Origin of the sequence: Glaciimonas sp. PCH181 (genome assembly GCF_003056055.1) — a bacterium.
Lineage (GTDB): Bacteria > Pseudomonadota > Gammaproteobacteria > Burkholderiales > Burkholderiaceae_D > Glaciimonas.
Genome location: NZ_PYFP01000001.1, coordinates 1,038,087 through 1,095,757, shown reverse-complemented (window position 1 = coordinate 1,095,757; position 57,671 = coordinate 1,038,087). Strand labels below are relative to the sequence as shown.

The 57,671-nt window shown below is 49.3% G+C and carries 53 protein-coding genes, 1 tRNA gene and 2 pseudogenes (2 of these 56 cut by a window edge); 23 read left to right on the top strand and 33 right to left on the bottom strand.

What is annotated here, in order from left to right; all coding sequences use genetic code 11:
• The 5 genes from C7W93_RS04900 to C7W93_RS04880 form a co-directional block, all read right to left on the bottom strand.
• Positions 1 to 1,516, bottom strand: partial view of a DHA2 family efflux MFS transporter permease subunit gene (locus C7W93_RS04900; protein WP_108439009.1) — the 5' portion only. Its footprint begins 44 nt before the window's first position; only the first 1,516 of its 1,560 coding nucleotides appear in the window; it begins with the start codon at positions 1,514 to 1,516; its stop codon lies off the left edge, out of view.
• Between the two features lie 105 nt (positions 1,517 to 1,621).
• Positions 1,622 to 2,866, bottom strand: coding sequence for an HlyD family efflux transporter periplasmic adaptor subunit (locus C7W93_RS04895; RefSeq protein WP_108439008.1), 1,245 nt, complete (start codon positions 2,864 to 2,866; stop codon positions 1,622 to 1,624).
• Positions 2,863 to 4,449, bottom strand: a complete 1,587-nt coding sequence (locus C7W93_RS04890) for an efflux transporter outer membrane subunit (RefSeq protein WP_225869749.1) — start codon at positions 4,447 to 4,449, stop codon at positions 2,863 to 2,865. The genes C7W93_RS04895 and C7W93_RS04890 overlap by 4 nt, the downstream gene beginning before the upstream one ends.
• 87 nt (positions 4,450 to 4,536) lie before the next feature.
• Complete coding sequence (locus C7W93_RS04885) at positions 4,537 to 5,004, bottom strand: MarR family winged helix-turn-helix transcriptional regulator (RefSeq protein WP_201747164.1); 468 nt, start codon at positions 5,002 to 5,004, stop codon at positions 4,537 to 4,539.
• Between the two features lie 443 nt (positions 5,005 to 5,447).
• Positions 5,448 to 7,175, bottom strand: coding sequence for a PhoH family protein (locus tag C7W93_RS04880; protein WP_108439006.1), 1,728 nt, complete (start codon positions 7,173 to 7,175; stop codon positions 5,448 to 5,450).
• A 42-nt stretch (positions 7,176 to 7,217) separates the two neighbouring features.
• Between C7W93_RS04880 and C7W93_RS04875 the strand changes: the two genes are divergently transcribed.
• Entirely contained in the window at positions 7,218 to 7,505 is a 288-nt protein-coding gene (locus tag C7W93_RS04875; RefSeq protein WP_108439005.1) for a hypothetical protein, read from the top strand.
• Between the two features lie 18 nt (positions 7,506 to 7,523).
• Here C7W93_RS04875 and C7W93_RS04870 read toward each other — a convergent pair whose 3' ends face one another.
• The 9 genes from C7W93_RS04870 to C7W93_RS04830 all read right to left on the bottom strand — a co-directional run bounded on the left by C7W93_RS04870 (position 7,524) and on the right by C7W93_RS04830 (position 16,141).
• Positions 7,524 to 7,973, bottom strand: a complete 450-nt coding sequence (locus C7W93_RS04870) for a peroxiredoxin (RefSeq protein ID WP_108440487.1) — start codon at positions 7,971 to 7,973, stop codon at positions 7,524 to 7,526.
• Positions 7,974 to 8,074: 101 nt separating this feature from the next.
• Complete coding sequence (locus C7W93_RS04865; RefSeq protein ID WP_108439004.1) at positions 8,075 to 9,019, bottom strand: polysaccharide deacetylase family protein; 945 nt, start codon at positions 9,017 to 9,019, stop codon at positions 8,075 to 8,077.
• Positions 9,020 to 9,196: 177 nt separating this feature from the next.
• Positions 9,197 to 10,252 (bottom strand): bifunctional UDP-4-keto-pentose/UDP-xylose synthase, encoded by a 1,056-nt coding sequence (locus C7W93_RS04860; protein WP_108439003.1) that lies wholly within the window; start codon positions 10,250 to 10,252, stop codon positions 9,197 to 9,199.
• A 130-nt stretch (positions 10,253 to 10,382) separates the two neighbouring features.
• The gene (locus tag C7W93_RS04855) at positions 10,383 to 11,303 is read right to left on the bottom strand and encodes a formyltransferase (protein WP_108439002.1); all 921 of its coding nucleotides are present in this window, start codon (positions 11,301 to 11,303) and stop codon (positions 10,383 to 10,385) included.
• Positions 11,300 to 12,256: a glycosyltransferase gene (locus C7W93_RS04850; protein WP_108439001.1), complete on the bottom strand. Its 957-nt coding sequence runs from the start codon at positions 12,254 to 12,256 to the stop codon at positions 11,300 to 11,302. Before C7W93_RS04850 ends, C7W93_RS04855 begins: the two co-directional genes overlap by 4 nt.
• Before the next feature lie 15 nt (positions 12,257 to 12,271).
• Complete coding sequence (locus C7W93_RS04845) at positions 12,272 to 13,417, bottom strand: DegT/DnrJ/EryC1/StrS aminotransferase family protein (RefSeq protein ID WP_108439000.1); 1,146 nt, start codon at positions 13,415 to 13,417, stop codon at positions 12,272 to 12,274.
• A gap of 149 nt (positions 13,418 to 13,566) precedes the next feature.
• Positions 13,567 to 13,938: an EamA family transporter gene (locus tag C7W93_RS04840; RefSeq protein ID WP_108438999.1), complete on the bottom strand. Its 372-nt coding sequence runs from the start codon at positions 13,936 to 13,938 to the stop codon at positions 13,567 to 13,569.
• Between the two features lie 12 nt (positions 13,939 to 13,950).
• Positions 13,951 to 15,732 carry a glycosyltransferase family 39 protein gene (locus C7W93_RS04835; protein WP_108438998.1) on the bottom strand — a complete coding sequence of 594 codons (1,782 nt, stop codon included), beginning with the start codon at positions 15,730 to 15,732 and terminating at the stop codon, positions 13,951 to 13,953.
• Positions 15,725 to 16,141 carry an Mth938-like domain-containing protein gene (locus C7W93_RS04830; RefSeq protein WP_108440486.1) on the bottom strand — a complete coding sequence of 139 codons (417 nt, stop codon included), beginning with the start codon at positions 16,139 to 16,141 and terminating at the stop codon, positions 15,725 to 15,727. Before C7W93_RS04830 ends, C7W93_RS04835 begins: the two co-directional genes overlap by 8 nt.
• A gap of 289 nt (positions 16,142 to 16,430) precedes the next feature.
• Between C7W93_RS04830 and C7W93_RS04825 the strand changes: the two genes are divergently transcribed.
• The 5 genes from C7W93_RS04825 (at position 16,431) to C7W93_RS04805 (ending at position 22,254) form a co-directional block, all read left to right on the top strand.
• Positions 16,431 to 17,657, top strand: a complete 1,227-nt coding sequence (locus tag C7W93_RS04825; protein ID WP_108440485.1) for a pyridoxal phosphate-dependent aminotransferase — start codon at positions 16,431 to 16,433, stop codon at positions 17,655 to 17,657.
• Between the two features lie 130 nt (positions 17,658 to 17,787).
• On the top strand, positions 17,788 to 19,098 hold the full coding sequence (locus tag C7W93_RS04820; RefSeq protein WP_108438997.1) for a homoserine dehydrogenase: 1,311 nt from the start codon (positions 17,788 to 17,790) through the stop codon (positions 19,096 to 19,098).
• Between the two features lie 175 nt (positions 19,099 to 19,273).
• A complete protein-coding gene (locus tag C7W93_RS04815) occupies positions 19,274 to 19,660 on the top strand; it encodes a lysozyme inhibitor LprI family protein (protein WP_161539883.1) in 387 nt (128 codons plus the stop codon).
• Positions 19,661 to 19,962: 302 nt separating this feature from the next.
• A complete protein-coding gene (locus tag C7W93_RS04810; RefSeq protein ID WP_108440484.1) occupies positions 19,963 to 20,928 on the top strand; it encodes a sulfonate ABC transporter substrate-binding protein in 966 nt (321 codons plus the stop codon).
• 18 nt (positions 20,929 to 20,946) lie between these two features.
• A complete protein-coding gene (locus tag C7W93_RS04805; RefSeq protein WP_108438995.1) occupies positions 20,947 to 22,254 on the top strand; it encodes an LLM class flavin-dependent oxidoreductase in 1,308 nt (435 codons plus the stop codon).
• Between the two features lie 368 nt (positions 22,255 to 22,622).
• On the opposite strand, the gene fhuE is transcribed toward C7W93_RS04805, so the two are convergent.
• The 4 genes from fhuE to C7W93_RS04780 all read right to left on the bottom strand — a co-directional run bounded on the left by fhuE (position 22,623) and on the right by C7W93_RS04780 (position 27,952).
• The gene (gene fhuE, locus C7W93_RS04795) at positions 22,623 to 25,139 is read right to left on the bottom strand and encodes a ferric-rhodotorulic acid/ferric-coprogen receptor FhuE (protein ID WP_225869748.1); all 2,517 of its coding nucleotides are present in this window, start codon (positions 25,137 to 25,139) and stop codon (positions 22,623 to 22,625) included.
• Positions 25,140 to 25,277: 138 nt separating this feature from the next.
• On the bottom strand, positions 25,278 to 26,306 hold the full coding sequence (locus C7W93_RS04790; RefSeq protein WP_108438994.1) for a FecR domain-containing protein: 1,029 nt from the start codon (positions 26,304 to 26,306) through the stop codon (positions 25,278 to 25,280).
• Positions 26,307 to 26,834, bottom strand: coding sequence for a sigma-70 family RNA polymerase sigma factor (locus tag C7W93_RS04785; protein WP_108438993.1), 528 nt, complete (start codon positions 26,832 to 26,834; stop codon positions 26,307 to 26,309).
• Between the two features lie 209 nt (positions 26,835 to 27,043).
• Complete coding sequence (locus C7W93_RS04780) at positions 27,044 to 27,952, bottom strand: YicC/YloC family endoribonuclease (RefSeq protein ID WP_108438992.1); 909 nt, start codon at positions 27,950 to 27,952, stop codon at positions 27,044 to 27,046.
• Positions 27,953 to 28,057: 105 nt separating this feature from the next.
• Here C7W93_RS04780 and C7W93_RS04775 point away from each other — a divergent pair, with 105 nt between their 5' ends.
• The 6 genes from C7W93_RS04775 to C7W93_RS04750 all read left to right on the top strand — a co-directional run bounded on the left by C7W93_RS04775 (position 28,058) and on the right by C7W93_RS04750 (position 33,158).
• Positions 28,058 to 29,071, top strand: coding sequence for a serine/threonine-protein kinase (locus tag C7W93_RS04775; RefSeq protein ID WP_108438991.1), 1,014 nt, complete (start codon positions 28,058 to 28,060; stop codon positions 29,069 to 29,071).
• 128 nt (positions 29,072 to 29,199) lie between these two features.
• Complete coding sequence (locus C7W93_RS04770; protein ID WP_108438990.1) at positions 29,200 to 30,156, top strand: PP2C family serine/threonine-protein phosphatase; 957 nt, start codon at positions 29,200 to 29,202, stop codon at positions 30,154 to 30,156.
• Between the two features lie 2 nt (positions 30,157 to 30,158).
• Positions 30,159 to 30,905: a ribonuclease PH gene (gene rph / locus C7W93_RS04765; protein ID WP_108438989.1), complete on the top strand. Its 747-nt coding sequence runs from the start codon at positions 30,159 to 30,161 to the stop codon at positions 30,903 to 30,905.
• Positions 30,906 to 31,110: 205 nt separating this feature from the next.
• Positions 31,111 to 31,695: an RdgB/HAM1 family non-canonical purine NTP pyrophosphatase gene (gene rdgB / locus C7W93_RS04760; protein ID WP_108438988.1), complete on the top strand. Its 585-nt coding sequence runs from the start codon at positions 31,111 to 31,113 to the stop codon at positions 31,693 to 31,695.
• Positions 31,692 to 32,969 (top strand): radical SAM family heme chaperone HemW, encoded by a 1,278-nt coding sequence (gene hemW, locus C7W93_RS04755; protein ID WP_108438987.1) that lies wholly within the window; start codon positions 31,692 to 31,694, stop codon positions 32,967 to 32,969. Before rdgB ends, hemW begins: the two co-directional genes overlap by 4 nt.
• Before the next feature lie 99 nt (positions 32,970 to 33,068).
• Positions 33,069 to 33,158, top strand: a tRNA-Ser gene (locus C7W93_RS04750).
• A gap of 376 nt (positions 33,159 to 33,534) precedes the next feature.
• Here the strand turns inward: C7W93_RS04750 and tnpB (C7W93_RS04745) are convergent.
• The 5 genes from tnpB (C7W93_RS04745) to C7W93_RS24405 all read right to left on the bottom strand — a co-directional run bounded on the left by tnpB (C7W93_RS04745) (position 33,535) and on the right by C7W93_RS24405 (position 36,476).
• Positions 33,535 to 33,693, bottom strand: coding sequence for an IS66 family insertion sequence element accessory protein TnpB (gene tnpB / locus C7W93_RS04745; RefSeq protein WP_108438986.1), 159 nt, complete (start codon positions 33,691 to 33,693; stop codon positions 33,535 to 33,537).
• Between the two features lie 770 nt (positions 33,694 to 34,463).
• Positions 34,464 to 34,772 carry an H-NS histone family protein gene (locus C7W93_RS04740; protein WP_161539882.1) on the bottom strand — a complete coding sequence of 103 codons (309 nt, stop codon included), beginning with the start codon at positions 34,770 to 34,772 and terminating at the stop codon, positions 34,464 to 34,466.
• Between the two features lie 135 nt (positions 34,773 to 34,907).
• Positions 34,908 to 35,192 carry a hypothetical protein gene (locus C7W93_RS04735; protein WP_108438984.1) on the bottom strand — a complete coding sequence of 95 codons (285 nt, stop codon included), beginning with the start codon at positions 35,190 to 35,192 and terminating at the stop codon, positions 34,908 to 34,910.
• An 89-nt stretch (positions 35,193 to 35,281) separates the two neighbouring features.
• Positions 35,282 to 35,977, bottom strand: a complete 696-nt coding sequence (locus C7W93_RS04730) for an Arm DNA-binding domain-containing protein (RefSeq protein ID WP_108438983.1) — start codon at positions 35,975 to 35,977, stop codon at positions 35,282 to 35,284.
• Between the two features lie 268 nt (positions 35,978 to 36,245).
• Positions 36,246 to 36,476, bottom strand: coding sequence for a hypothetical protein (locus C7W93_RS24405; protein WP_146177519.1), 231 nt, complete (start codon positions 36,474 to 36,476; stop codon positions 36,246 to 36,248).
• 140 nt (positions 36,477 to 36,616) lie between these two features.
• On the opposite strand from C7W93_RS24405, the gene C7W93_RS04725 reads away from it, so the two are divergent.
• The 4 genes from C7W93_RS04725 to C7W93_RS04710 all read left to right on the top strand — a co-directional run bounded on the left by C7W93_RS04725 (position 36,617) and on the right by C7W93_RS04710 (position 40,033).
• On the top strand, positions 36,617 to 36,853 hold the full coding sequence (locus C7W93_RS04725) for an AlpA family phage regulatory protein (RefSeq protein WP_108440482.1): 237 nt from the start codon (positions 36,617 to 36,619) through the stop codon (positions 36,851 to 36,853).
• Positions 36,854 to 37,035: 182 nt separating this feature from the next.
• Positions 37,036 to 38,103, top strand: a complete 1,068-nt coding sequence (locus tag C7W93_RS04720) for an inovirus-type Gp2 protein (protein ID WP_108438982.1) — start codon at positions 37,036 to 37,038, stop codon at positions 38,101 to 38,103.
• A gap of 99 nt (positions 38,104 to 38,202) precedes the next feature.
• Positions 38,203 to 38,418 (top strand): VOC family protein, encoded by a 216-nt coding sequence (locus tag C7W93_RS25420; protein ID WP_370446394.1) that lies wholly within the window; start codon positions 38,203 to 38,205, stop codon positions 38,416 to 38,418.
• A 958-nt stretch (positions 38,419 to 39,376) separates the two neighbouring features.
• Entirely contained in the window at positions 39,377 to 40,033 is a 657-nt protein-coding gene (locus C7W93_RS04710) for an inovirus Gp2 family protein (protein ID WP_108438981.1), read from the top strand.
• Positions 40,034 to 40,327: 294 nt separating this feature from the next.
• Here C7W93_RS04710 and C7W93_RS25235 read toward each other — a convergent pair whose 3' ends face one another.
• The 8 genes and pseudogenes from C7W93_RS25235 to C7W93_RS04675 all read right to left on the bottom strand — a co-directional run bounded on the left by C7W93_RS25235 (position 40,328) and on the right by C7W93_RS04675 (position 46,607).
• A complete protein-coding gene (locus C7W93_RS25235) occupies positions 40,328 to 40,753 on the bottom strand; it encodes a hypothetical protein (protein WP_255419110.1) in 426 nt (141 codons plus the stop codon).
• Positions 40,754 to 40,927: 174 nt separating this feature from the next.
• Positions 40,928 to 41,614 carry a hypothetical protein gene (locus tag C7W93_RS04700; RefSeq protein WP_108438979.1) on the bottom strand — a complete coding sequence of 229 codons (687 nt, stop codon included), beginning with the start codon at positions 41,612 to 41,614 and terminating at the stop codon, positions 40,928 to 40,930.
• 340 nt (positions 41,615 to 41,954) lie between these two features.
• A pseudogene (locus C7W93_RS24940) lies at positions 41,955 to 42,078 on the bottom strand (transposase domain-containing protein); the annotation flags it as partial.
• A 38-nt stretch (positions 42,079 to 42,116) separates the two neighbouring features.
• Positions 42,117 to 43,062, bottom strand: a pseudogene (locus tag C7W93_RS04695) (IS3 family transposase); the annotation flags it as partial.
• 33 nt (positions 43,063 to 43,095) lie between these two features.
• On the bottom strand, positions 43,096 to 44,691 hold the full coding sequence (locus C7W93_RS04690) for an IS66 family transposase (protein WP_108440481.1): 1,596 nt from the start codon (positions 44,689 to 44,691) through the stop codon (positions 43,096 to 43,098).
• 109 nt (positions 44,692 to 44,800) lie between these two features.
• Positions 44,801 to 45,151 carry an IS66 family insertion sequence element accessory protein TnpB gene (gene tnpB / locus C7W93_RS04685; protein ID WP_108438978.1) on the bottom strand — a complete coding sequence of 117 codons (351 nt, stop codon included), beginning with the start codon at positions 45,149 to 45,151 and terminating at the stop codon, positions 44,801 to 44,803.
• Entirely contained in the window at positions 45,127 to 45,549 is a 423-nt protein-coding gene (locus C7W93_RS04680; RefSeq protein ID WP_108438977.1) for a transposase, read from the bottom strand. The genes tnpB (C7W93_RS04685) and C7W93_RS04680 overlap by 25 nt, the downstream gene beginning before the upstream one ends.
• 344 nt (positions 45,550 to 45,893) lie before the next feature.
• Positions 45,894 to 46,607, bottom strand: a complete 714-nt coding sequence (locus C7W93_RS04675) for a glutathione S-transferase family protein (RefSeq protein WP_108438976.1) — start codon at positions 46,605 to 46,607, stop codon at positions 45,894 to 45,896.
• A gap of 112 nt (positions 46,608 to 46,719) precedes the next feature.
• Between C7W93_RS04675 and C7W93_RS04670 the strand changes: the two genes are divergently transcribed.
• Positions 46,720 to 47,685, top strand: coding sequence for a LysR family transcriptional regulator (locus C7W93_RS04670; RefSeq protein WP_161539880.1), 966 nt, complete (start codon positions 46,720 to 46,722; stop codon positions 47,683 to 47,685).
• A gap of 107 nt (positions 47,686 to 47,792) precedes the next feature.
• On the opposite strand, the gene C7W93_RS04665 is transcribed toward C7W93_RS04670, so the two are convergent.
• Both C7W93_RS04665 and gorA read right to left on the bottom strand, forming a co-directional pair.
• Complete coding sequence (locus C7W93_RS04665; RefSeq protein ID WP_161539879.1) at positions 47,793 to 48,239, bottom strand: MarR family winged helix-turn-helix transcriptional regulator; 447 nt, start codon at positions 48,237 to 48,239, stop codon at positions 47,793 to 47,795.
• Positions 48,240 to 48,404: 165 nt separating this feature from the next.
• Positions 48,405 to 49,763, bottom strand: a complete 1,359-nt coding sequence (gene gorA, locus C7W93_RS04660) for a glutathione-disulfide reductase (protein ID WP_108438973.1) — start codon at positions 49,761 to 49,763, stop codon at positions 48,405 to 48,407.
• Positions 49,764 to 50,147: 384 nt separating this feature from the next.
• Between gorA and C7W93_RS04655 the strand changes: the two genes are divergently transcribed.
• The 6 genes from C7W93_RS04655 to C7W93_RS04630 form a co-directional block, all read left to right on the top strand.
• Positions 50,148 to 51,155, top strand: coding sequence for a LysR family transcriptional regulator (locus C7W93_RS04655; RefSeq protein ID WP_108438972.1), 1,008 nt, complete (start codon positions 50,148 to 50,150; stop codon positions 51,153 to 51,155).
• A gap of 769 nt (positions 51,156 to 51,924) precedes the next feature.
• The gene (locus C7W93_RS04650; RefSeq protein ID WP_108438971.1) at positions 51,925 to 53,100 is read left to right on the top strand and encodes a S9 family peptidase; all 1,176 of its coding nucleotides are present in this window, start codon (positions 51,925 to 51,927) and stop codon (positions 53,098 to 53,100) included.
• Positions 53,097 to 53,873: a cyclase family protein gene (locus C7W93_RS04645; protein WP_108438970.1), complete on the top strand. Its 777-nt coding sequence runs from the start codon at positions 53,097 to 53,099 to the stop codon at positions 53,871 to 53,873. The genes C7W93_RS04650 and C7W93_RS04645 overlap by 4 nt, the downstream gene beginning before the upstream one ends.
• A 65-nt stretch (positions 53,874 to 53,938) precedes the next feature.
• Positions 53,939 to 54,931, top strand: coding sequence for a VOC family protein (locus C7W93_RS04640; protein ID WP_108438969.1), 993 nt, complete (start codon positions 53,939 to 53,941; stop codon positions 54,929 to 54,931).
• Between the two features lie 144 nt (positions 54,932 to 55,075).
• Positions 55,076 to 56,764 (top strand): DUF1302 domain-containing protein, encoded by a 1,689-nt coding sequence (locus tag C7W93_RS04635; RefSeq protein WP_225869747.1) that lies wholly within the window; start codon positions 55,076 to 55,078, stop codon positions 56,762 to 56,764.
• Positions 56,765 to 56,782: 18 nt separating this feature from the next.
• Positions 56,783 to 57,671, top strand: partial view of a DUF1329 domain-containing protein gene (locus C7W93_RS04630; RefSeq protein ID WP_108438968.1) — the 5' portion only. It continues 464 nt past the right edge of the window; the window shows 889 of its 1,353 coding nt (coding positions 1-889); its start codon is at positions 56,783 to 56,785; the stop codon falls past the right edge of the window.

Genomic DNA, 57,671 nt, shown 5'->3' with positions numbered 1-57,671 from the left:
GTTTGGTCAGCCATACCAGTCCTATCAAAAACAAAAAGAGTATCGCCGATATCCAAAATATATCGGTAGCGCCCTTCGTGCTTGCCTCAACCGTCATTAGCCTATCAATGACGGCGTAGGCCCCTTGCGGCGACATTCCTTGCGCGGTCAGGCCGTGGACTGCATCGGTAAAGGCGGTATTGCTAGGGCCGCTATGTTCGGATAATTGCGAATAATGCAAAGCAGTGCGTCGATCCCAAAACGTACTGGTTACTGAAGTGCCGATACCGCCAAACATAATCCGTACGAAGTTCGATAGACCCGCAGCTGCCGGAATCTTGTCAGGAGGTTGTCCTGACAAAATAATCGACGTCAGCGGAATAAAGAACATCGCCATCGCAGCACCTTGAATCACCGTTGGGATCATCAATGTCATGGTGTCAACGTTTTGAGTGAACTCAGAACGCATAAAAAATACAATTGCGAAGATAAAGAATGCAGCAGAAGCCACCAGACGTGCATCCACTTTGGGTAATAGCTTACCGATGACAGGCGACAGAATGATCGCGAAAATACCCACCGGCGCCATGACCTCACCCGCTAACGTCGCAGTGTAGCCAAGCTGCGTTTGCAGCCATAGAGGCAGAATCACCAAGCTACCAAAGAACAGTCCATAGCCGACTGAAATAGCGATCACACCGCCGCTGAAGTTACGGCTTTTGAAAAGCGATAAGTCGACAACCGGATGCTTGCTGCCCAATTCCCAAATCACGAAATAGATAAATGCAACCACTGCGATGGAAGTCAAAATAACGATCTGTCCAGAGTTGAACCAATCCAGTTCTTTACCCTTATCCAGCATGATTTGCAAACAGCCGACCCACACTACCAGCAGCCCCAGGCCAACTGCATCAATGGGCAGTTTTCTGGTTGCGGACTCACGTGTTTTATAGATGGACCAAGTCGCCCAGGCAGCAAATACACCAATTGGAATATTGATATAAAAAATCCACGGCCAAGTGTAGTTATCAGAAATCCATCCGCCCAATAACGGCCCCATGATCGGTGCCACCAGTGTCGTCATGCCCCAGAACGCCAGGGCCATCCCACTTTTTGAGGGCTTATAACTTCCTAGTAGCAATGATTGCGATAACGGAATCATCGGTCCGGCAACAGCGCCTTGCAGTACTCGCGCTGCAATCAATACTTCCATGCTTGGGGCTAAACCGCATAGCGTGGACGACAGGATAAACAGGATGATCGAGGTAATGAACAATCGGACCTGACCAAAGCGCTGGGTCAGCCATCCGGTCAGCGGAACTGAAATCGCATTCGCCACAGCGAACGATGTAATGACCCATGTACCTTGTTGTGGTGATACGCCCAAATCCCCGGAAATAGCGGGAATGGAAACGTTCGCAATCGACGAGTCGAGCACGTTCATGAACACGGCTAGCGATAAAGCTACCGTGCCCAGAACCAGTTTCCCACCCGTTAACGGTTGTAACGGCTGGTGTGGTTGATTAGGGGAACTCATGCAGGCATTCCGGTGTGGTTATTGTGCAAAATACGCCGTGAAATCGGGGAAATAGGCATAAAGCGCACATTTCCGTTTTTTTCACGGCTTCCGTTGCGACAGGTTTCAATGCGCGGCAGTAGCGTTGGAGGCATTATTAGCGGCAATAATGCGGCTGATAATGGCATCCGCCTCTTCACCCGATTTGTCGAATACATCCGTCTTGTAAGCTGGCGTTGTTCGTGCGGCAGAACCTGCTGTCAGCGATGTTCCTTCGGTTTTGGCAATGTCGACCTTTACATCCATCGAAACACCAATCCGCAAAGGATGCGTTTCCAGATCTTTAGGGTCTAACGTGATGCGTACCGGAATACGTTGAACGATCTTGATCCAGTTACCGCTAGCATTCTGCGCTGGCAACAAGGCGAAAGCGGAGCCAGTACCTGCTGCCAGGCCAGCTACTTCGCCGTGGTATTCGATCTTCGAACCGTAAAGGTCTGAGACTAACGTCACAGGTTGGCCGATACGCATGCTGGCGATCTGCACTTCTTTAAAGTTGGCATCAACCCACAGTGCATTTAATGGCACGATCGACAATAAAGCCGTTCCTGCGGCGACCCGTTGACCGACTTGTACCGAACGCTTGGCGATGTAGCCGGTAATTGGCGCTGGCAAGGTGGTGCGTGCATAGTTCAAATACATATTGCGTACCTGCGCTGCGGCGCGCAGTACGTTTGGATGCTGCTCAACAGTTGTTTTGTCAGTCAGTACGCGATTTGAGGCAAGTTGTTCGCTGGTTGCTTGCAACGCTGCATCGGCCGCTTGTAACGCGACTTTCGCATGCTCCAACTCTTCCTTGGACACGGCACCTGTAGAAATCAATTGCTGGCGGCGGGCCAGGTCGGCGCGGGCTTTTTCGACTTCCGATTTACGCGCCGTAACGTTCGCACTTAATGCACTGTTGTTCACGAACAATGTGCGTACTTCACGGACGGTTTGGGCAAGTTGGGCTTCAGCCTGATCCAATGCAACCTTGGTATCGGCTTTATCTAACTCAATGAGAGGCTTGCCGGCATGCACCAACTCGGTATCGTCGGCATTAATTGCCAAAACTGTACCGCCAACTTGTGGCGTCACTTGGACTACGTTGCCAGAGACATAAGCATCGTCGGTGCTTTGATAATGACGGGCAAACACTGCCCACCAGATGCCGTAAGCGATCAATAAAATGATCAGAATCACCGTGACAGCAATCAGCAGGCCGCGCCGTTTACCTTTGGTTTCAACGGGTGTTTCGATGTCCGGCACAGCAGCGCTCGCTGGCGTGTCAGCTATTGTCGGGTCTTGAGGAGTTTGATTAGGTGTGTTCATGACGCTGCATTCGCAAGAGGTGGACGGTTCGATGAAGGGGTAGTGCTATTTTGTGTGGCGGGGGTGTTGTTTGCGGTTGGCGTTAAGCCTTCGGCATTTGCATCAAAGCCGCCCCCCAATGCTTTGATAAGACCAATTCGCAGATCGGCACGCCGCGCACGTGTATCCAGTTCTAGCTTGCGCTGTGATAGATACGTAATTTGCGTAGCGACGACTTGCAACATATTAGCTGTGCCGACTTGTTGGCGTTGTTGCGCCAATGTCATACCGCGTTCGGCGGCGGTGATTGCGAGTTGCTGATTGTTTTTTTCAACTTCAGCGGCGCGTAACGATTGCACCTGATCCGAGACTTCATGCAAGGCGTCTGTAAGCGCTTTGTTATAGGTGGCGACAGCGCCATCGTAGGCAGCAACGCGGCCTTTGAGCTGGGCACGCAATGCGCCACCTTCAAAGATTGGCAAATGAATCGCCGGGCCAATCCCATTCACCATGCTGCTTTTGCGGAGGAAGTTGGTCCAGCCCAGACTGGAAAGACCAATCATCGCGGAAATATTCACGTTGGGATAAAACTCTGTTTTGGCGACCTTAATGTCGCTCTGCGCGGCTTCGACCTGCCAGCGCGCAGCTACGATATCGGCACGGCGTCCCAACAAGCCCAGCGGCAATTGATCGGGCAGGGTGACGGCTGCTTCTGCGGGTAGCGTTGGTTTGGCAATGCGCAAACCACGATCTGGACCTTGTCCGAGTAATGCCGCGATTTGATTGCGGGTCAAGGCGATGGCCTCATCCCACTGGGCATGCTCAGAGCGCAGATTGGCGACTAGCAAGCGACTTTGCTGATTATCGCTCTGGGTATCGAGGCCAGCCGCAAAGCGCTGTTGGGTCAAGCGCTCTAATTGATCGCGCAAAGCTAATTGTTGGGTGGTTAAATCCAATTGCGCATACTCACGCGCCAACTGTACCCATGCTCTGGCGACCGCAGTGGTCAGCATCAGACGCGAGGCTGAATGTTCGGCCTCCGCTGCTTTACTCTGAGATAGCGCGGAGCGTAGCTCGGCACCATGCTTACCCCAAAAATCGAGATCGTAAGAGAAGTTCAGCGCCAACTCGTTATCCGTTACATACGCGCCACCAAAAGGAGGCGGGTAAATGCTGTTTTCGGTAAAGCGTGTGCGAGTAGTTGAAAAGCTGGCACCAACTTGTGGCTTGGATGCTGCACCCGCTGCCTCGACCATCGCACGTGCTGCCGCAACACGGGCTGCTGCAACCTGCAGATCTGGATTGCCAGCCAATGCCTCATCCGTCAATTCTTGCAGCGGTGCGCCACCGATACTTGTCACCCAAGAGGCATCAGGCCACAAACCACCTTGATTTGGAAGAGAGCTTGCTGTGGCGTAGTCGGTGGGCGCATTCGTATGTGCGCTAGTTTGAATACCGCGCATATTGGCGCATGCCGATAGCAAGACTACAGCTGCACAGACCGCAAGGCGCTGCTTACTCACCAGTGAGAAGGCGCGGCCGGACTTGATTGAGAGAATGTTCATTGGAGTAATGTGTTTAACGGCAATTGTTGATGATGTCATGTTTATAGAAGATGTCCTGAAGGCAATTGCAACTGCCAATGAACTGAAATTACTATTGTCTAGTCAATGAGTTTTAACGGTAGTCGATTACGCACTATTTACAAGGATGCGGCGTAATAAAGACTTCAGAAAGCCGATTTCTTCTACTGTGAACCCTTCGAAATGCTGATTCAGCACTGCACAAAAATGCTTAGGTACTTGTTTTGCGAGTTCGGCACCGTCATCGGTCAGCACTAAATTCACTAAACGCCGATCCCGTGCACACGGCTCACGCAAAATTAATCCACGCGCAGCAAGCCGATCAATCATCCGCTTCATAGAGGCAGCGTCAGTATAGGTTTCGCGTGCCAGATCAGCAGCTGTCGAATATTTGCCGGTAGAAAGCATCAGCAGGATCGCACCTTGGGCGTGGGTGATCTTATATTCGCTGAGTTGTTCGTCTGAACTCTTTACCAGCATAGTGCGTGTACGCGCAAGCAAATAGCCAATGCTATCTTCAATCTGATAGTTGTCGAGAGGGAAAAGCGGAGGGGTATTACTCAAAGGATTGCTCACTTGATTTCTTTAATATTCATTGCCTAGGCAAGAATATACAGGAATTTGACGGAGTTCACAGACGGTGCTTACGACGGAAAATTGCAAGACTTGATGCGGGAGGCTATCGAGAGCCTTTACAGGAGCGATGCAAATGCAGTAAACGTTATTTTTTGCGAAAAAATGGGGTATTTGTAGAGTACGTTCTCAAGTAATTTCTGCCAGTGCGATGGTTTATTGTTGTTTTTTCGCAATACTTGCAGGCCTTTATACCTAAAGAAACCTCAATTAGGGAAAGCAATCAGGGGATTGACCGACGCTTTGGTCTGTCGCGATAAGGCCAACAGGCGAATTAATAATTGTTATTCAAAGCCACAAAAAGAAAAAAGGGAACAATTCAATAGAATCGTTCCCTTTTGCACTGTTTGCGTGGCAAAACTAGCTAGCCGACGCTTCAATGAGAATTACAACACTTCACTCGCATGATCTGCCAGACGCGATCTTTCGCCGCGAGCCAACGTTACATGTCCGCTGTGCGACCAGCCTTTGAATCGATCGACGACATACGTCAGGCCGCTTGAGCCCTCAGTCAGATATGGCGTATCGATCTGCGCAATGTTACCCAGACAAATAATTTTTGTACCTGGACCGGCGCGTGTCACCAAGGTTTTGATTTGCTTTGGCGTCAAATTTTGCGCCTCATCAATGATCAAGAACTTGTTAACGAAAGTGCGACCACGCATGAAGTTAAGGGATTTGATTTTGATGCGTGAGCGAATCAAGTCTTGTGTCGCTGCACGACCCCATTCACCCGCATCAGAATCCGACTTATTGAGAACTTCGAGATTGTCGTCGAAGGCTCCCATCCATGGACCCATTTTCTCTTCTTCCGTGCCCGGCAAGAAACCAATATCCTCGCCAACTGGCACGGTGACACGCGTCACGATGATTTCGTTATACGTTTTGGTTTCCAGCACTTGCGCCAGCCCTGCTGCCAAGGCTAGCAAGGTTTTACCCGTACCGGCCTGGCCCAGCAACGTGACGAAGTCGCACTCAGGATTCATCAATAAATTCAGTGCAAAATTTTGCTCACGATTTCGGGCTGTAACGCCCCACACACTATTTTTGGTATGCGCATAGTCGCGCAGCGTTTGCAATACCGCTGTCTTGCCGTTGATTTGTGTAACTTGTCCGTAGAATGCTGGTTCGCCGTTTTTCGGTTCAATGAAAACGAACTGATTGACCAGAAGTGATGGCACCAATGGGCCGCTCAGACGATAAAAAGTATAGCCGGTGCCAAGCTTGTTTTCTTGCCAGGATTCGATTCCTTTGCCATGCTTAATCCAGAAATCATCCGGTAATTGCTGTATGCCTGAATACAGCAAATCGGTATCTTCCAGCACATGGTCATTGAAATAATCTTCTGCCGGCAGACCCATTGCACGGGCCTTGATGCGCATATTAATGTCTTTAGACACGAGCACAACCGGACGGCCAGGTGTTTCGGTTTCCAGCGCACGTACTACGCCCAGAATCTGATTATCTGCTTTGCCGACCGGCAAGCCCTCAGGCAACGTGCCATTTTGCAGTTTGGTCTGGAAGAACAAGCGACCTTTGGCGTCTTTGTTCCCTAGTTTTGCCAGCGGAATGCCGTGGTCGATCTGTGCATCGACCACATCACCCACCAAGGCATCCAATGAACGCGATACCTGACGGGCATTACGTGCAACCTCGGACATCCCTTTTTTATGGTTATCGAGTTCTTCCAGCGTCACCATCGGCAAGTAAATGTCGTGTTCTTCAAAGCGGAACAGCGAGCTTGGATCATGCATCAAAACATTTGTATCGAGTACGAACAGTTTAGTGACGCCGGATTTGTCGGCGGCACGGCTGGTGCTGGATTTAGGGCGATCTGTCGATTTAACAGTTTTGTCTTTGACTGAACGCGGGTTATCGGATGGCGCTTTATCGGTTTTACGGCTCTCAACGACGCGTGCTTCTACTGGTTTGCTGCGTGCTTGAGGGGCTGTTGTCAGCTTCGGTGCACTCACGGTGCTTGCAGGTCGCGCGGTGCGCGCAACTGGTTCAACGATGGCAATGCGGGGTTTGACGGTTTTGCCAGCTTCCGCTTTTGGATAATCCTGGACGGAAAGTAGGGCAGCGGGTTTGGTCGGTAGTTTTGGTAGGGGCATAAAAAACCTCGCTCTAGTGATGAAAAAATAGTTCGCTTTGATATGGCTTGCCGCCAAACCGCTCAGCCGCGTTATGCCTTCTCATACAGTCGTACTGTCTTCGTCGGCAAGGTTGATAACATCGTTGCTGAAACAATTTTGCGCAAGTCCTGTGTGAAACAAGTAAAACACGAACTAGACCAACCGGTGAAAAATAAATATAAAAACAACAAAAATGACGGGCAGCTATCTTTGGAACTGAAAGAAACGCTAAATTGCAAAGTAAAAAAGCCGTTTGAGAAGGCCAAAGACCTTATTCTCAAACGGCTTTCCAGGAATTATTTTTCTTGATTTCAATGATGTAGAAACTCAATTAATAGTCTTCACAAAATCCAGTACGTCTGCCACGTGGCCAGGCACCTTTACTCCACGCCATTCTTTCACCAATGTGCCGCTGCCGTCAATCACAAACGTGCTGCGATCAACGCCACGCACTTGCTTGCCGTACATGTTTTTAATTTTCATGACATTAAACATAGCGCATAAGGTCTCGTCCGGATCTGAAATCAGGTCGAACGGCATCGCCAGCTTGGCTTTGAAACCTTCGTGTGAACGAATGCTGTCACGGCTTATCCCAAATAAAAACGTATTATTTTGCTGGAATTCGGGGTAGAGGTCGCGGAATTGAATGCCTTCGGTCGTACAGCCCGGCGTGTTGTCTTTTGGGTAAAAATAGAGCACCAGATTTTTGCCCTTAAAGTCAGATAAGGTAAAAGTCTGATCGCCGGTCATGGCAGCGGAAAAGTCGGGCACAGTCATGTTGATAATCGATGCGTGATCTGCCAATTTATTGTCCTGTTCCCTGAGTCAAATGTATAAAATAATTACCAGTTCAGAGATACCCAGACATCCGCAAACGATTATTCGCTGGGCTGCATGATCATATCCCCGGAGCGTCCCGGTAATTCTGCCCAGCGCAACGGCAAAGTCGGTAAATCCTGATCTTTAACCTGCCGGTAATAGTCGTCCATCGCCACCAGATCGTAACCTTGCTTGCGCCATCCCTGCAACAGTTGCTCAAATATTGGGGCGAGTTTTTGTCCTTCAAGTTCTGCATGCAATGTAAATACGTGATCTCGCGGCGACGCCGTCAATTTCAGTATATGTGCGCCAATATTTGTAATATTTAATTCGACGCCATCTATAGTACGTCCCAGTAGCTCATCCAGCGTCGGCAACGTGGTTGGCAGCTGAATGCAGGGCAATGTTGCGCCTTCTACGCTTAATCGATGCGGACCAGCATGTTGGTCGGCCAAAGCGCCTGACTCCGTCAGCATCGCACGACCATCCGACGAGTAAGCAATATTAAACGCTTCAAGTTGCTGGAATGCATGCGGATTCATTTGCCATCCCGCTGCGCCGTGGGTTTTTGGTGCGGTCCCGAAGATAAGCTTGAATCGATCAAATGCCCGTTGCATGGTGGCTTGCGTCCACACAGCATCGCGTTGTCTTACGTGGTCTTGCCAGACGCGATGATCCCAGGTGTGGATGCCGCATTCGAAGCCTGCTGCGCGCACTGCCTGCATATAGCTTGCGCAGGTTTTGCCGATATCCGGCGCGGGCAATAAAACGCCATACATCAGCGTTTTCAATCCGTAATGTTCAACTACCGATGTACGCGATACTTTTTTGAAAAACCCAGGCCGAAATACCTGCTTCAAGGCCCAGCCCGTATGGTCCGGGCCAAGTGAAAACAGAAACGTCGCACGTGCTTGATATTTGGTCAGCAAACGCACCAGATTCGGGACGCCTTCGCGTGTACCACGATAGGTGTCAGCATCGATTTTTAAGGTAAGTAGAGGCAAGGGATGGTCTGATCTTTGAGAATAATAAGTCGCAATATACGGGGAAATATCTTGTTTGCGGGTAATGCAATCGCAATATTGACGCTGTTTTATATGGCGAAAAAAAGGCGGAAGACAAAACTTCCGCCCAGTACATTCTGCGCTAAGCCTGATGCAGCAATGCGCTTAATCCAGACTTTAATCCATCAAAGCGCGGGCTTCGGCGACTTGACCGCGATAGGCATCAAAAATATTGCGTAACGTGTCAGCCATGTTGATTGTTGGCTGCCAGTTCAGTTCGTCGCAAGTATTGGTGATTTTTGGTACGCGATTTTGAACGTCCTGATAGCCGTTGCCATAGTACGCTGCCGAAGTCGTTTCGATGATTTTCACATTCTTGGCCGACTCCGCGTATTCAGGATATTCAGCAGCCAATTTCAACATCATTTCAGCTAGATCCCGAATAGAGTAGTTGTTAACCGGGTTGCCGATGTTGTATATTTTGCCGCTGGCGACGCCATCTTTGTTGGCGATAATCTTGATCAGTGCATCAATACCGTCGTCGATATACGTAAATGCACGTTTTTGCTGACCACCGTCTACCAGCGAGATGTTTTCACCACGAACGATGTGACCGAAGAATTGTGTAACTACGCGTGAGCTACCTTCTTTTGGCGTATGGATCGAATCCAGGCCAGCACCAATCCAGTTAAACGGGCGGAATAGGGTGAAGTTTAGGCCATCTTCCATGCCATAGCCCCAAATCACACGATCCATCAACTGCTTCGCGCAAGAATAAATCCAGCGTGGTTTATTGATTGGGCCGCAGATTAATTCGGATTCTTCCGGATCGAATTCTTCATCGTGGCACATGCCATAGACTTCGGAAGTTGATGGAAATACCAAATGTTTGCCGTATTTTGCAGCAGAACGAACGATCGGTAGATTGGCTTCAAAATCCAGTTCGAACACGCGCAAAGGCTTTTTGACGTAGGTCGATGGCGTTGCAATGGCGACCAGTGGCAGAATTACATCGCATTTCTTGACGTGATACTCAACCCATTCTTTGTTAATCGTGATGTCGCCTTCAAAGAAGTGCATGCGCGATTTGTACTCTTCGTTGTCGAGCAGGTCACGGATGCGGTCGGTCATCATATCCATACCGTAGACGTGCCAGTCGGTAGTATCCAGAATGCGCTTGGAAAGATGGTGGCCGATGAAGCCGTTAACGCCGAGAATAAGGACTTTTTTCATATTGGTATCTTGTAATTAGGTTGTCATTCTGGATGATTATGGTGTCCGCGCCGAACATTAAACACTGCAACTTCTATCTATAGCATGGTGGCGTTAGACCGCCTTACAGTTGCTTAAGGACGGGACAATATTACTGAGGCGTTTGCCCGGCATTTCTCTGAAGCGTCGCTTGCAGCATTTCTGCCGTTACTGTTTTTCCATCGGCGGTCAGACTTTTGATTAACAGCGCACGACCATCGCCGCATACGCCAAAAATGCAATTATCCTCTACCGCCAAGCCTAGTGGCAAATTTGGCGTAACGATAGTCGATAAACGTGCATTTTCTATAACAAAAGTGGTGTCGCCGACGACCGTCCATGCACCCGGATAGGGCGGTGCAACTGCGCGATACAGGTTGTACACGGCTTGCGCCGTTTGTTGCCAGTCGATTTTGCCATCTTCTGGCTTACGCCCACCGAAATAACTGCCTTGCGACAAATCATTCGGCAGCTTAGTTGGTTTGCCTGACAACATTGCTGGCAGCGCATTCCATAACGTTTGCTCTGCCGCAACGACAACTTTGCCGAAGACTTCATGCGCAGTATCGTCCGGTAAAATGGGCACCGCCGTTTGCGCGACGATAAAGCCAGCGTCGGGCTTGGCCGTCATTTCATGCAATGTCGCGCCAGTCTCAGTCTCGCCGTATAAGACTGCCCAATTAATCGGGACGCGGCCGCGATATTTCGGCAGCAACGAGCCATGCATGTTGTAAGCGCCATGTTTCGCTAAACTCAACAACGTCACCGGCAACATATGGCGGTAATAGAAACTGAAAATAAAGTCTGGCTGCAATGCTGTGATTTGCGCAAGTAACTCTGGATTATCCGGGTTTGACGGCGTTACCACCGGAATACCATGTTCACGACATATTGCTGCAACTGAATCGAACCAGATAGTTTCTTGCGGGTTATCTTCATGGCTGACGACCAATGCGATATCGACGCCGCGTGCCAGCAAAACCTTCAGGCAGCGGACGCCAACGTTGTGATACGCAAAAACCACCGCTTTCATGAAGCGTCCTTATCTTCTGGTGAAGATTGCTCTAAGACTGCTTGCACAACATAGCGCGGACGGGCACGTACTTGCTGGTAAATGCGGCCGACGTACTCACCGACTAGCCCTATTCCAAACAAAATGACGCCCATCAAGAAGAAATTTATCGCAAACAGGGTAAATAGTCCCTGCACTTCAGCGCCAAACAGGAAACGTCGCACCAGTAGCAAAATGAACAATGCAGCGGATCCAAAAGCCAGAACGATGCCGGCCAGAGAAAACAGCTGCAATGGTACTAATGAAAAACCGGTGACCAGATCGAAATTCAATCGAATCAAGCTGTAAAGCGAGTATTTCGACTCACCCGCCGAGCGCTCTTCGTGCTCAACCATAATTTCGGTCTGCTTGCGCGCGAATGTATAAGCCAGGGCGGGAACAAACGTATTCACTTCCTTGCACTGGTTAATCAGGTCAACCACATTGCGGCCGTAGGCGCGCAGCATATTGCCTTGATCGGTCATTTTGATGTGGGTGATTTTTTCGCGGAGCCGATTCATTACCTTTGAGGCAACGGTACGCCAGGCAGAATCCTGACGCTGACGGCGTATGGAGCCGACGTAATCATAGCCCTCACGCATTTTGTTGACCAAATTGCCGATTTCTTCCGGCGGATTTTGCAAGTCGGCATCAAGTGTGATGATAATTTGACCACGACTATTTTCAAAACCGGCCAAAATCGCCATGTGCTGGCCAAAATTGCCGTTAAACAGGACAACGCGGGTGACGTCCGGACGCAGCCGAAATTGATCGGCTAGCACTGCTGCGGAAGTGTCGCGACTACCGTCGTTGACGAATATGATTTCGTAAGACGTGCCCAGCGCATCAAGCGCCGGATAAAGACGCTCGAATAGTTGGGCGAGTCCGGATTCTTCGTTATAAACCGGGATGACGACGCTGATTTCTGGTTTCATGAATCTTTTGCAAATTTATTTAAGCACGGATTTTACCGCGTCCACCGCTCGTTCGACATCATTGCTTGTCATTGCATTGAACATTGGTAGCGTCACGATGAGTCGGCCAACACGTTCCGACACTGGAAACATGCCTTCTTTAAAGCCGCGTGCGCGATACATGCTGAACAGGTGGATTGGTGCATAGTGGTAACCGACACCGACGCCAAGCGCTTGCATTTGCTCCATGAACGTCGCGCGTGCGGGTTTTCCGTCGGTGCGCTCAGGCAGCACTAATTGAAACAAGTGCCAATTACTGTTCTCAAAATCTGCAATGGGCAATTCCGCGCCGTATTTTTCGGTGAAGTCGCTACCAAAACAGTTGAAATAGTGTTTTGCCAACGTGCGGCGATGGGCGGTGATGGCATCAATATGTGCAAACTGACCGAGGCCGATCGCGGCTGCGATGTCCGTCATATTAAATTTGCCGCCCAGAACGTCGACATCGATGCCGTCGTAGCCACTGCGGGTAACGCCTTGCAGGCGATATTTTTCCGCTAGCCGGGCTTCTTCAGCATTATTCAAGACTAAACAACCGCCTTCGGAAGAGGTAATATTTTTGTTGGCCTGAAAACTGAACGAGACGAAATCGCCAAATGCGCCGATGTGCTGACCTTTCCAGGAGGAGCCAAGCGCTTGTGCTGCATCTTCTACCACGCGCAGATTGTGCTTCTTCGCAATCGCATATAAACGATCCATATCGACCGGCAAGCCAGCGAGATAGACCGGAATAATGGCTTTTGTACGAGGCGTGATTGCCGCTTCCAGCTTATCCAGATCGATATTGTGGGTATGCGGATCAATATCGGCAAACACCGGCGTTGCGCCAGTTTCTATAATTACATTCGCAGTAGCGACCCATGAAATCGGCGTGGTAATGACTTCATCGCCGGGACCGATTCCAGCAATACGCAAAGCGATTTCCATGGTGCATGTGCCGGAATTAAAGGTCCGCACAGGGCGACCGCCCAAATACTCGGATAATTGGCTTTCAAAAGCCTGTACCTTCGGGCCGCTGGTGATCCAGCCAGAGCGAAGGACATCGCCGACGGCGGCGATCGTGTCCTCATCGATAGTCGGCTTGGAAAATGGCAGGAACGGTTGTTGCGATTGTTGGCTCATAGCGAATTTCACCAAAGTATTTAAGTTGTCGGGAGCGCCGATGGGAGTATTGATCGGTTGCGAGAAATGTTCAAATGCTTACACCCGTTTGAAATTTATCTGGCCGATTCTATTCAAAGGATAGCGTCAGCCAGATAAATGGTCTGTCGTCAGCTACGTGTTAGCAACACCACGCCAACGATGATCACACCGATCGCCATGATGCGTTGGGCCGAGATAGTTTCACCTAAAAAGTACCACGCACCAATCGCGCTAACGATATAACCCAGCGACAGTAAAGGGTAAGCAATCGTCACATCCACGCGTGACAGGCCGATAATCCAGACGCCTACTGAAATAACATAGCAAGTCAGGCCGCCAAGGATAGGCAATTGCGTAGCTAATTTGATGCCGGTGGCAAACCAATTCTGGCTTGTTAAATGAATCGCGCCGACCGCATTGGTGCCCGCTTTCAGCAGCAATTGCGCCAAGGCATTCAGGAAAACGCCGGTCAGAATAAAGCCGAAGGTGGTGATTGTCATAGGCTTTAATCCTTATTGGGTTGACGTGGAAGCCGAAGCCGCACTAGCGGCGCTGGCGTCGGATGTTGCTGCGGCTGGTTCTGGAGCTGGCGTTGCTTCGGTCTCTTTGGCAGGAGATTTTTCACCAGGTTTTTGCATGGCGTTAGTCACTACGACACGGCGTGGATCTTGCGCAATGACACGCATCGGCAGGCCTTTCTTTTGCAACTCCGTATAATTTTCAGGACGCATGATCGCTACATCCTTTTTCCCGGCGTCGTGATCTGCGGCCCACTTAACGGCAAATGCATCAACTGTCGGAATCCAAAGTTGCGGCTCTTGATTCAGGCCAAATTCCAGCTCATCCATATGCTGCACCATAATCATGGTGCGGCGCAGGTAGAACGGCAATGACTGTTCATATTTGCCGACAACATAAAGCGGTGTCTCTGGCGTTAGCTCAGCCTCGATGGCGGGCACCATATCGATTCCCGCAGAGTAACGACCTTGAGGATCATGACCGTACATCAATATCTGACCGCCTAAAAATCCGCTCGTCGCTAATGCCACAATTGCCCATTCTTTTTGACGGCGCGATAACAGCAGGGCGGCGATGGCGCCTATACATGCGATGACTGAGGCTGCAAATACCCAAGGTACGTGTGCTGTCATCAATGGCAACGAATAAGCATCTTTTGCCAGTGAAGGAATCTTCCACGCCAACACCACGCCGATTGCGCCTGGTATTAGCAAGAGCAGGGCTGAGGCATTGATAGCTTTATTTGATGCTTTTTCCAGATGGCAGGCAATCAGCAGCGCCAGCGATGGAAAAATCGGCAATATATAAGACGGCAGCTTCGAATCAGAAATGCTGAAAAAGAAGAAAATAAATAATGTCCAGATCAGCAACATCTTTTTCGGCTGGAAACCGGCAGCGGCATTGCGCTCATGCGCGCCGTTCCACAAACTCTGGAAAAGAACGCCTAACCACGGAATGATGCCCAGCAATAGAATTGGTATGAAGTAGTAAGGCGGTCCATAACGATGATGGATTTTGCTGGTAAAGCGCTCAAAATGCTCATGAATGAAGAAAAAACGCGGAAATTCCGGGTTTTTCAACGAGATCAGTACAAACCAAGGCGTGGTAATAACAAAGAAAAGTATCAGACCTTTAATGAGATGCAAGCGCTTCCAGATCGACCAGTCGCGGGAAAATAATGTGTACAGCACCAACACCGCGCCCGGCAAAACGATCCCGATCAATCCTTTGGATAGTACCGCCAGCGCCATGCCTGCCCAGCAGACCAGCATCCAGTTGCGTTGTTCTGTGGCATCCGCTTCGCTACGTTGTGCTATTAACAAGCCAACCAGAGAAAGCGTCATCATGCCAGCCAGCCCCATATCCAGCGTATTGATATGGCCCAAACCAGCCCATAAGAAGCTGGAACCTAGTACTAAGGCTGCGAAAAAACCGGTGCGCTCTGAAAATACTTTGCGACCGGTGAAGGCGACCAATACCACGCCCAACAAACCGCATAAGCCAGTCCACAAACGCGCTTGCCATTCACCCAGACCAAATATTTCAAAGGTCAACGCATTCATCCACGTTTGCAACGGTGGTTTTTCAAAGTATTTGATGCCATTCAAGCGCAAGGTGACCCAGTCACTGGTTGCGACCATCTCGCGCGCCATTTCAGCGTAGCGTCCTTCGTCACTTGGTACTAGCGTGCGTGCGCCCAGCATGTAGCACCAGATAATACAAAATAGGAGAAATAAGACCCAGACAAAGGTCTTGGATTTATGCAGTTCACGCATCTTGAGCGGGTCCCTTGATTGTGGAGATCGGATCGACTGTGTCGAAAATTAATGCTAGCGCGACTTTGCGTCCTTCGGCCATCAAAATGTTGTAGGTACGGCATGCCGCCTGATTGTCCATGCATTCCACGCCGATACGGCGCGCAGTCAGGACCGTTGTCAGTTTTGGATGCACAAAGCGCTGGCGTTTGCCCGTGCCGAGTATGACAACATCGGGATCCATGCTGGCGATATGGGCAAAGTGTTCCGGGTCTAGTCGCTCAAAGTTGCGCACAGGCCATGCGACCGGCGGCGATTCTGGCAGGACGAGCAGGCTGTAATCAAAACGGACCAGATTGATGTCGACACCATTGTCATCATAGGCGGTCACGGTCTGGTATTGCTGTGTTGCGGTGTGGTGCAGCTTCATGGTCTGATTCTCCGCGTGAAGGACGGCAATTAAAGTCGATAAGATCGTAGCAAATGTCGTCCGATCAGATCGTTGCAGCCCGCCAATTCCCGTAAAAAGGAAAATAAAGTGCTGCATTGTAGCGTTTTCCATCGGTAACGAACTGCTATTACATGATAATTTGATTGATAAAGCTTCACGCTTTCGGCAAAATGGCTGGTTCTCGCCTACTCTAATGGGCTAATTCTGGCGAACCCTTTTGCGCCAGTGAATGCATGCCGATATGGCATCAAATAACAAGGATCGTGCTGTGCGACCAATTCAAAAATCAAAAAAACTGGACGACGTCTGTTACGACATCCGTGGACCTGTGTTGGAAAAAGCGCGGCAAATGGAGGAAGAAGGCCATAAGATTATCAAATTGAACATTGGTAATCTGGCCGTTTTCGGTTTCGAGCCTCCCGATGAAATCGTACAGGACATGATCCGCAATATGGGTAATGCCGCAGGCTATACCGATTCCAAAGGTATGTTCGCGCCGCGCAAGTCGGTGATGCATTACACCCAGCAAAAGAACATTCGGGGCGTCACTATTGAAGATATTTATCTCGGTAATGGTGCCTCGGAATTAATTGTAATGAGCATGAACGCGTTGCTCAATACCGGTGATGAAGTATTGGTGCCGTCACCCGACTATCCTTTGTGGACCGCAGCGGTGAGTCTTTCAGGCGGTACGCCACGCCATTATGTGTGTGATGAGAAGGCTGATTGGTTCCCTGATATTGCCGATATCAAGAGCAAAATCAACGCCAATACGCGCGCAATCGTGGTGATTAATCCCAATAACCCTACCGGTGCTTTATATCCGGATACGTTATTGCAAGAAATCGTCGATCTGGCGCGTGAGCATCAGTTGATCATCTTTGCCGATGAAATTTACGACAAGGTTCTCTACGATGGCCACGTGCATACCTCGTTGGCTTCGCTGGCTGACGATGTCCTGTTTATCACCTTCAACGGCTTGTCAAAAAATTATCGCTCATGCGGTTATCGCGCTGGCTGGATGGTCGTATCAGGCGAAAAAAGACATGCAAAAAGTTATATCGAAGGTTTGAACATGCTGGCGTCGATGCGTTTGTGTGCCAACGCGCCGGGTCAATATGCGATTCAAACGGCGCTCGGTGGCTATCAAAGTATTAACGACTTAGTCGCCCCGAATGGCCGCTTAACACGTCAGCGCGACATGGCGTATAAGTTACTTACCGATATTCCCGGCGTAACATGCGTTAAACCAAAAGCCGCGTTGTATATGTTTCCGCGGCTTGACCCGCATATTTACCCGATTGCAGATGATCAGGATTTCGCCTATCAGCTATTGGCAGAAGAAAGAGTGCTGATTGTGCAAGGGACGGGATTTAATTGCCCGACCCACGATCATTTCCGTGTAGTGTTTTTGCCGAATACGGATGATCTGGCAGTATCGGTCGGTCGGATTGCGCATTTTCTTGAAGGATATCGTAAGCGGCACGGTACGTAAGAAAGACGCATTGAAGGCAGATTTAAAACAGTTGGTTTGATTCGTGGATGAGCTTCATGTTGTTGCTCACAGCGTCGGAGATGGTCTTAGGTCATTTCGATAGCAGCATTTTTTTCAGATAGTAGAGATTATGAAATCCATCAAAGTAGGTTTACTAGGCATAGGTACGGTCGGTTCCGGCACGTTCGACGTTTTAAAACGTAATCAGCAGGAAATTGCTGCAAGAGCTGGGCGCGGCATCGAAATTACGATGGTGGCCGATCTGAACACCGAGCGCGCCAAACAACTGACGCACGGCGAAGTGGAAGTAGTCAACGACGCTAATCTGGTAGTTAACAATCCGGACATCGACATTGTCATCGAGCTGATTGGTGGCTATGGCATCGCCAAAGATCTGGTGTTGAAGGCCATTGCCAATGGCAAGCACGTCGTCACAGCGAACAAAGCGCTGATCGCAACGCATGGCAATGAGATTTTTAAAGCGGCGCAAGAAAAAGGCGTGATCGTCGCGTTCGAGGCGGCTGTGGCTGGTGGAATTCCCATTATCAAGGCATTGCGCGAAGGTCTGACCGCCAATCGTATTGAATGGATCGCAGGCATCATCAACGGCACCACCAACTTCATTCTGTCGGAAATGCGTGATAAAGGGCTGGATTTTGAGGTCGTGCTCAAAGAAGCGCAACGCTTGGGTTACGCCGAAGCTGATCCGACTTTCGATATTGAAGGTGTCGACGCGGCTCATAAGCTGACCATCATGGCGGCGATTGCTTTCGGTATTCCAGTGCAATTTGCCAAAGCGCACGTTGAGGGCATTACCAAGTTGCAGGCGACGGATATTCGTTATGCCGAACAACTCGGCTATCGCATCAAGTTACTCGGTATCACTAAACGTACCGAAGCTGGTATTGAGTTGCGTGTACATCCGACATTAGTTCCGGCTAGTCGTCTGATTGCTAACGTTGAAGGCGCGATGAATGCGGTGTTAGTACGCGGCGATGCAGTAGGCGAAACGCTGTATTACGGCAAGGGTGCAGGCGCTGAGCCAACCGCGTCGGCAGTGATCGCTGACCTGGTCGATATCACGCGTCTGGCAACTGCCGATCCTGAACATCGCGTGCCGCATCTGGCATTCCAACCGGATGCAATGACCGACATTCAGATTCTGCCGATGGCAGAAATCACGACCAGTTACTATCTGCGGATGCGTGTGACGGATCAGCCGGGTGTGTTGGCCGATGTCACGCATATTTTGGCAGACTCGTTGATTTCTATCAGCGCTATGTTGCAAAAAGAACCGGCTGAAGGCGAAACTCGTACCGACATCATCATGCTGACGCATCAGACGCAAGAGAAAAATGTCGAAGCGGCGATTGCAAAAATCGAAGCATTGGAGACAGTAGTCGGTATGGTCACGAAGATTCGACTGGAAGAATTAACCTAAGTCTGAAGTCGACGATAACCAGTAACGTGAAAAGGCCAGTTTTTTCTGGCCTTTTTTGCGCATAGCGGGTTATTTAAAACGAGGGACTTCCATTTTCAAGCGAATTTAAAATCCGTCAGAGGTAACTTTGACATTGATGAAGTTAATAAAGATTGGCTTAATTGGATGGGATGGTATGCGTAAATCATTGTTGGGTTTGTTTTGTCTGTTACCGCTGATTTCTTTCGCTGCAACGGAAGATCCTTGTGTCACGCAGCGTAATACGATTGAAATGGACGCGTGCGCGCAGAAGCAGTTTGATCAAGGCGACGCGCGTCTCAACCAATCTTATCAAGCGCTGTTAAAAAAGTATGCGCAGAAAAGCACGCCCGATGTGCCGAACGAAGCGATTACGAAGTATCTGATTACCGCGCAACGGGCTTGGGTTACATTTCGAGAGAATGACTGCAAAGCTGTGTACAGCTTGAATGAGGGCGGCACGATACGAAATATTGCTTACCTGGGTTGTATGACGCAGCATGCGGAACAACGGACCAAAGATTTTAAGGAATTTGATCAATAAAGTCCTGCCACCAACTATCTGGTGGATAGCGGATAGACTAAAAAAAGCGATTAAGCCTCTGCGGGTCGCTTTTTTTATTTGCTCTTTAGCTACGCTGAAATAATGCGTCAATGTCCATAGCGCTAAAACGTCGGCACCAACTTTTTGCCGATGCATAAGTGTATGCAGAAAACGTTTAATCATTCTTGAAATGCTTCGTTCCTGAATTCCCCTAACTTGATTACGCTAGCAATCCTTTAGTCGAGGCGCATTAGCTTATGCGTATCGCGCTTTTAGACCGACATCAATTTTCTGGATACAACATGACGACGACATCGAATAAAAGACGCCTGATCTTGCAAGGGCTGGCCGCGAGTGCACTGGTAGGCACCGTTCCGTTGAGTATGGCTGCCGAAGAGAAGACGCTGCGGATCGGCTATCAAAAATTTAACACGTTGAATATTCTCAAAGGCACTGGCAATCTGGAGAAAGCGTTGCAACCGCTGGGATGGAAAGTCAAATGGTTCGAATTCGCGGCAGGTCCGCAATTGACCGAAGCGCTCAACGCCGAGGCGATTGATTTCGGTCATGCGGCCGATACGCCATCGGTATTTGCCAATGCCTCCGGCGTGAACGCTGTCTATCTGGCGGCTGAACAGCCGTATCCAAAAGGGATCGGCATATTTGTCGCGCAGGATTCGCCAATTCGCTCGATCAAGGAATTGAAGGGCAAAAAAATTGCATTGGGACGCGGTTGGAATGTGCAATATCTGTTGGTAAAGGCCTTAGAAGAAGTTGGTCTGACCTACAACGATATCGTCCCTGTTTATGTCAGCAATGCAGCGGATGTGCGGGCCACTTTTCAGTCCGGCAACGTTGATGCCGCCACTTTATGGGATCCGTTTCTTGCCGGTCAGCAGATTTCTACCAGCCCACGTATTTTGCGCGACGGTACAGGCTTATCAAATAATCGTACCTTCCATCTTGCCAATCCGAAGTTCGTTGATCAAAACAAACATATCATCCGGACGCTATTTGTCGAATTGAAAAAAACCAACATTTGGACGCAGGCACATCCGCAGGAAACAGCAGATTTGCTGGCACCGCAACTGGGCGTGGACGCCAAGGTATTACGTCTGGCGACCGAGCGTCGTAACTACACGACCGTACCCATGGATGCGGGCATCATTGCCGAACAACAGCAAATCGTGGAGGCCTTCTATAAGTTGAATCTGATCAAAAATCCGGTGCAAGTGAAGGACAAAGTGTACGGCGAAGCATTGCTTTAATCGTTATTGAAAGTTCCTATGCAAATGCACCTCGCCGCATTTTTGATTGCTGGTAATGCTGCTCACAGCCAGGTGCTGTGGCGGCATCCCGCTAGTCAGTCAGGCGGATTTCTCAAACTTGATTACTACACCAACATTGCCCGGACGCTAGAACGCGGCAAATTCGATTTACTGTTTTTTGCTGATCGTCTTGCCATATCCACGCGGTTTGGGGGCGATCATCGGTATGGCGTTGCCCACGGCGATCAGGATGCCACGCGGATGGACCCGTTGCCGATACTGGGTGCGCTGGCAGCGGTGACGTCGCATATCGGCTTGGGGGCGACGCGCTCAACGACCTATTCTCAGCCGTATAGTCTGGCGCGTGAATTTTCGACGCTGGATCACTTGTCGGATGGCCGTGCCAGCTGGAATGTCGTCACCTCAGTCAATCAGGGCGAGGCTGATAATTTTGGTCTGCGTGAAACGTTGGGACATGACGCACGCTATGATCGCGCCGACGAATTCCTTGAAGTCACGCATAAATTGTGGGGCAGTTGGGGCGAAGATGCGCTGCTGCTGGAGGTCAACAGCGGCCGTTATGCAGATCCCGATCTGGTCTCCGCCATCGATCATCAAGGGGCGCATTTCACTGTGCGTGGGCCATTAAATATTCCCGCTTCGCCACAACGCGGACCGGTCATTATTCAGGCCGGATCATCGCATCGCGGGCAGGATTTCGCGGCGCGCTGGGCGGAGGTGGTATTCACCATTCAGCCCGATCTGGCGCGTATGCAACGGTTCTATAACGACCTTAAAAGTCGCACGCCAAAATTTGGACGCGCTCCGCAAGACATCAAAGTACTGACCGCGATCATGCCATTTGTTGGAGAAACAATCGGCGAAGCAGAAGAAAAACGGGCACAACACAATGCTCTGGTTGATCCCATTGTGGGCTTATCGACATTATCCAGCCATATGAATGTCGACTTTTCTGCCTATCCACTGGATGCGCCGATTGGCGATTTACAGGTCGCCGGTATGCAGGGCTTGTTCAGTCTGATCCGCGAAATCTCGGCGGAACAAAAACTGACGCTAGCCGACATTGGACGTCTGTATGCCACTGGTGTGCTGGTGCCGCAGATCGTCGGGACCGCCAGCGACATCGCCGACTGGATGGGTCATATCATCGCAGAAGGCGGGGCCGATGGCTTCGTGATTACACCAGCACATTTGCCAGACGGATTCGATGATTTTGTGGATCAGGTGATCCCGGAATTGCAGCGTCGTGGGCAATTCCGTCTGGAATACGAAGGTGCGACTTTGCGCAGTTATTTGAAGAATTAATCGCTACAATCATTGCCGCATCGTATCGTTTATTTCTGGCTAAGCCTCATCATTCCCTTGCTACCAGTCACGTGATTTAACGGATAATCCCATCATCCTGATGATGTTTATCCGTCATTTCACTCTTACGTTTCAGGAGAATAACTTGATCCATCATCTTGACCATTTGGTGCTCACGACGCACGATAAGGCGAAATGCATACATTTTTATACGCAAGTTCTTTGTATATCTGAAACGGTCAGCGTTTCGGCATGAAGCACTACGTCGCCATAGCGGGCGGCAATCAATCCCGATGCCGAACAGTCGGCATCGGGATTGAAGCTATGCTGGCCACCAGACTGGCATGCAACCAAGGCCGGATTTCCGATTAAAACCGGTAGGTCAGTGTCGACATGACGTTGCGTATCGCGCCGAATTGACCTTGACCGTCGATGTTTATATAGTATTTTTTATCGAACAAGTTATTGACGTTGACCTGAAGCGATAGCTTAGGCGTGAACGCGTAACGGGCCATCAGATTAACAACGCCGAACGCCTTTTGTTCATACTCGAAGTCTCCGGCTTTGCTGGAAAAGGTGGTGAAATTGCGGTTTTGCCAGTTCACGCCGCCACCGATGGTCAAGCCGCTCCAGTCACCTGATAAATGGTAAGTGGAAAACAGCGTCACCAGCGTGGCCGGAAACGTCGTATTGATCAGCGTATTGGTCGCGTCGCGCGAAATCACCCGTGATACTCCTAGCGAGGCATTCCAGCCGGTCGCCAACTCTCCCGAAACCTGCGCTTCAAAGCCACGGCTCACTACGCCTTTGGCACCATAATAAGCGCTGTCTGAGGTGCCGGGAATGATGTAATCGCCATCCAGTTGCGCGACATTATTTTGCGCAATTCGGAAGACGGAAAAAGAAGTGTTGAGCTTGCCGCCAAAGTGTTCGCCCTTGATGCCGGCTTCATAGTTTTTGCCGGTGACTGGATCAAGATAGGCGCCATTACGATTTCGATAGTCCTGCGGCTGGAAGACATCGGTATAACTCGCATAGGCCGAATAGGTCTTATTGATATCAACTATCAGACCGGCATAAGGGGTGAATACATTGTGGCTGCGGGATTCGGTCAAACCGTCAGATTTCCAACTATTCTGGCGGCCGCCCATGATCAATTTGACTGAATCCGTTAACGACAGGCGTGCTGCACTGTAGACGCCGAGTTGGCGAATTTTCTCATCCCCGGTAAGTGCTAGCGGACCCCAGTTCGGTTCGGCGAAAGAGCCATCCCAATTGTAGAAATTTCCTGTGCTGTCTAACGTGCCACTGCGGGTATGCGACGCTTTTACCTCGTGAGAGCGGTTGGCGCTCAAGCCGACAACGAGTTCATGTTGGCGACCAAGCAGTGAGAATGGGCCGTTGGCTTGCACATCAATATTGTTCTGCTTAAAGGAGTATTCGGAATAGTTTGGCAGTGCGCGCAGCCCAGTTCCGGTAATGACATCCGGCTGACCGTGAAGGTAGAGCAGCTTGGCGTTATAGTCGCTTTCGCGGTGCGATAGATTGGTTTTGATCTTCCATCCATTATCCAGTCGTTGTTCGAGCGAGGCGAAGATGGTGCGGTTGGTGCTGGACCAGTGCGTCCAGTCGGCGGCGGTGGTTTTGGATGTATTCCAATCGGTCGGTTGGCCGTTTGAAAACACTAGCGGGAGACCGCCCCAGGTTGACGCGGTGGGGCGGTTGGCCTGATAGTCCGCGCCGATGCTGAGTTTGGTATCCGGTGTCAGGTCGGCATCTATCACGCCGTAAAATACTTGCTTGCGGTCGTGATAGAGATCGAGTTGGGAGTTGTGCTCATCAATCGTGCTAACGATACGGCCGCGAATACGGCCATCTTCGGTCAGCGGCGTGGAGAGATCGAGTGTGCTGCGATAGTGATCCTTTGAGCCAATCCCCGCAGAGATATTGCCTGTAAATACTTTGCTATCGGGGTGTTTGCGCACCAAATTGATGGAGGCTGACGGATTGCCTGCGCCAGTCGTCAGGCCGGTTGCGCCGCGCACGACTTCAATGCGATCGTAGATGGCCGAATCGTTGCTGGATTCGCCATAAAACGACAAGCCGAGCGAGGTCGGCACGCCATCATATTGCAGGTTATCGATATAAAAGCCGCGTGCGTAGAAGTCATTGCGGTCACTGTCGGAACTGGTGACAAATACCCCCGTGACGTTTTTGAGGACTTCACTCAGCGACTGTAGATCCTGATCTTCGATCTGCTGACGCGTAACGACAGTCACCGATTGCGGCGTGTCGCGCAGCGATAGCGTCAGGCCAGTCGCCGCGGTTGTGGCGCGCGTCGTGTAGGACGCGCTGCCTTCGGTAGTCGTGTCGCGCAGGTTCGAACCTGCGACATTGACCATCGGCAGAGTCTGCTCGGCACGGTCTTCGGTAGCGGCAGCGGTGGCAGTGACTTTGCCCAAGGTGTAGCTGCCGTCGGTACGTGCAATCAATTCCAGGTTGCTGCCGGTCAGCAGATGGGCGATGGCATCCCGTGGAACATAGCGCCCGGCAAGCGAGGGACTGCTCTTGCCCTCCGTCAATGCCGGGTCAAACGATAGGGCGATTCCAGCGTTGACGGCAACACTGGAAAGCGTGCGGCCAAGCGGTCCTGCAGGAATGTCATAGCGTTGCGCTGCCGCAATATTCAGCGCAGGTCGCTCGGCAGCGAAAACGTTTTGGTTGATGCTGAAGCCGGTGCCGAAGGCCATGCCTAGCAGTGCAATACGGACAATGCGCACAGATCGTCTTAAGCGGCGTGCGGCATGCCAGCGCTGATAAACCGGTGCCTGAGATGGGCGAATGTGAACGGTAAGTATTGCAGGCAAAGTAGATCGGGCAGACATTAGCGGTTCCCTAAGTTGGAATGAGGATGGAGTGAGGTGTAGCGTCTTGCGGCAAACGACATGCTCGCGAAGTACGCAAGGTCTTCACTTTCCTTGCCAGCTGGGATCAAAAAAAGTATCAGTATTTTGAAAAATATTTTAGCGCGCGACTAACGTCACCCAGTACCCGCCCAAACGCGACACTGCTAGTAGCGGATAGGTCGATACCAGCATGGTCAGCGCACGATCGGTATCGGTGATCGGGAAAGCCCCGGAGACTGGCATATTGGCGAGCACAGGATCGCAATACACAAAGCCTTTGCGATAGCGTGCTAGTTCACGAGCGAAATCCGCCAGTCGCATGCTGTCAGCTAATAACATGCCATGCATCCAGGCAATAGCAGCATCATCGGCCGAGATCGGTGGATTTGCGGCATCGGTGGTAAACGATGCCTGCTGTCCTGCATGAATAATGTGCGTGGCTCCGGCGCGCCCGTTGACTGGTTCAATCCGCACTGCGCCTTGTAATACGCTAACTTCCGAGCGTCCATCGTATTGGCGCACGCTAAAACGTGTACCCAACGCTTCTAGGCGGCCTTCGGCAGTGCTTACGCGGAACGGGCGATGCTGTCCTTTGATCCCTGCCGGATCGGGCGATGTCGCGATGAAAATTTCTCCGGCGCGCAATTGCAGCAGACGTTGCGTTGTGTCGAATTGCACGTCTACCGCAGTACTAGTATTAAGCGTGACGCGGGAGCCATCGGCAAGTGTCAGGCTGCGTTGTTCACCCGTCGCGGTAATGTGCGTAGCCGTCATGGAATGCCAGGATGCGTTGGCGCTGGGTGCAATGCGCCAGGCCAGCCATCCGGTCGGGACCGCCGCCAGCAGAATTGCCAGTCGGACCACGGCAGCACGACGTCCTTTGTCGACAGGTCTGTCCAGCGCGGATATTGCTAGTGATGGCGGCAGCCCGCCCAGTTTATTGAGTAGTAATTCGGCGCGCATCCAGGCACGGGCATGGTCGGGACTGCTGCGCCGCCAGCGCTCACATGCAGCGCGATCTTCGTCACTGACCGTGCCTGAATTAAGTTGCATTAGCCAATCGGCGGCCTGTTCTAAGATGTCGGTAGAAATCGCATTGCTGACGGGAGTTGTGGCGCAAGCCGCAGATATGTTTGGCGAACCCATTCAGAGTTGCCCGTTCGCGTCGTTCATACCAATCAGGCATTGCAGAAAAGCCTGCTTCATATAGCGCTTCACGGTGATCAGTGATACGCCGATGTGCTGCGCGATATCGCCGTATTGCATGCCTTCGAGCTGTGATAACAGAAAGGTGCGCTTTACCAGCGGCGGCAGAGTGTCAAGCATGGCGTCGATTTCTTGCAGTGTTTCTAGAATCAGTAAGCGTTGTTCAGGCGAGGGCGTTTGCGGCTCTGGCAGCAGAGCAAGCGCATCGAGATAGGCGCGCTCCAGCGCCGCGCGGCGATACCAGTTGATCAGAAGACCTTTGGCAACCGTGGTCAGGAAAGCGCGAGGTTCATTGATGGTGGTGGTCGCGATCTGACGCGCGGTAAAGATGCGAAGAAAGGTGTCTTGCGCCAGATCGGCTGCATCAAAGCGATTATCCAGTTTTTTGCGTAGCCAGCCATACAGCCAGGCATGGTGGTCGCTATAGAGCGTTTCGATTTCCTGGAAATGTGGTTTCTCCGTTGACATACCTACCGCCATTTTATGAATGAGAATTATTCTCAATTATAAAGTGGCGGTACGCGTTTATCAATGTGTGAATGTTGCGGAGTGATTTGTGTCTTGCATGATACAAATCGTGCATTCTGCCAGGTTGGGTACTTCGTATTAATTTATTCTATTAAGAATCAATAGTTTATAAGTGTTTTTTAACGTTATACAAGAGAATTTTGACGTTTTTATTCCAGGTTTTGTACTTGCTCGCGCATCTGATCGATCAGCAGTTTGAGTTCCATTGACGCATCCGCAAGTTCCTTGATAGCCGCTTTAGAGCCAACTGTATTGGCCTCACGATTCAGTTCTTGCATCATGAAATCCAGCCGTTTGCCGACCTGCCCACCTTTTTTTAAGATATGCCGGGTTTCAGTTAAATGCGCGCCTAGACGGGAAAGTTCTTCAGCGATATCAATCCGAATGCCGTACAGAGTTACTTCTTGCCGAATTCTATCCATTGCTTCATCACGCGACAAAGCCGTCGTCTGAGAACCATTGCTGGCGCTATCCGGTTGCGCCAAGCCCAATGCATCCTGCATGCGGGCGATCGCTTTTTGTTGGAATTGTGCGATTACCTGCGGCACTAACGGCGTAATCCGTTGCACAATGATTTCCATTGCGTCGATACGTGCAACGATCGTCGCGGTGAGCGCAGCACCTTCACGGGCACGCGATTCAACAAAGGCGGCGAGGGCGCTCTCCATGGTTGTCTGAACTTCGGCTTGCAACGTGTCCTGGCTGATCACTGTTTCTTCAATCACGCCGGGCCAGCGCAGTACTTCTCCGACTGAAAGCGGTGCTGAATCCGCAAATTGTGTCCGTACGGTGTTTTGCAATTCAGCTAGCGATGCTAGTAAAACGGTATTCAACGATTGGCTGCTATCGCTGGCGACTTTGCGTCCAAAACTCAGTCTGCATTCGACTTTGCCGCGACTAATGCGTCCCATGATGGCTTCACGCAAAGCTGGCTCTAGTGCGCGCAAATCGTCATTAATCCGAAATTGCAAATCCAAAAAACGCGAATTCACGCTTTTCAGTTCAATTGTGATAGTGCCAGCGGCGCTTTGATGGGTGTTGACGGCATAGCCGGTCATGCTGCAAATAGTCAAAATACGGTCCTTTTTGTTTCTTCTTTACAATCTTGCGATTTATCAAGACAATCTAAGGCTCGTTGTATTCACTGACAAGGCTTAGATTGTATGGCGGCACAAAACAATGCTCCACTGCCTGATGGGCTTAAGCTCGCGGGATATCGCATTGTAAAGAAGATTGCCTCAGGCGGGTTCAGTATCGTCTATCTGGCCTATGACGAGGATGGTAACGCTGTTGCGATCAAGGAATATTTGCCCAGCTCGTTAGCGCTGCGCCAATGGGGTGAACTGGCGCCAGCGATTCCGCCAGAGAATTTACCGACTTTCCGCATTGGACTTAAGTGTTTTTTTGAAGAGGGCCGTGCGCTCGCGCAAATTTCTCATCCAAACGTTGTCAGCGTCCTGAATTTTTTCCGCGCCAATGACACGGTATATATGGTCATGGCGTATGAGTCGGGCCGTTCCTTGCAAGAACATATTCTGCGACGCCGGGACAAAGGTGAACAGCCTTTAGTATCCGAGAAATTTATACGCAAAATGTTTCGTCAGGTAATGAACGGTTTGCGCGAAGTGCATACCCATAAACTGCTGCATCTGGACCTTAAACCGGCGAATATTTATTTGCGCGCCGATGGCACGCCTATCCTGCTGGATTTTGGTGCAGCCAGACAAACGTTGCGCGCCGACGCACCGAAGTTATATCCGATGTATACACCAGGGTTTGCACCGGTCGAACTATACGAAAAAGATGGCAATTTGGGGCCGTGGACTGACATATATAGTATCGGTGCGTCAATCTTTGCTTGCATGGTCGGTGCACCGCCACAGCCGGTCGATCAGCGTAAGGTTAACGACAAAATGGAAACCCATTTCCGTAAGTTGGAAGGTTTGTATTCGCCGGAATTGATTCAGGTAGTACGCTGGAGTTTGATGATAGATCCGCTGGAACGTCCGCAAAGTGTTTTCGCCTTGCAGAGAGCGTTAATGACGCCGGTCCACGAAGAAAAATTGCGGATGGTGGATAAAGTATTACGCAAGGCGCGCGGTGTTTTTTTTACGCATTTACAGTTCCGTCGCAAAGCGCCAGCGCCTGAAAATACTATTCAGGAAAACACCCAATAACCATTCTCTTTACTGTCGTTTAAGGCGTAGTGCGAGATGAATATCAAGGGCATGTCTTTTCGCCCGATGATGATGTTTTTCAAGGCGGGGACGCTGCCGCGTATCGGCAATTAACCTCATGAGTATGTATGCGATTTTCAGTTTTTCAAGAAAGCCATATCGGCGGTCGCAAGGTCAATCAAGACCGCATGGGCTACAGTTTTACCCGCGATGCTTTGCTGCTGTTGTTAACTGACGGTATGGGCGGGCATTTGCACGGAGAAATTGCTGCCAGCATCGCCATGCAAACCATCGGCACGCTGTTTCAGCAAAATGCTCAGCCATATATTAAAAAGCCGGAACGCTTTCTTGAAGACTGTTTTTTGGCGGCGCATATGGACATCCATCGCTATCGTGATACGCATAAATTATCGGAAACACCACGCACCACGGTCGTGGCCTGTTTGATTCAACATAACAGCGCGTTTTGGGCACATTGCGGCGATTCACGCCTTTACTGGATGCGTCAGGGGCAGATTTTGGCGCGTACACGCGATCACTCGCGGATTGAGACGCTGATCGCGCAAGGCAAGGTCGATCCTTCAGAGCGGGCAACCCATCCTGACCGGAATAAATTGTTCAATTGTCTGGGCGCAGATAATATCCCGCTGGTAGAGTTGTCGCGCCGAGTCAGTTTACAAGCAGGCGATGTCATGTTGCTTTGCTCTGACGGGTTGTGGTCCATGCTGCCCGATCATGAGTTGGCGCAATGTTTGCAAAATAATACGGTCGTGCGCGCCGTGCCGGATTTAGTCAGCAGCGCGGTCAGTATCGGTGGCAAAACCGGCGATAATGTGACCGCTTTGGCGATGGCGTGGGAAAGTAGCGGAAACCTGGGCGACCCCTTAACCTCTATCGTTACGCATACCTTGCCAATCGGTAGCGTGACGACGACAATTCAATCCTCACAAAACAGCGCCTCAGAAACAACTGAAATGTTTAATGATGCGGATATCGAAAAAGCAATAGACGAAATCCGCGGCGCGATAGAAAAATCCACGGCCGTGACATCTAATTTCACGGCCAACTTTCAAATCAAGGAATAATGATGTTGTCAGTACCTAGTATATTTATTCGCCCTAGCGGCCGTTCCGCTGACGCTTTGCGTCCTGTGCGCCTGACTCGCAATTACACCAAGCATGCCGAAGGATCGGTCCTGATCGAGTTCGGCGATACTAAAGTGATTTGTACTGCCAGCTTGTCAGATAAAGTCCCCGGTTTCTTAAAAGGCAAAGGGCAGGGTTGGCTGACTGCAGAATACGGCATGTTGCCGCGTTCGACCAACACCCGTATGGACCGTGAGGCAGCACGCGGCAAACAATCCGGCCGTACGCAGGAAATCCAACGTTTAATCGGTCGTTCATTGCGCGCAGCATTTGATCTGGAAGCATTCGGCGAGCGTACATTGCATCTTGATTGCGACGTTATCCAGGCCGACGGTGGCACTCGTACAGCTTCTATCACCGGTGCAATGGTAGCCGCTTACGATGCGTTTTCGACGTTAGTGGATCGCAAGGCAATTGCTGCAATACCTTTGAAAAATTTTGTTGCTGCGATTTCTGTTGGTGTGGTTCAGGGTACGCCAGTACTTGATCTGGACTATCTGGAAGACTCCGGCTGTGACACCGATATGAATGTCGTGATGACCGATGCGGGCCATTTTATCGAAGTGCAGGGTACAGCAGAAGGTGCAGCATTTGATCGGGCTGCACTCAATAGCTTGCTTGATCTGGCGCAAACCGGAATAGGCGAGTTAATCGCGTTACAACGTCAGGTATTGGGTTTGCCAGCATAAAGACTGGTCACAAGACTGCTTAAAGTAAGTGGGGAGCAATACTTTGCTCCCCATGGTAGTTAATTCTCTGACTGCCTTGCTCAATTTTTAACTTCTGCTGTCCGTCATAGACAGCGCGTTCTACACGGCATAATTCGTCGAGATTATGCCCTCAACTTCAAGCGGTGCTAAAGTACCGCCTTTCTTCCTCTGTTTCGAGTCCCTTATGTTACGTACGCTGGTGCTGGCATCTAATAATGCTGGCAAATTAAAAGAATTCGGTCAAATGCTCGCCCCTGTTGGTTTTGACGTCCATCCACAAGGCGAATTCAATGTTCCGGAGGCTGATGAGCCGTATTTGACCTTTGTCGAAAATGCATTAACCAAGGCGCGCCACGCAGCCCGCCTGACCGGAAAGCCCGCTTTAGCCGATGATTCCGGCGTATGTGTGAATGCCTTGCAAGGCGCACCCGGCGTATTATCCGCACGGTATGCAGGCGAACCTAAATCCGATCTCAACAACAATCGCAAACTGGTGGCAGACCTTGCTGCCCACGAGGATAAATCGGCTTATTATTACTGTGTGTTGGTATTTGTACGTCACGCGGACGACCCTCAGCCGGTGATTGCCGACGGTAGCTGGCACGGTGAAATTATCGCCGACCCGCGTGGAGCAAGTGGCTTTGGGTATGATGCCCATTTTCTCATTCCAGAGTTGGGGAAAACCGCAGCAGAGCTAACCTCTGCGGAAAAGAATGCCATCTCGCATCGCGGACAAGCGTTACGTGCGCTGGTAAAGAAATTGCAATGATTCCTATCAAATTAATTGGCAGCAAGCCAAATAGCAAAGTCGCCAAAGCCGTATCGGCAGATCGACCAGCTGAAAAGCTCGACGGTGCCGCGCAAGCAGCGCTTGCTTATTTGCAGCCGGGATCGTTAAATCTGAGTGCGCTGCCACCGTTGTCGTTATATGTACATTTCCCTTGGTGCGTCAAAAAATGCCCCTATTGCGATTTCAATTCTCATGAGGCGAAGGGCGGCTTCCCGGAAGAGGAATATCTAGATGCGTTGCGCGCCGATCTAGAAAATGCGCTGCCGCTGATTTGGGGACGTAAAGTTTACTCAATCTTCATCGGAGGCGGCACACCCAGTCTGATGTCCGCAGCAGGACTGGATCGATTGATGTCGGATATTCGAGCCTTATTACCGCTCGACGGAGCCGCCGAAATTACGATGGAAGCAAATCCAGGTACTTTTGAAGTCGAAAAATTTAAGTCCTACCGGGCCAGCGGAATCAACCGTCTATCGATTGGTATTCAAAGCTTCAACGGCCAGCACCTTAAAGCCTTGGGACGGATTCATGACGACGGTGAAGCGCGCCGCGCAGTAGAGATCGCGCAAAATACGTTCGACAATTTCAATCTTGATCTGATGTATGCGCTACCGGGACAAACGTTGGAAGAGGCGCGTCAAGATGCTGCCAGAGCCATCAGTTTTGCGCCTCCGCATCTCTCGATGTACCACCTGACGTTAGAGCCGAACACCTATTTCGCCAGATTTCCTCCCCAGATACCGGACGACGACGCCAGCGCTGAAATGCAAGACATGATCGCTGCGCTGACTACTGAGGCGGGGTATGGGCATTATGAAGTCTCGGCCTATGCTCAGCCGGGCAGACAAGCACGTCACAATTTGAACTACTGGCAATTTGGCGATTATTTAGGTATCGGCGCCGGTGCGCATTCCAAAATATCTTTCCCGCACCGCGTGATACGGCAGATGCGCTATAAACAGCCAAAAGCATATCTTGAGCAAACGCGGCTTGGTAATGTAGTGCAGGAGGAAACAGAAATTGAGCGCGGCGAGCTTGGATTCGAATTCATGCTTAACGCATTGCGGTTGAATGGCGGCTTTGAAGTCAATCTGTTTGCCGAACGGACTGGAATGTCCCTCAATATGATTGAGAAAGCTCTAAACGACGCAGAAGCAAAGGGTTTGTTATATCGCGATCACAAACTGATCAAACCTACGGCGTTGGGAGAGCGGTTTTTGAATGATTTACAGCAAATGTTCTTACCGGATTGACGGATAGTGGCGGTGGGAGAGCCAAATTTCAGAAAAATTAGATAAATTTGCACGCAGGTATCGTCAATTCATTACGACTTATGTATAATTCGACGCTCTGGAAGTGTGGCCGAGTGGTTGAAGGCACTAGTCTTGAAAACTAGCGACGGTTTATCCCGTTCGTGAGTTCGAATCTCACCGCTTCCGCCAGATATATTCACTAACCCCTTGATGTTTAAGGGGTTTTTGTTTTTTTAAGATTGTTGGTATGCCATTCGGTATGCCATCTTTGCTTGGCTCCAATTGGTAGGTGTTGGTATCGCGTGGACGGTCGCAGGCCGTCTCCGTACTGTTTTCATCTCTAACGTCCGTTCTGCAGAAGCCTGAATCACTTATGTTAGTGATTGTTGGAATCTGTCTAAATCAGGCAGCGCAAATGAGTGTCGTTGACTGCTAGGGCTTGTCTATCCACCTCGTACTGCCGTGGGGTGCCAATAGGAGGCCAGTGCCCTTGAGTAAGAGCCGGTGCACACAAACGAAAAATCAAACTGACGCAGCTAGATTTGGACGGATTTCGCCGCTTCTATCAACAACCTGAAAGCGTAACGAAGACATACAGCGCGCTGCCAAACGGATTTAACGCCAGCTCCTGCTCAATTAGCACACTCAAGCCGCCTATCGACTTCCTGAAATCAATCGGTTCCCGGCAGAGGTACACTTGTTCGATGTGACAGCCGGGATGCATCAACCCGCTCCTTGCTCGGCACGTCTCAGGGCCGCTAGCCATCCTGGTGCAGGTAGTGCGGACATTTCCAGACGTAGTCCTGAGGGTAGTACCAGCGTGCAGGCGGAAGACGATTGCGTCGCAGGGCCTTCCGCGATGCGTAGCGCCACAAATTTGCTTGGCTCACTGGATGGGCGAGGGTTAATCGATGCTTGTAATTTGCTCTGCCAATAGTACAGGGCGGCGGCAGAAATATTATGCCGCTTTGCGTAGGCACTCGTCGAGCCAGCCTCGAGTTAGACGTGTACCACGTGGTCAATCCAAAATTGCGCTTCCTTCTTCATGCTCGCTCCACCTGAAATTAGATGCTACAAGCATGCGCATATCCGGATTAAGCCACAAGCCTGTGGTTTATGGAGCACTTACAACGAATAAACTAAGCAGGATATGACGCCGCCATTGCCATTTTGAGGCACGTCTGAAGGCAAGGGCTGGCTATTTGCCGAGCAGAGTCGCGAAGTCCAAATAGGCGATGCGCTGTAGCTAATAGAGCAATATGTCGATTTTGTCGTGCTGGGTGGTTGTGCGCAATTGATGGCTCGGATACTGCTAATCCAGTAATCCTTTAACGCGAGCGAGGAGCAGTTGGAACTTTCCAACTGCTCGACCATTTGAGTATTCAGTGTTTCCTTAACTGCATTCAAGCAGTCAGTTAGGTTGGCTGCATCTTAGTCTGAAAAAGTGGAGGGTATCAATTGGCATTTTAGGCTGATTGTCTTTCATGGTAGAGTTTAATCTCCATCAGGTTTTACGCGCATGGCTTCTCGTTCTTCTTCTGATTTATCTTTAATCCAACCAGGTGTGCGCCCATGACCTGTCCATCCATTGCCGGAAGCAGGATCCTTGTATTGAAATTCCTTTTTCTTTTTCAGTGTTTTTTTTATGTGAGGATTCACGGCATAGTCTTCGGGTTCTAGGTCAAATTTACTGATGAGCTCTCGAATAGTTTTGATAGCTTTATTTGCTTCTTCCTTTTTTGCATCCTCAAGTTTTTTTGTTAATTCTTGATGCTGTTTGTAAAGTTCGTCGTAATTAGACATGATAGATTTTCCTTGTGAGTAAATGTGATAAATAAATATCATGCCATATTTTTGTGTGTCAAATCCAATTAAAGGTAAGCACCTATTTAGTTAGTGAGAACTACTGCCGCATCTTTGAGTAATCATTACCAAGATTTAGGATGGAGCATGGAGCTTGAAGATATCCTGACCTGCATCCAATTGCCATCCCCACCAACTTACAAGAGCAATGATCTGGAAAGAGTCCTTAGATATCTCAATGTATGGGCGTTTATTCGCGGTATATTCCTTAATGAATTTTATTTGAAATTCGCTATGTCGAATAGCAATTTCCTCAAAAAATGCTTTGAACCTATTTGTTTGAATAGGATATTCAGGCCAAATTTCTTTTATTGCTTCAGCTATTTTTTCACGACGATCATTTCCTTTTATATGACTCAAACAAGGGAATAAATTGGATGAGAACGCATTGGAAGATGGAGTAGATTGATTATAGTTAATTGATTCCAGTTTTTGTATGGAACGACGAACTACTCTTGAGATGTATTCAAAGGAAGTGGTAATTGCATGATTATCATTTTTTGATAAAGAAAAAAAGATAGTGTATCTGATGACATAATTTGGTTAGGAAGATCAATCAATGCATTAGCCCTTGCTGGTATCAATAGCATTAACCAGACTGCCAGATAGATTTCTGTTTCTAATCTAATATCAGTAATATTGTTATTTTTTTGTAGAGCTGTTGTTAGATTGTTTGTGAATAATTTACTCTCCTTCTTATCGCCAAGCAGTACTAGAAGACGACTATCAATAGCTGCTTTCAATTGGTAGATAAATGCGGCAGCATCTTTGAAGCTTTTAAAGCATGGTAGAGGCACTGTCGGCATTTTCCCAGCCCGAATGTCTTCATATAGCCTTTTCCGCTCAGCTTCTCGTCCTTCTTCACGCGCTTTTTTCTGTTCGGCCCATTCCTCATCCGCTTTTTTTCTTGCCTCCTCATATGTCATGGGAGGGTGGTGCCCGATTGTTCTTGTTCTGTCTTGACCGTTGCCAAAAATACGCACTTGAAATGCGTATTGCATGTCCGTCTCGCTATCAGGCACCGCCTTCAGTGAAGTCACCAGATATAGATTCTTACCGAGCGCTGTTTTTTTAGATTTTCCCTTTCCCGCTGGACGGATCTTTAGTGCATTAAGAAAATCTTTCTCTCTTGCAATTGATTGCATTTTTGGCATATCAAAAAGTAAATTATCTAATTATAAAAACCAAAATATAGCCATATAAATCACATTATAGTCCGTTTGAAATAACAAAATAACACAATGAAACTACTGTTTATACACGGTTAAATTATTTTAATTCCCGTTTAATTCACATTGGATTCACATATATTTTTATATACATACTTAGCTACTACATAGGAGAAAATGTGACATATTCTCGATATCATAGGGAGGTATGGCAGTATCGCACGAAGTAATGTTTCATCTGTGATCATACGTCAAAAGACGAATCAATTGCACGCCCTTCGCACTGGATGTTCTTTATGTCTGCTGAGGACAACTGGCTGGTGTACCTTTTTTGAGGTGATTCCGGCACACAGGTAAGAAAAATAGGCACCGGCTTGCCATGCTCTTCCACATTGATCCAGCCGATTCCGGTAAAAAAATATCGTGAGTCCTTATGTTTTGTAGAGATAGTCGGATAGCACTCAGATGCGGTCATAAAGCCTCCGGAAAGGTGTTGCTGACGTGTCGGTCTCTGCATGGGATTGCCAGGCATTGAGCCCGGTAGTTGGAATTGGCAAACTAAGATTGATCAGATGCTTATCCAGCTCTATCAATAAAAGCGAAAAAGGTAATACCATGGGCAATAAAGAAAAAGAATGTATTTTGATACGCCGTCCAGCTGTGGAAACGATCACTGGCTTAAAGCGAAGCAGCATTTATGCAAAAATGAATCCTACTTCAAAACAATACGACTCATGTTTTCCAAAGCCAATCTGCTTATCGGTGACGGGAAAAGGAAGTGTTGCATGGGTACTGGAAGAAGTGAAAGAATGGGTCTCGCATTGTATTGTTAAAAGTCGTGTTGCTGAATAAGTTCCGAATCCAACATGAATGATAAATAATATATTGACAAAAAGTATTGAGAATAAGAAGCTGACGTAATCTTGTTCTCAATTTTTTAGATGACTCATTGTCTGTAAGCGTGAGCAATGTAATTGGGTAACCAGTGCAATATCATACGCGAGGGTAAACCAAGTTCATCATATAGGAGAAAAATGGATATAGATGAAACCGAGAACAATTTATCGTCAACTGAGATATATGATCTGATAGGTAAGGAAAACGGTTTAATTGCTTGGTCAAAAATGAAAGTGAGTAATAATTACGATAAGAAAATATATATATATTCTCAAATAGAAAAATTTGTAAAGCATATCTCTTTCAATAAAAACCCCGCATTTACCAAAATTGACAACAATCGTTTTTATTCTGGAAATCGGGATCAGCCGTTGCATGCGCTCATCGGGCTTTTCAATTTCTATGTCAGTGGATATTCCCGCTACTATATTTTTAGCCCACATGTTGGGATTTTTTTCGATTGTTGCAAGGATATGAAAATATTACACGATATTGGTGAGAATGATTTTTCTGCAGAATGGCTTGATGATGAACTGAATAAAATTGAAAAATATAACGCGTTAATTGTTTCGATAGCTAAAAAATTGGAAAGTAGCGAGTTCAAAAGCACATTGAATAAACGAATGCAAAATAGCAAAAAAAACTCTGCTAGCCTATGCCTCTATGAGCAGCAGCTTTTTGACTCTTATGAAACCCTGATGATATTACGCGTGGATTTTACTTATCATGATAGCCAGGCGCAATATGTGACATTAGAACGGGCAAAAAAAGATCTGAAGCGATTCAAGGACAATATGCGTAATAAAAAACGACTTTCTCTTCATCAAGCAGGATATATCTGGCGGCTAGAATACAGGGAAGTAAAGGGCTATTACTTTCATATGATTTTTGTTTTCGATGGAGAGAAAGTATCGGATGACGTAAAGCTAGCAGAGGAGATTGGCGAGTATTGGTGCAAGTATGTCAATGCTGAATCAACTCTCACGATCAGTCATCAATCTGTACTCATTGACCGAAATTTTATCAATTACAATGAAATCTATAGGAATAGGACTGGATGTGGTATGCCGATACTACAGCGAGATGATAGCGAATTAAGAAGAGTTTTTCGTAAAAATGCATTGGGATACATTGCGATGGCTGATAGATTTTTAATGATTAAAGGAGAAAAGGGACGTTCTTTTGATAAGGGACGCATAATATAAAATATTACCAACTGACGAAGGTTCGCAATTGCTATTTGCCATGTGCTGTTTTGACTAAGGGCATGTTTTTTATTTACATCGCATGCTGAAAAGTCTCCTATGAGTAATATTGCCTTGGATTGGTTCGAAATCTACGTTCAAGACATGCATTGGGCCAAGGCGTTTTATGAATCCGTCTTGGGCGTTCAACTTGCAAAACTTAACAACCCAAAAGCAGATATGTGGGTTTTTTCCAATGCAAAAAAAGCGCTATGCCGCACAAGGTGCGCTAGTTCGGATGCCTGTGCATTTCTTCAGGTACAAACAATACCTTGATCTATTTCAGTTGTGTAGATTGCGCAGCAGAAGAAGTGAAGGCGCCGACTTACGGCGGCAAGGTGGAAAAGGAAAAATCCTCCATTGGCAGACATGGTCACATTTCGCTGATTATCGATACTGAAGGCAATACGATAGGTTTACATTCGTTTCAGTAAGCAATGGTCGTGTTATGTGTCCGCTTTGCACGGCTCAGTACTTCGTTCCTGATAATAACTATCTCCGACTATTGCGTCCGTTAGAGGAAGGCGTAACACACTTTGCCCAATGCAGATATTGGCATTGGGTTCGATCATAATTTGCCAGAGTAATGTCTGGGCCTCTCCTGTAGATATTTAATCATTTTTTAATGCTAGGGCAGCGATATCTAAGCAGATTATTTTCGGTATAAGTAGTATGTTTTATCTCTAAATATATCTAGAGATATATGGAGCTAATATTCAAGGATACCTATCTCGAATTGCTGAGGGGTAAATACACCTGCCTTAGCTAATGGTGTCGCCTACCTTGCAAGTGTCGACCAACGTATTACGCCTTCCGATACGCATGCAATGATTGTATAACTGCTTAATTCACAAACAGAACTATCTCTGCCAGAGCTAGCCTTACTTCTGGTGATGCGAACGTTAAGTCAGACTGATTCAGTTTCATTCAAATAAAAATAATAACGGATGTGGCCAACTTCTCGCTCGTCGAATGGTTTATTTATAAGCGGCATTGGGATTGAAAGTTGCAACACTATATCTCTCATGATTCCATCCTGGTATTTTGGTCTCTCGCTGTCTTGGGTCTATATTTACGATTACCTCAATCGCATGCTGTCAAGCTAGTGACACGTACGTGAGGTGCCGTGCAATGTCAATCTAACGTGGCTTGCTGAGCTCACTTATCTCGTTGAATTCACGTAAGAAAATACTCTATGCCTTGATGGTATGTAATCAATCCCTGGAGTATTAAAATGATCCGCCATCCCGCCAATTCGAACCTCACGCTTCACTTCGACGACACCTATTTGGGCTTGCCAATACAATTTGATAAGGGTCCATTCATACGTGAATATCTTCATCGACTTCATCAAACGATGACCCGTGCCATTAATCAATATCCGCGCGTATTTGCGTTCCGGTTTGATCTTCGTTTTCCCCTTAACCAGAACCCGGATGACTTCTCGTATCAGAGTGAAATAATCGAGCGTTTCATTGAATCATTGAAAGCAAAAATTAGACACAATCGTCAATTAGCAATGCGAGAAAACAAATATGCGCATGACAGCATCGTCCGTTATGTTTGGACGAGGGAGATAGGCCAGCATGGACGTCCCCACTACCACATGGCTATGCTTCTGAACTACGATGCCTTCTGCGCACTGGGCACATATTCGCCTGGACGCGACAACATGTTTAACCGACTCAATGACTCGTGGGCCAGCGCGCTAGGACTACCAGCTAAAGACGTAGTAGGCTTGGTTGAGATACCAAAGAACCCTTACTATCACATCCACCGCGACGAAAATGTAAGCATCGCGGAGTTCTTCTTCCGAGCGAGTTATCTCTGCAAATCAGCCACAAAGTCTTTCGGGAATGGCAGCCATGGATTTGGAGCAAGTCGAATCTAAGGCAGCTTTGATTTATTCGCCAACTGATGTTCTTTTACCTAAAGGTAACATGCATAATTCTAGCGAAGGTACCTGAAGCAATCAATGATGCGACAGGCCTTCGGCATCAACCAAACTTGCTATCGGCGAAGGGGTTTCGTCAGAGATCAGCAATGATGTAATCTGGCTAGATCGTGGCCTATCTTTCGATCTGTTCAAGTTTGGCCGCGATCCTGCAAATCAGCGCGTGACATATTTCCTACATATCAGTGCCCATTTTTCCTGATGGACATATTAGGGAGGGTCATATGCGCATTAATGAATACGTAAATGTATGTTTACCAAAGGCCTTGTAAAGACCTGTACGGACATAAGTGACATTGGGGCGGTAACAAGTTGTGATGCACTTGTTGCCACATATTGACGCTGGCGAACGGTGCCGAAAAAGGACATCATTCCCACTGCATTTTGTTCTTCGATGGTTCGAAGGTGCTGAAGGATGCCTACTTGGCTGCTCTGATTGGCCGGTACTGGGTGGACTTCATCACTGCTGGACGTGGCACGTTCTTTGATTGCAACGCAGAAAAAGGTAAATACAAATACCTGGGCATCGGCATGATCAGTCTTGGTGATGACGAGCTGCGCGCTAACTTGCTGAGAGTGGTGAAACATCTGACGAAAAAGGACCAATACCTGCGGAAGAAAGTATCTACCCATCGTCTTGTATTTGGGCCCGGTCACATACCAGGTGTGCGTCGCAGTAAGGCAAGACGTCTACGTTAGCTACAAAATTAAACGAGTGCGTAAAAGGTCAGCACGATCACCAGCCTCCTACGTCAGTGCTGGTACAGCCTCAAATTTCTGACGGAGGTATTTCCCTTGATCGCGCGTGATTTGATCTGATGAGCCCATGGCTTATCTGCCGACCTGTTTGAGCTTGGCAGCGAGCCAGCCGTACTTTGTGCGTATGCTTGGATCGTTAAAGTTTTTGTACTTCTGGACCAAACTCTCAAGCGTTGAATAGTGCCGTTCAAGGCCATAATTTCCGTCATCGAACTCGCCGACATGTTTCTTCGAAAGATAATCTACATACCGCCATCCATCTGTGTCTTGCGGTATGCTGATATTCAATAGGTGATCAATCTCTGTCTCGTCCATCGTATCTGGCCAAGGCCCATGCTCCAAAATATTCGCATCCACGATAATTCGCGGTGTATTTGCCGCTTGCTCAAGACGATAGGCGCGAATAAAGGCGGGGCCGAATGCCAAGGTGCCTTGATGATAGAGTTCGCCTTTCGTGATTCCACCCCGAAGCAAGATCCCGTGAGCGGCCAACTCGATAGTGAGAAAGAAAGCAGTAGATACGATGGAGTAAAGCGCCCATGGATCGGTAGCCGGTGCCGACAAAATCAAGGAGTCAGAGAATTGCGTTACGCGTATCAGATCCTCTTCACCACCAGACACCTTGGCAGCCTTCTTCATGGCCGACACGATTTCATCGGGCGTCCATGTACCATTCGCTATTGCAGCAGAAAAGCCCAAGAAATCAATAAAGGCGCAAAAGCGCTGTTCGTATCCGTTGGTCGTCGATGGAATTTTCATACAAATCCTTTTTTGCGTGGATAGGGTGCTCGGGATATTCTGAGAGAAATTTCTCGTATATACAACTAAAACGCATTGCTATTGCCAGTCTTCAGCTTTGCCGGTGTGCTTGGTCGTCTTCAGTAAGGACAAGTTAGTCTCTATTCCTTAATCGGTCGTGCAGTGACGAGGAGTTGTATAACAGGCTCATTTGCAATGCGGTAAAACAAAGGAAATCCTATCCAATTTCATAGCGGCTTGTTATCTTGTCGATCTAAGAGTTAAATGACTAAGGAGTAAGCGATCAATTGTAAGCGGCCAGCGAAGTCATCGTGACAGATACCTCCTCTGGCAATGTGCGCTATGAGGCCCGTTTCTGATGAGGGGTCCAGCGGTGCGGTAGTAGTGAGGATAATTCGCTGGTTTTTTTGGGTAGGTAAACGCACGAACACATCTTTGAGATAAAGATACGGATCGTGACCATTAAATTAAGTTTGGATATATAATGGGCTAGCCGGTCCTAGCGCACGGTCCGGTTGTAGCGCTCGACATACGCATTTTGTTGCGGATTTCCAAGCTGGATGAAATCGATTTTGATGCCTCGTTTAGCGGCCCACGCCGCTGTGGCGGCACTGATATATTCCGGCCCGTTATCGCAACGGGTTGCCCTAGGCTTGCCGCGCCACTCGATAACTTGATCAAGCGCCGAATCACCCGTTCCGAAGGCAACGAGAAATCGACTTCAATGCACAGCCCTTCACAGCTGAAGTCGCCAATCACATTGAACAACCGAATGCTGCGTCCTTCAGCGAGCTGGTCATGCATGAAGTCCATTGACCATATCTCATTAATATTGGTGGGTACCGCCAATGTGAGCGGCACGTCGCGCACGATCCGCTGGCTCGGCTTGATGCGCAGGTTCAGTTCAAGTGCCCGGTAAATCCGATAAACCCTCTTGTGGTTCCATTTAAAGCCTTTGACGTTGCGTAAATAGAGAAAGCACAAACCGAAACCCCAATTGCGCTGACTGCTCGTCAAACACACCAGTCAGTCGGCAATGACCATGTTCTCAGAGGATAACTTAGCGCAATAATGGTAACAGGTCTCGCTGATGCCAAAGGCCTGACTTGCCACGCGAATCGTGACCAATCTGTTTGCAACGGACCAATGCGCCATCTCTCTTCGCTTGGAGGGCGCTACCACTTTTTTGTTAAGGCCTCAGTGACAATATCGGCCTTAAGCCGTTCTTCCGCATACATCTTTTTTAACCGCCGGTTCTCGTCTTCCAGTTCCTTCATCCGCGTCATCAGGGACGCGTCCATGCCACCGAATTTCGAGCGCCATTTGTAGAAGGTGGCACTGCTGATGCCGTGCTCGCGACACAGTTCCGGTGCAGGAGTGCCAGCTTCGGCCTGTTTCAGAATCTGCAGGATCTGGCTATCAGTAAAGCGTGATGTCTTGTAAGCGATCAATCCACCACGTCCCTTGCGACGTAATTTGATTTATGCCGGGGCCTGGCCGGTTAGCTGTAAATTCCACGGCAGCAGCGCCTCGTAGTCATCGGCGGTATTGGCATAAGGCAGTGCCCTGAACAGCTCGGTGAGGTACTGGTAAGCGTCAAAATTCCCCGCCTTGCACGTCTCAATTAACGAATACAGATTGGCACTGGCTTTTGCGCCACCGACGGTATCGGCGAATAACCAGTTCTTGCGACCGATCACGAACGGTCGAATTGCGTTCTCGGCCACGTTATTATCAATGGGCCAAGTGCCGTTCTCGACATACCGCGTCAATTTCGGCCATTGCCCTGCCACATACTGCAATGCCTTGCCCAGCAATCCGCTCGGTGCGGTTGTTCCCAGATGATGGTCAAGCAAGGCTTTGATCGCTGCCAATACCGCTGTGCTGTATTTCATGCGCAACCGCTGTCGTTGCTGTGGCGTCGATGCCTTGGCTCGTGATTCTGCCGCGTACAGTTTACCGATCAGGGTAATGAATTGCGTGGCCGGCTGCTGCGCACTGCGCGCTTCCTTGGACAGCACCGCTTCGGCTTCAATGAAATAGCGTCTGACATGGGCCCAGCAAGCCAGGTGGACGAGTCCATTGACGGCCGATATCGCGTTATACGGCGCATAACCGTCGGTCATTAACGCAGCGCCCGCGCGCACGCCGGCCCATAGATCGGCCCCATGTTGGGTACTGCGTCCCGGCGCATAGCCGAACAGCCGTACCGGCGGACCGGTGCCGCCGTTCAGTTGAATCCACATATAAATCTTGGTTTGTGCTGCGCGCCCGGGCTCCTTGAGCACCTGGACCACCGTTTCATCGCCAAACACGACCTCGCTGTCGAGCAAATGATCGCGCAGTAAATTAATCAGCGGTTGCACCGCAATACCGATGCGCACCACACTGGCAGCGAGGGTATTGCGCGAGATATCGCCGCCAAAGCGTTTGATTAACGCCGCAATCCGGTACAGCGGCAGTCCGTCGATGAACTTGGCGGTAATGAACCAAGCCAGCGCAGCTTCGGTGAACAATCCCTTTGGAATGATGCGCAAGCGGGCCGGCGTGACTTTGATGCTTTGATCACAGCAAGGGCAGGCATATTTCACCCGCTCATGCCGGATCACGCGCACTTGCTGCGCAATAATATCGAGTTGCTCACTGACTTCTACGCCGATTTCCACCAGTATTGCGCCATCATGCGCACAGATACGTGCTGATTCTGGCAACGTGGTGCGAATGACTTCGCGTGGCAATGCCGGGTCTAGCGGCTTGCGGCCCGGTTTCTTGCGTTGATGAGCGGGAACGGTAACTTCAATTTCGCTTTCTTGCGATGGCAAGGCAGCGCTTGCGGCCAGCGCCTCTGCCTCATTGAGAAACAGGTCGCGCTGATCGGCGCTGCGCGCTTCGCTCTTGGCGCCGAATAAACGGCGCTGAAAGGCTTTGAGCTGTTCTTTGAGCAGATCACGTTCGACTTGCGTCACCCGCAGTTCGCCCCGCACCGCATCGCGTTCGGCCAATGCCGCATCGCGTTGGTCGATGAGCGTCTGAATTTCATCAGCGCTAAGGGAGGAATGAAGCTGAGTAAGTGCCATGACAGAGAACATACCGGAATGTTATGTCCGATAGGTTTACGTCATTTCAAAATAATGCCATTTCCTGTCGTCTACCGACAACAACCGGCTGAAATGGCAGTGCTTTGCCTCAACTCGCCCGCGCATAGCTGCGCGGCGGATGTTTGTGCATGGCGCTGAGGTCAATGCCATCGAGCAGCCAGTGTAATTGTTCGACGCTCAGTTCCAGGACCGCGGCTTCACGCGGCCAGGCGAAGCGGTCCGCCTCCAGTCGCTTGAACATTAACCAGAAACCGGTGCGATCCCACAGTAGCAATTTGATGCGGTCGCGCCGCCGGTTACAGAAGACATACACGGCCGGTGCAAACGGATCCAACCCCAGCGCCTGCTCGACGATGGCAGCAAGACCGTTAATGCTCTTGCGACCATCGACCGCATCCCGGTGCAAATGTACCTTCAGGTTCGGAGCGAGGCGGAACATGGCAACTGGCAAAGCATTTCAAGGAGCGACAATACCTCATCGCCGGTCGCGCAATGGGCATCGATCTCAATCCCATTGGATAATCTGGCACGTAGCGTCGGCATCCGTGCCGGCGTTACTGGATTAACCGCCACCAACGGAATAAAAGCAGAACTCAGTGCAGGCACAGGCGTAACCTTCAGCCGATCCATATCTGCCTGGCGGTGGTATTGCACAATCCACTTGCGCAATAAATTGGCATTCAGGGCATGCTGGTACGCCAGTTTGGCGACCGATATACCCGGTTGCAAACTGGCTTCCACCAATTCGCGTTTGGCGCGACGGTCGTATTGACAACGACCATCCCGCAGGCGCTTGATGACCAGAGCGCATGACAATACTGACGGATTCTCTTCCATAGGTGTCCCCTTATATAGGTGGACACCATCATCTCTAATACAGGGAGTCTTTACCAGACGTGCTCAAATGATCGCTTACGATGTCTTCATGTAAAAGATCCTCAAAATTGCATTTAAGAAAATTCTACTTTTATACGCGGCTGTCTTTTGCTGGGGGATTACTTTAGTATTTCACAGAGCTGTTCACGGCACTCCCTTACGCCAATACTATGGCGACTACGACGCGCTGCTGCCGTGGAATTTACAGCCAACGGGTCAGGTTGCTGCATAAATCATTTTGGCCACAAAGGACGTAGTTGATTGATCGCTTACGTTGATCGCCGAATAGAATGCGATGAGCCGCGCTAACTCTCTCGTACGAAATCCGGGTAGTATCGAACCATCATTCGGTCGCTATATTCGACAAGATTCTGATGGGCTTGGGCGGCATCCCGGACTGGCGATTCAAACCATGGCGTCAGCGCGCTAGCGATCTGCGCAAATACACTCGCATCTGCTCCACAAGGCCTATTACCAAGCAGGAAAGGTTTATCCCCCAATAAACGCGATAGCGATGTAAAGGAACGTGCCGCCATATCACCGATCTCATCGATTGAATGCCGTCCGATACCTTGGCCATGCAAATAAGAGAGGACGTTGCGGCGAGATCTGTCCCGAGTAATCTGCTGTACTTTCTCTGGAAGCCCGTCATAAAAGTGAGACGGCCCCTTTGCAAAATTCTCATCAATGGCCCATCTTGAGTACACCATGGTCCAGTAGATGTGGTCTTCTACCAGCCGCTCCACTGTCCAGGCAAAGGACCGTTGATTTTCATCAAAACCCTCATCCAGATCAACGGAATATGTTTTTTCCAGATATGAGCGAATAAATGTCGAGTCGGCAACGATGGTGCCATCGTCATTGATGTAGGGAAGTCTGCCTTTTGGGGCATTTAGGAGACCGTTCAATTCGCGCCGGTAATCTAAGTTCAACATTTTCAACTGCACTTCGGTTTTGAGCACGAACGGACCTGGGTCAGGCAAACCAAAACTGGGAACAAATCCATAGAGCGTAATCACTGGTGGTCTCCACTAATCTTCTAATTGTAAGAGGATTTTAATCTTGACCCATGTGTTTGGGAAGTTTATGATTTAAATTAAGATGCTTTATTTTATAAACACAAAGAAAATTATGCGATTCAATAAACTGGATTTAAATAATCTCGTCTGTCTAGACGCGCTGATCACAGAACGAAGCGTCAGTAGAGCGGCAGACCGGCTTTATTTAAGTCGCCCAGCCATGAGTTGTGCGTTAACCCGCTTACGCGAATACTTCAAAGACGATCTGCTATTCCAAGTGGGTAAAGCAATGATTCCTACCCCGCTCGCTCTATCGCTGGAGCGCCCGCTGCGCGACGTCTTACTGCAATTGCAAGCCATTACATCTACCTCCGCCGTCGACGTTGATCTGTCCAAGGTGAAACGCACGATTAAGATAACGGGATCGGATTACGTTGCTGCGATATTTATGCCTATGGTCGTTGAACGCGCATTTATTGAAGCACCCGGCATCGCGATTGATTTTCGTGCTTTTTCGCCACGTTTCTCGGAGGAGCTAGATAGCGGCGACGTGGATCTTCTCATCGTCAGTGATACACATTCTACAAAAAATCATCCAGCAGAAGAGTTGTTTCAAGATACGTTTTCCTGTGTGACATGGACCGGCAATCATGAGATCGGTGATACGCTCTCATTGGAGCAATACCTTTCATTCGGTCATGTCGACACCCAGTGGGGCGCTGGCAGACTGAAGGCCGTGGATGCTAAAGTTTTTGAAGAATATGGTGCCTCACGAAGAACCGAGGCCTGGGTGTCGACATTTTCCCAGGTGCCAATGTTTCTGACTGGTACCAATCGCTTGGGAACATTGCAAACCCGGCTCGCTCAGCTGGCCTCAAAACAATGGCCGATCCGGGTATTGCCATGCCCACTATCGATCCCACTGCTCGTCGAAGTACTGCAGTGGCACAAATATCAAGAAAGCGACCCGGTATTGAATTGGATTCGGACGTTAATGGTAACGGTAGCTGCTGAAATGTCCGCAATTGAAATAACAAAAAAATTCAAAATAAGGAAAAAAAGCATTAGCGCAACGTAAATCTGTAGATTTATGCCAAAACCAATGCCGTAACTTTTTACCCAAGCATTCTGATTGCCGACGACTCTTATCTGATCCCGATTTTGCACATGGCCTGAAATAAGTAATTAGGTGTTCGCCAGCAACTTATGCATCAGACTCTTCAATTTCTTGATCTCCTCCTGCGTAAAACCCTCAAGGAGTCGGCGCAGGACGTTCGCGTTACATTCGGATATTTTGAGATAAATAGCGAAACCTGCTTCGGTAAGCTCAAGAGTCTTCTCCCGACGATCATCCAGCGACTGCAGTCGTTTTACGAGATACTTTCGCTCCAGCCGGTCAATCATGCGAGTCATTGCGCCAGGATCATAAGACAACGTCTTGCAAAGAGTTGCTATCGACCCCGGTTGAGCGTTACCCAAATTAACGATGACGGCATACTGCGCAGCGGTGATATCCAGCGGCTGAATTTCTTGATCGAGTGCAGCGAGAATCGCAGCACGTACCTTTCCCACTAGATAGTCCAGGGCATTGCAAGGATCAAGTTCCTTTCTGTCAAATATCTTGGTTGCCAAGTTACCTCCAATAATCATTCCGGACTGCATCAGCGCGTTGCTGGCTTCGTCTAAGGCACTTCCAGTTGATCCAAGCTGCGCAGGGCACGTCATGTCCGTAGCTGAAATACGGGATACGGTAGCGCGCGCAATCGATGTGTTTTTATCGGCCTGTCCAAAGAAAAATCATAACGCTGTGCGCATGGTCACAAACTCTTCCGCCATCGTGGGGTGAATCCCAATCGTTGCGTCGAACTGCGCTTTGGTTGCATTGCATTGCAGTGCCACGGCAAAACCCTGAATGATTTCACCAGCCTCGGCACCGACCATATGAACGCCCAGCACGCGGTCGGTACGGTCGTCTACAATCAACTTCATGAAAACGCGTTCCCCACTACCGCTTAAGGTATGCTTCAGTGGCCTGAACTGCGTCTTAAAGATGCGCAACTTTCCATACACTTGGCGTGCCGCTGCTTCGGTCAGACCAACCGTGGCAACATTAGGGTGACTGAACACTGCGGTCGGGACCTTATCGTACGACATGGTCGCCTTTGCACCATTGAACAAGCGCGCGGCAACTATCATGCCTTCTGCCAGCGCGACTGGCGTCAACGCAATACGATCGACTACATCGCCAATCGCATGTATCGATGCCACGTTGCTGCAAAAATTATCATCCACCATCACCGCCCCGTTGGCGTGCATGCGGACCCCGGTATTTTCCAATCCGAGCCCACGCGTATTCGCGTGGCGACCCGTGGCAAAAAGCACGCAATCGGTTTCGATCGTTTTAGCGCTTTTAAAAGTCACCTGCTTAATACTATGGTCGCCAGCATCTTCGCTGATGGCGTGCAAATCGGCTTCGAACAGAATATCGATCCCTTTTTTTGTCATTTCTTGCGCCAGGAAGACGCCCAGATCGGCGTCCATGGTGCGCAGCAACTGTGTGCCGCGATATGCCAATGTTACCTCGCAACCCAGTCCGTTCAGGATCGAGGCCAACTCCACAGCGATATATCCGCCGCCGCAGACGAGCGCCCGGTTCGGCAATGCATTCAAGCGGAAAAAATCGTCAGAGGTAAGGCCGTGCTCGCAGCCCGGCAACTCCGGCAGCGTCGGCTTGCCGCCAGTCGCGATTAGAATATGCCTACTTGTGAAAAGTCGGCCATCAATTGAGACCGTATGCGCATCCAGTATCTGCGCATGTCCTTCCAGAATTCTGACACCGGAATCTTTTAGTAACTTTCGATACACTTCGTTGAGTCGTTCAATTTCGCGGTCTTTGTTTGCGATCAGCGTCTTCCAGTCGAAAGCAGCCTCGCCCAAGGTCCAGCCAAAGCCACGCGCGTCAGAAAAGTCGTCAGGAAAATGCGCTGCGTAAGACATCAATTTTTTTGGTATGCATCCGACGTTGACGCAAGTGCCTCCCAGGTATTGCTGCTCGGCAATCGCAACCCGCGCGCCATATTGGGCGGCAAACCGACTGGCGCGAACACCGCCTGAACCGGCACCAATCGTAAATAAATCAAAATCATATGTGCTCACGATTCAAGCCCTTTAATAAAAAATGCATTTTCTTTACTTGTTTAAAATTCGGGTCAGTAACAAAAGTTGATTGCTCATCTACACTTTTGTTTACTGGATCGAATCGAGTGTTCGCGCGGCTTGTAAAACCACAAAGTACGCGCAAGGTAACCGCTCACTGGCGAGCCCGTCCCGCATGAAGGGGAAACCTGGTAATTGGAAGGCCGATGTTGAAGCGACGTGGCAATTTTCCTGCGAAAATTTGTCTCCTTCCATTTTTGGAGATGTTATGGCCGCTTATCAGCCGCCAAAATCTTGTTGCTCCGATTGTCAAAGAACGCGTGACATTTTCACAGTTTATTGTTTAAATTTGATGCATTTACCAAATCAATGTGGGGAGTCTGTATGCGTTACAATAAATTAGACTTGAATCAACTCGTTGTCTTAGACGCAATTCTTGCCGAACGCAGTGTCACTAAGGCGGCAGACCGTTTGTTTCTAAGTCAGCCTGCCACTAGTTGCGCACTATCACGATTACGTGATTTCTTCGAAGATCAATTACTTACGCAAGTGGGTAAGACTCTCGTCCTTACTCCGCTGGCCGACAGTCTTGTGAAGCCGGTCCGGGATGTGCTGCTCCAAGTGCAGGCGATTACCACGACAAAGCCTCACTTTGACCCAACAACCTCAATGAGGAAGATCACAGTTGAGTGCTCAGATTACGTAATGAATGTCTTTATTTCGGAGGTAATTCGACGTGCCGCTTGGGAGGCGCCGCTTATGCAATTTGATCTTCGTCTGATTGGCACGCATTCCCACGAAAACCTCGATAGTGGAGAAATCGAGCTTTTAATCGCACCGGAATTTTTTACCTCGGCAAATCACCCCTCAGAACCTCTGTTTGATGACACTTTCTCCTGCGTCACATGGATTGGAAATACGTCGGTAGGCGACGAGCTTACGATCGACGATTACATGTCGTTAGGCCACATTGGTACTGAATGGGGTGCAGGACGACTGCTCACGATTGATGAGCGGCTAATCGAAAAGCACGGGTATGCCCGACGTCGGGAAGTTATCGTTCCAAGCTTTACTATCGTGCCCGGCATGCTTGTCGGTACAAATCGCGTCGCGACTTTGCAGACACGTTTGGCCAACATCATGGTGCGAAACGCTCCTCTGCGCATATTCCCATGCCCTATTGCGATCCCGGGGATTGTCGAAATGCTTCAATGGCATAAATACCAGGAGCGCGATCTGGCGATATCCTGGTTCCGTGACTTGCTCAAACGTGTCGCAAACGAGATGCCGAAAATACATGCGCCGACGAGTGAGGAATCCAGCGACAAGAACGAGATCGATCCGCGAAAGAAAAAAAGGACACGGACTGCACCACAAAAGGTGAAATCCTAACATCTGCAATCTACGCCGGATGTGAAGGGGTATCGCCCGATATCCCACCGGCCGCACATTCTCGCGATCCTGCTCAATGCCATTGTGCCCATAGTGCGCGCGGGAATCCGCAACTGACACGATTACTGCCGATGAATATTCATGTCCATACCCGGAGAGTCGCGTAAACACCTCGAATACCAAGCAAGGGCAGCGCGTTGCCGAAGCCCAAGGAGTGGCTGTGCTGTGCTATGACGAGACAATCGACGTCGCTGTTGACCGTTAGAGCCGCGCAGCATCAGTATTGATATGGTAAATGTATCCAATTTAAACAATAAACTGTAAAAATATCGCGCGCTCTTCGATAATCAAAGCAACAAAATCATGACAGCCGATAAGCGGCGATGGCATGAGCATAATCGAAAGAGACAATCATGACGCTGCATCAGTACGGCATGCAAAAAGGCGAACGAGAATTCTTTATATTCCCTCCTAAAACCAAAGCCGACAATCTGCTTAAGGCCTTTCACAGCGTGCAGGCTCATCGCTTGCGATCGAGGTCGCGCTGCCAGAGGCGCCTCGTTTCTTGAGTGGCAGGTAAAGGAAAACAACGCCGCTTCGGCTACCCATATTCAACATTTTTCGACCGTTGGGCGATCAGGTTCGGATAAAAGTTCTGAGCCGTATGGCAAAAGAATATTTTGTTGTGATCGATGTTGTTGTTTTGTCTTCCAGACTTGCTTAAGTCAACTTCTATAACCAGATTATTTAACTCTTAAGGACATTACAAATGCTCGAATATTTTCCAAGCAATTACGTCTGGAACCTGTCAGCCAATCTTGCGCTATCAATGGGTGGTAACTATGGTGAGGTCGATACCATCTGTCGTAAGCTGATTGACGCGTCCAAGAACGGGGATGATGCCGGCACCGAAGCATTTTTTTTTGCATGGTGTGAACAGGCAGATCGATTGGTCCAGCTAGCGCTGGAAGATGAGGCTAAAGGCCGCATCTTGAGTGCTGGCGCAAAGTACGGCAGAGCGTCCACGTATTACCTCACGGCCGAACGCATGCAGGAACGCAATTTTGCGCCAAGAAAAGAAGTCTTCAAGAAGATGCTCGATTCCTTCGCCCGCTTCGTCAAACTACATGAAGAAAATTGCGAGCGTGTCACTTTCCCATATCAAGGTAAGGCCCTAGCCGGTTTGTTTGTCCGCGCCGAGGGTCCCGCAGGCCGACATGCACCGTGTGTTGTACACATGAACGGACTTGATAGCACGAAGGAAATGATCTATGGCTCCGGCATTGCGCAATCGCTGGCAAAGCGTGGCATCTCGTCGTTGATGGTGGACCAACCCGGAGTTGGTGAAGCGCTCAGGCTTCACGACCTGCCTGCCATCGTTGAATGCGAAATTTGGGCAGCTGCGGTGATTGATTATCTGGAGACGCGTTTGGATGTCGATCCGGATCGCATTGGGGTATCTGCCTGGTCGCTCGGCGGCTATTACGCACCACGCGCGGCAGCATTTGAAAAACGAATCAAGTTGTGCGTTGCGTGGGGCGCGAACTACAACTGGGGTGAACTGCAAAAGCGCCGCCTCGCCCGTGAGGGAGATTGTCCAGTTCCGCATTACTGGGAACATGTCCAATGGGTATGGGGCAAGAAAAGTTTGGAGGAGTTTATGGCGTTTGCTCCCCGTGTCACGCTAGAGAATGTAGTCGACAAGATTACCGTTCCTTTTCTTGTGACCCACGGTGCGAAGGATCGGCAAATTCCGTTGGAGTATGCGCACCAGGAATACGAAGGTGCCATCAATAGTCCCAAGCGTGAACTCAAATTCTTTACAGAGAGAGAAGGTGGAGTAGAGCACGTTAGTGCAGATAATCAGGACAACGCGCGCGATTACATCGCGGATTGGATTGCAGAGACATTTATTGAACTTGGTGCAAGCGGCATACGGACATGACCAGGGAAATAATTGACCTCTCGATCTATCTCGAGAATGACATCGTGTCCGACCCGCCTATATACAGGCCAAGGATCGACTATATCAACCACGAGATGTCAGTCCCCGAACTGGTCAGTTTTTTCCCTGGCTTGGAAGCCAAAGATCTTCCAGATGAGGAAGGGTGGGCAATTGAAAGAATTCAATTGATCACGCATAACGGTACGCATCTCGATGCACCTTACCACTTTGCCTCCACCATGAACAAAGGCGAACGAGCGATCACCATCGATGAGGTCCCATTGGATTGGTGTTTCCAGCCCGGTGTAAAACTTGATTTTCGCCATTTCGCTGACGGCTATGTAGTGCAGGCTTCTGACGTAGAGGCGGAGCTGGCGCGTATCAAACATGCGTTGAAGCCATTTGAAATCGTGTTAATTAACACGCGAGCCGGCTCCCGCTATGGTAACGACGATTATGTTACGTCAGGGTGCGGTATGGGGTATGACGCCACCATGTATTTGCTGGAGCGAGGAGTACGCGTAACTGGCACGGATGGTTGGAGTTGGGATGCGCCATTTGCCTATACGAAGGAAAAGTATGCCGCAACTAAAGATGCAACATTGATCTGGGAAGGTCACAAAGCCGGGCGTGACATTGGCTATTGCCACCTCGAAAAGCTCCACAACCTTGAGGTGCTGCCCGCCGATGGCTTCATCGTCTCCTGTTTTCCGTTCAAGATTCGTGCTGCCTCAGCCGGATGGACAAGGGCCGTTGCCATCTTGGATCGATGAGTCGATAGCAGCAGTAGCCAGGTGGCGCAGTCTTGGAACAGAGTAGGAATATCAAAGGAAATATTATGGCCATTATTGGAATTGAGACTCTTATCTACGGTGTTGACGACATCGCACTGTGTACAAAGTATTTTGACGACTTCGGTTTGACTCTTATCGCATCAAGTGCGACCGAAAGCCATTTTCAGCTTGAAGATGGGGCAAACGTTATTATTCGCCATATCACCGACCCATCTTTACCAAAATCGGCGGTGATGGGAACAGGTGTCAGGGAGGTGGTCTGGGGTGTCGACTCACAATCGAGCCTGGATCGTCTTACTACCGACCTGGAGCGCGATCGTGACATCAAGCGTGAAAGCGACGGCACCGTAAGATTCTTAAGTGATTGCGGCTTGCCGTTGGCACTTCGGATATACGCCAAGAAAAAAGTAATCACGGCTCCAGATCCTCTTAACTCTCCTGGAACCGTTAATCGTCTGAATCGGCCTAGAAAATGGTTGACACGTGCTAGGCCAAAGACGATTCAGCACGTTGTTTTTACCTTCCAGGATTTTCAAAAGTCGTTCGATTTTTTTAAAGATCGACTCGGCTTCCGCCTGTCGGATTATCAAGAAGGTTTTGGAATCTATGCGCGTTGCGACGGTGCAAACAATCACCACAACATCTTCTTTATGAACGCTCATGCGCCACTCCCCGGACATGACGGAAACGTCCGCTTTCACCACGTTAATTTTGGCGTTGCAGATATTGACGAGGTCATGGTTGGTGCTAACCACATGGAACGGTGTGGTTGGGATAAGTCGCATTTGGGCCTCGGACGCCATCGTATCGACTCCGCGCTTTTTTACTATATTCCGAGCCCGACAGGTGGTGAGACTGAATATGGTGCCGATGGAGACTATGTCGACGATAGCTGGATTCCGCGACGTTGGAAGGAGCCTCTGTTTGGTTATCTGTCCTTTGTTCATAACGTGCCGCCCTTCTTTCAAGAGCCACCGGCATGGGACGTCGAATATTTCGAAGGATATACGCCGGCCAAGAAAATGCATCACAAATGATGGCGGATAGAAACGCCAGAAAGGGAAGAGCAAGTTAGGCACCAAAGTAATGGTGTTTGCAAAACTCTTTCCGTATTAAGAAAGGACCGACAAAAAAATACCGATTAAAAAGGTATATCGGAATTCATAAAAAAGGAGACAGTAGTGAAATATTTTAAAACTTCAAAAAATGGTTTTAAACGTAGTGATTCCGCGCGTCATTTCCCCTTTCGCGCACTTTCGCTCGCAGCGATCACGATGGTCAGTAACGCGTATGCTTTTGAAATGGATACAGGTAACCCAGATCTGAAAATGCATTGGGATAACACCTTCAAGTATTCCGACGCATTTCGACTCAAAGGGCAAGCGCCGTTGCTGACTTCTGACCCAAATCAAGATGACAGCGATCGTAACTTCAATAAGGGCTTGATCTCCAATCGGCTGGATCTTCTGTCGGAATTCGACGCTACTTACAAAGATTTCGGCGTGCGTGTCAGCGGAGCCACATGGTATGACAGTGTCTACAAAAAATCCAACGCGAATACCAGTACTCCAAATACAGTAAATGCCTTTGGACTACGGAATAACCAGTTTTCCAGTGCAACTCGCAGTTTAGATGGACAGAAGTTTGATTTACTGGATGCATTTGTATCTGGAAAAGCCGGTATCGGCGACATGCCGATAACCTTTCGGATTGGTCGGCACGCTTTAATTTGGGGGGAAAGTCTATTCTTTGGCGGAAATGGCATTGCAGCGGGCCAGGCACCGATTGATCTAAATAAGGCATTGGCAGTTCCCAACTTAAAATTTAACGAACTGATTCGCCCTGACAATCAAATATCGGCACAGATTCAAATCACCCCGAATGTCTCAATCGGCGGCTACTACAAGTTGAGTTGGGAAGCAAACCGTCTGCCGGGTATGGGTAGCTATTTCGCCGGTATCCTCCCCGACTTTGCGTTACCAGGTGGGAATATGCTGTTTGTTCCTGGCGCCGGAACAAACGCTTTTTTTGGGCGCGAAGCTGACATGAAGGCAAAGAACTCCGGTCAGGGTGGACTGCAGCTGAAGTACCGACCTGAAGGTAGCGACATTGATTTGGGCTTTTACGCACTTCAATACAACGATCGGAGTTTTCAGGCATTACTAAAGCCCGGTGTCTTCACCTCTGCTCCGCTCGCGCCCAATCAGATCGGTCAATATCAGCTTGCCTACGCTGAAGGGATTAAAACCTATGGTACAAGTGCGAGCACTTCAATAGGTAATGTCAACATAGCTGGTGAGGTGTCGGTTCACCGAAATCTCGACTTGCAAAGCACGGCGGGGCTAGATTTTAGCAACTCAAGTAACAATAGTTCGAATCCGCTCTACGCAGTTGGAAACTCCTTGCAAGCGCAAGTCTCCTGGATCATGACATTAGGGCCTAACTTTATTTCCCGCGAGGCGAGCTGGATTGGAGAGGTGGCATGGAACCGCCGTACCAGCATCACGAAAAATCCCGGCACACTTGATCCGAATTCAACCCGCGATGCCTGGTCCCTGCGTACGGTCTACGAACCTTCATACCGGCAAGTATTACCTGGCTTAGATATTAGCGTCCCGTTTGGCATCAGCTATACGCCAAAAGGCAGTCGATCTTCTGTAGTCGGTGGATTTGGAGTCGAAAATGGCGGTGATATGAGTATCGGTATTAACGGGGCGTATCTGGATGTGTGGCACTTCGGCTTGAACCTGACGCATTACTACGGCCCCCTCAATACTCCATTGGTTACTGTCGCCGTTACCAATCAGACCTTTGGGCAGAGTTTAAAAGATAAAGATTTTATCTCGTTCAATGCCAGTCGCACATTCTAATACTTGAAGGAGATAGACATGAAGCACACACAAATTAAACTCATTACCTTAATGTATGGCTTACTACTGGCCAGCGCCCCAGCATTTGCGGTGTCAGCAGATGAGGCCGCGCAATTGAAAACTACGCTTACGCCCTTTGGTGGCGAGCGCGCAGGTAATAAGGACGGCACTATTCCTGCTTGGGACGGCGGCTACACAAAAGCGATTCCCGGCTTCGTCAATGGTGGACGTCGACCAGATCCGTTTGCCAGTGAAAAGCCGTTGTACGCGATCACCGCCAAGAATATGGATCAATATGCCGACAAGCTCACCGATGGTGTGAAGGCCATGCTCAAAAAGTACCCAGAGACATATCGTCTTGAGGTATATCCGACCCATCGTACAGCTGCAGCTCCTCAATGGGTTTATGACAATACATCCAAGAATGCGACCAATGCCAAACTGAATGGCCTGGCGCTTGTTGACGCATACGGTGGTATTCCATTTCCCATTCCGAAAAATGGCGTGGAAGCTATGTGGAATCATATTTTGCACTGGCGCGGTGCGGATTGGCACCTTGACTTCCGCGGAATCCAAGTGACCTCGGACGGAAAGCCAATCGTCACCGTAGACGGTCGCGCTGATTTTCAAATGCCATACTACTTCAAGGATGGCGCAGCGAATAATTTTAAAGGCGATTTCTGGACGGTTCGCCTACTCAACGCCGGCCCACCTATCCGTGCCGGTGAAGCAATTACTCAACGCCAAAATGTCGACCTCGACAAGTCTCAAACGTGGGTGTACTTAACAGGACAACGCAGGGTAAGAAAGTTGCCGATTGCATGCTGTGACACGCCGACTCCTGCTACCGCAGGGATTATGGCGTTCGACGAGATAGATGTGTTCGCAGGGCGCCTTGATCACTTTG

Bases quoted from the DNA above. Each gene is read 5' to 3' on its own strand.
- C7W93_RS04805 (WP_108438995.1), top strand. From the start codon at position 20,947: ATGCAAATGCACCTCGCCGCATTTTTGATTGCTGGTAATGCTGCTCAC.
- C7W93_RS04785 (WP_108438993.1), bottom strand. From the start codon at position 26,834: ATGTCAACGGAGAAACCACATTTCCAGGAAATCGAAACGCTCTATAGC.
- C7W93_RS04690 (WP_108440481.1), bottom strand. From the start codon at position 44,691: ATGGCACTTACTCAGCTTCATTCCTCCCTTAGCGCTGATGAAATTCAG.
- C7W93_RS04680 (WP_108438977.1), bottom strand. From the start codon at position 45,549: ATGGAAGAGAATCCGTCAGTATTGTCATGCGCTCTGGTCATCAAGCGC.
- C7W93_RS04810 (WP_108440484.1), top strand. From the start codon at position 19,963: ATGACGACGACATCGAATAAAAGACGCCTGATCTTGCAAGGGCTGGCC.
- C7W93_RS04895 (WP_108439008.1), bottom strand. From the start codon at position 2,866: ATGAACACACCTAATCAAACTCCTCAAGACCCGACAATAGCTGACACG.
- C7W93_RS04730 (WP_108438983.1), bottom strand. From the start codon at position 35,977: ATGCAATCAATTGCAAGAGAGAAAGATTTTCTTAATGCACTAAAGATC.
- C7W93_RS04725 (WP_108440482.1), top strand. From the start codon at position 36,617: ATGGGCAATAAAGAAAAAGAATGTATTTTGATACGCCGTCCAGCTGTG.
- C7W93_RS04640 (WP_108438969.1), top strand. From the start codon at position 53,939: ATGGCCATTATTGGAATTGAGACTCTTATCTACGGTGTTGACGACATC.
- rdgB (WP_108438988.1), top strand. From the start codon at position 31,111: ATGTTACGTACGCTGGTGCTGGCATCTAATAATGCTGGCAAATTAAAA.
- hemW (WP_108438987.1), top strand. From the start codon at position 31,692: ATGATTCCTATCAAATTAATTGGCAGCAAGCCAAATAGCAAAGTCGCC.
- C7W93_RS04830 (WP_108440486.1), bottom strand. From the start codon at position 16,141: ATGAAGCTGCACCACACCGCAACACAGCAATACCAGACCGTGACCGCC.
- C7W93_RS04650 (WP_108438971.1), top strand. From the start codon at position 51,925: ATGCTCGAATATTTTCCAAGCAATTACGTCTGGAACCTGTCAGCCAAT.
- C7W93_RS04840 (WP_108438999.1), bottom strand. From the start codon at position 13,938: ATGACAATCACCACCTTCGGCTTTATTCTGACCGGCGTTTTCCTGAAT.
- C7W93_RS24405 (WP_146177519.1), bottom strand. From the start codon at position 36,476: ATGACCGCATCTGAGTGCTATCCGACTATCTCTACAAAACATAAGGAC.
- C7W93_RS04740 (WP_161539882.1), bottom strand. From the start codon at position 34,772: ATGTCTAATTACGACGAACTTTACAAACAGCATCAAGAATTAACAAAA.
- C7W93_RS04835 (WP_108438998.1), bottom strand. From the start codon at position 15,732: ATGCGTGAACTGCATAAATCCAAGACCTTTGTCTGGGTCTTATTTCTC.
- C7W93_RS04855 (WP_108439002.1), bottom strand. From the start codon at position 11,303: ATGAAAGCGGTGGTTTTTGCGTATCACAACGTTGGCGTCCGCTGCCTG.
- rph (WP_108438989.1), top strand. From the start codon at position 30,159: ATGTTGTCAGTACCTAGTATATTTATTCGCCCTAGCGGCCGTTCCGCT.
- C7W93_RS04880 (WP_108439006.1), bottom strand. From the start codon at position 7,175: ATGCCCCTACCAAAACTACCGACCAAACCCGCTGCCCTACTTTCCGTC.
- fhuE (WP_225869748.1), bottom strand. From the start codon at position 25,139: ATGTCTGCCCGATCTACTTTGCCTGCAATACTTACCGTTCACATTCGC.
- C7W93_RS04860 (WP_108439003.1), bottom strand. From the start codon at position 10,252: ATGAAAAAAGTCCTTATTCTCGGCGTTAACGGCTTCATCGGCCACCAT.
- C7W93_RS04820 (WP_108438997.1), top strand. From the start codon at position 17,788: ATGAAATCCATCAAAGTAGGTTTACTAGGCATAGGTACGGTCGGTTCC.
- tnpB (WP_108438978.1), bottom strand. From the start codon at position 45,151: ATGTTCCGCCTCGCTCCGAACCTGAAGGTACATTTGCACCGGGATGCG.
- C7W93_RS04655 (WP_108438972.1), top strand. From the start codon at position 50,148: ATGCGTTACAATAAATTAGACTTGAATCAACTCGTTGTCTTAGACGCA.
- C7W93_RS04720 (WP_108438982.1), top strand. From the start codon at position 37,036: ATGGATATAGATGAAACCGAGAACAATTTATCGTCAACTGAGATATAT.
- C7W93_RS04845 (WP_108439000.1), bottom strand. From the start codon at position 13,417: ATGAGCCAACAATCGCAACAACCGTTCCTGCCATTTTCCAAGCCGACT.
- C7W93_RS04890 (WP_225869749.1), bottom strand. From the start codon at position 4,449: ATGACATCATCAACAATTGCCGTTAAACACATTACTCCAATGAACATT.
- C7W93_RS04790 (WP_108438994.1), bottom strand. From the start codon at position 26,306: ATGGGTTCGCCAAACATATCTGCGGCTTGCGCCACAACTCCCGTCAGC.
- C7W93_RS04780 (WP_108438992.1), bottom strand. From the start codon at position 27,952: ATGACCGGCTATGCCGTCAACACCCATCAAAGCGCCGCTGGCACTATC.
- tnpB (WP_108438986.1), bottom strand. From the start codon at position 33,693: ATGCATCCCGGCTGTCACATCGAACAAGTGTACCTCTGCCGGGAACCG.
- C7W93_RS04815 (WP_161539883.1), top strand. From the start codon at position 19,274: ATGCGTAAATCATTGTTGGGTTTGTTTTGTCTGTTACCGCTGATTTCT.
- C7W93_RS04710 (WP_108438981.1), top strand. From the start codon at position 39,377: ATGATCCGCCATCCCGCCAATTCGAACCTCACGCTTCACTTCGACGAC.
- C7W93_RS04770 (WP_108438990.1), top strand. From the start codon at position 29,200: ATGCGATTTTCAGTTTTTCAAGAAAGCCATATCGGCGGTCGCAAGGTC.
- C7W93_RS25420 (WP_370446394.1), top strand. From the start codon at position 38,203: ATGAGTAATATTGCCTTGGATTGGTTCGAAATCTACGTTCAAGACATG.
- C7W93_RS04875 (WP_108439005.1), top strand. From the start codon at position 7,218: ATGGCTTGCCGCCAAACCGCTCAGCCGCGTTATGCCTTCTCATACAGT.
- C7W93_RS04850 (WP_108439001.1), bottom strand. From the start codon at position 12,256: ATGAAACCAGAAATCAGCGTCGTCATCCCGGTTTATAACGAAGAATCC.
- C7W93_RS04670 (WP_161539880.1), top strand. From the start codon at position 46,720: ATGCGATTCAATAAACTGGATTTAAATAATCTCGTCTGTCTAGACGCG.
- C7W93_RS04775 (WP_108438991.1), top strand. From the start codon at position 28,058: ATGGCGGCACAAAACAATGCTCCACTGCCTGATGGGCTTAAGCTCGCG.
- C7W93_RS04700 (WP_108438979.1), bottom strand. From the start codon at position 41,614: ATGAAAATTCCATCGACGACCAACGGATACGAACAGCGCTTTTGCGCC.
- C7W93_RS04645 (WP_108438970.1), top strand. From the start codon at position 53,097: ATGACCAGGGAAATAATTGACCTCTCGATCTATCTCGAGAATGACATC.
- C7W93_RS04870 (WP_108440487.1), bottom strand. From the start codon at position 7,973: ATGACTGTGCCCGACTTTTCCGCTGCCATGACCGGCGATCAGACTTTT.